This is a genomic window from Micromonospora deserti (assembly GCF_003236335.1).
Lineage (GTDB): Bacteria > Actinomycetota > Actinomycetes > Mycobacteriales > Micromonosporaceae > Micromonospora > Micromonospora deserti.
The window spans coordinates 1-53,636 of the sequence record NZ_POUB01000015.1; the positions used below are offsets into that span (position 1 = coordinate 1).

Below are 53,636 nucleotides of genomic sequence, written 5' to 3' on the forward strand. Positions count from 1 at the left end.
CGTCGGCAGCGTCAGATGGGTATAAGAGACAGCGGGGTGGTCGTGGGCGGGGTGGTCGAGCCGCCGCCGTTGACGTTGGCCGAGAAGGAGGTCACGCCGAGGCCGGCGCCGCCCTGCCACGGCTCGAAGCCGGCCTGGATGCTGGTCAGGTACCAACTGTCGGTGATCGCGCCCCGGTTGCGGTGTCGTTGATGAAGGCCAGCAGGTTGAGGTTCGCGCTGCTGATCGCCGACGGGGCCAGGTACGAGATGACGTTGTTGGCGCCGTTGCTGCCGCGCCAGACCTCCCAGCTACGGCCGTCGACGGTGGCGGTGCCGACCGGGGAGCTGATGGGCTGGATCGGGCCCTGGCGGCGCCACCCTCGGCATCGACGTCGAGGTCGTCCCAAGGATCCCCAGATCAGAGGGCTCTCCGTGGTCAAACGGCGATGAGTCATCGAACGCACCCTCGGCTGGATCATGCAGCACCGACGCCTCGCCCGTGACTACGAGGCCCTACCCGACAACTCCGCCAGCATGATCCACATCGCGATGATCGACAACCCACCAAACGCCTCACCGACGAGGTCCGATGAGCGCCATCGGGATCTGCAACGATGAATCATGACCTCCGGATGGCGGAACGGTTGGGATCTTCTGGCAGCGCTTGCGGCTGTGATTGCCCTGATCATGATCGTGCGCCCACTGCCGGCCCGGTCGGCCGTCGGCGATCGTGTCCCCACCGCCCTCGGCCGACCAGCCGGACCAGCCGGCGAAACTGGGTTGGCTGCAGGCCAGTGAACGGAAAGATCCACTCGACGCGTGCTGCGGACATCACGTGCATCCAGGCATCCTCGGCGACCGTCCTCATCGGACAGGCGCCGGGGTTGCGAGACGTCCCATAGCGGCACCGCCAATTAGGGGTCGAGTCGGATCTCTCGGATTGCCTGCCGAATCCAGTAGTTCCCGTCGGATGCTTCCAACCGGGCGAGCTCTCGCTGGAACTCTGGTGGACCGGAGCTGGCTCCATGCCCGCAGCGCCGAGGCCGTGGGCGCCGGGCGGACACCCGCGACCGTGTCGAGACCGGCGGGTACCTGGAATGGTGTCGCGTTCGCGTACACCGGCTCCGCCTCGCGCGCCCTGCGGATCGCCCAGCAGGTCTCGCGCAGCTTCGGCCTCGGTGCCATGCCGGCCGGAGCCCTCGCGCTCGGCCTAGTCGCCGACCCGGAAGAGCGCCGCGACCCAACGCCTGGATCGGCTTCGGCGCGGCGCATGCCCACGTGCTCACGTGCTCACGCCGGCGCCGCCGGCCAAGACACCGCTGCACGCAGCCGCCGCACCGCCGCGCGTCGCCAAGTTGGCGATCCTCATCGGCGTCCTCGCGAGCTTGCTCAAACCGGCTTCCGCCCTGCTACTGGGCTGAGCCCGAAGCGACCCCGCCCTTTCGCCGCGCGACGTGTTCGGCCGCTCCGGCGATCGCGACGGCGTAGGCCCAGTCGGTGCGCCGAGCCGCGTGATAGCCGTGCCACCGGTCCTCTCCATCGGCGAGGACAAGCAGCCTGTCGAGCTTGTCGTCAACGCTCCCCGGAATCGAGATGTTACCGCTCATCTGCCTGAAGCGTGCCCACCTAGCGGTCAGTTCCTCGCGAGGGTACGGGGGGATGACGAACAGCGTTCGTGACACGGCGCCCAGCGCGGACAGCTGCGCCAGCTCCCAAGCAAGCCCTTCGGTTACCTGGTCGGGCGCCGCCGCGACGACGATCATCGCACTGGAACCGACGTAGTCGCTCACCGTCTCGTGCCAGGACTCCATGGGGAGTGTTTGACGCGCCGCGCCCAGCGGGGCCCTCTTCATCGGGTTGTTGATCGCGATGACGGGCCCGTACACCGAGAGGTAACGCACCAGGATCTCCTCGAAGCGTTCGAACTGTCGCAGCCCGAGCTTGTCGACGATCGCCTTGCGGGTGAGCGGACTGGTGCGGATGGTCACGTCGTCGTCGGAGAAGTTCCGCAGGAACAGGATCGGCGGCCGGCCGTCGGCGGCGAGCTTGCCGGGCGCGTCCAGGACGGCCCGCCGGCGGGCCTTCGCGTGAAACACGACGCCCAACTGCAGGATCGCGGCCGACACGACCAGCAGGTCCACGGCCAGCAGCGCCGGCGGAACGAGTCGCCAGAGGTGGAAATGGTCCGCCATGACGGCAGGGTTCCAGCGCCAGTCCGGGCCGACGTACTCGGTGGTCGCGAGCGCGAGCAGAACGGCCGGTGCGATCAGGCTCACGATCCCGACGACGAGGAGGATCGCCGCGAGCGCCGAATACGCACCGGCTGCGCCGCGGTTGCGTCCTGTCCACACCTGCCGTTCGGCGTGCCGCCCCCAAAGCTGGCGGCTCGCGGGCGTATGCCACCGGTTGAGTACGAACCAGATAGTGGCTACACCCGACACGGCAACGCGTACGGCGACGGGGCCGGGAATGAGTCCGGCGCAGGCCCACGCGACGATGACCAGCCAGAACCGGGCCCGGGTCACCCCGCTGAGGTACCGTGCGCGGCCGGTGACGTCGGTCCATCGCAGGTCGCCGTCGCGTGGTGCCGGGGTCGCGGCGCGCAGGCGCCGGCGGGCGGCGCGCACGCCCGCTACGACGTTCGCCAGCAGGTAGAGACCGAGGAGTACGAGGGCGTACGCCCACGCCGTTCGCGCAACCAACGTCCTCAACTCGAGCAGGTGCACGCCAGCACCGAAGTCGCCGTCGATGACCGTAGACTGCCCGACGGCCAACGCCTCGGCGGTCGCCGCATCCGCCGGGAGCGCCGCGGTCGTCGTCGCCACCGAAACCTGCACCAGGTAGGGGCCGCGCCGAGCCACGACCTGAACGAACGGAACGGGAATGTCGACCCGTCCGGTGGGGCGCATGATGGAGACGCGCCGCCCGTGCGGCAGGGCGTGGACCGGGCGAACGTCCGCGTCGAACCACGCCGCGTCGTCCAGGACCCGAGCCTGTCGATGGGCCACCCACTGAAACGAGCCGCACCGCACGACACTGACGACGAACACGGCGCGCGCTTCATTGGTCCACCGGCTTCGGGCTCGATCACATGGTGAGCCGTCGGGCGCCGGTGGGTAGTCGCCGGGTGGCTGGTCCTGGGGTTCTCGTGGTGCCGCTCGGAGGCCGGGAACCGGCGAATCCGAGCCGAGAAGCACGTCCGATGCCGGCGGCGCGCTCCTGGTGGGGCGTGCCGGAGCCGTGGCGACGGCCCAGACATTGGCGAGGACGAGCAGCGCGGTGAACGCGGCTACCAGCGCTGTCCGCCGAAGTGCTCCGGGTGTCGACACCGGCGATACGGTAGTCGCGCGGAAGATGGGGCACTGTCGGGTTGTCGACGGCACACGGGGTGTCCGCCCGTCAGGCGATCAGGGCGATGATGAAAGCGCCGAGGTACACCAGCGCGAACGACACGGGAACCCACTGCTCGAGGTGGGTCAGCGGCCAGTACCTCGACGGGTCCTTGCCTTCACCGAGCGCCTTCCACTCGGCGCGCCAGTACGGCGAGGCGGGCAGCCGCTCCTCCAGTGCGCCGATCACGATGTACTTCGCCGAGTTGAGCTGCCGGTATGACCGCAGGAGCCAGAACCACGCGGCGCACTGCATCAGCAGTACGACCGCCGGAGCGGTCAGGTACCACACGGGAGCTGTGGGAGGGTCCTTCCAGAATGCTCCGAACGCCGTGACGATGACCGTGTTCAGCGTGAGGAAGAAGGTGTTCATAAGTCCACGCCGGGCACTGATCCGGTCCGCCATCTCGACGTAAAGCTTGTACTGGTCGAGGAGAGCGGCCTGGTACTTCTCGGCGGCCCATGTGTGTGGTTGATCGTCATCCTTGATCCATATCGTGGGACGTACTTCCTCGATGCTCGCCGTCGTCGCGCGAAGGTACCTACCTAGATCCACCCCTACAGTGTGCGGGAGTCGGCTACCCGAGCAAGGGCTCGCCGCGGTGCGGCGCCGCTGCGGACGTCGACGTCTCCGAGTTGGAGTCAGAGCAACGGCAGGCCACTGTAATCCCGTTTCGGTCCGGCTACTTCCGGACGCATTCCGGCACCAGCTTGCCGGCTTGTTCGTGGTCCTGCTCGGCGACCAAGAGAAGCGGAACCGTCACCAGGCGGTAGCTCAGATTGTCGGTGACCCGGCCAGGCCTCACCGCCAGGGTTCTCGCGGCGGCGACGGAGTTGGCGCTCGCGGACCGCCGTGCTTTTCGGGCCGGCCGCGGAACCGACGACGAACCCCGAGGACGAAGCGTACGAAGTCTGCCATCCGGGCGCTCGCTGCCCGTCGCGCGGCCGATGAGGACACCGTCCTTGCCCGGTGGCTCATCCCCGCCCTCTTGAGGATCGACCTCGTCGGGGCGATCCAGGCATTGACCCCGTTGGACACGACCGAGATCGGCGCCCGTCGCCGCTTGGCGGTGGCACTCGCGGCCGCGAAGACGCAATCGTGCGGATGAACCTGTCGGCCGAGGCTGTCGCCGCCGAGGGCAGCTCCCTACACGCCTACATCGTGCTAGCCGTGACCGGTAGGCCGTTCAAGGAGTTCTCGGCACCGGGCCTTTCATCCCGCTTCGCGTGAGTCCTGAGAAGGCATCGGTGGAGCAGTTGGTGGACCAGTGCGACGAGGTGGGGTGCGTTGACAACTCGCCACCGGTCCTGGACGGCTTCGTTGAGCTTGAATGCCATCGCGAGGCCGGTGGCGCGGTTCGCGGCCAGCTGGCCGTGGGTCTTGTCTTCGGCGCCCCAGATCTCGGCCAGGGCGGCCTTCGCGCCCGGATCCGTGGACTTCGCTAGCGCGGCGAGCACGTTTGGCGGTCTGTGCACCCAGTCCCGCTGTTCCCGGGAATCAGGGAACACCTCGCGCAGCGCGGCCCAGAACCCCAGCGCGCCGTCGCCGACGGCCAGGAGCGGGGCGCGCACGCCACGCCGGGCGCAGTCGCGCAGCAGATCGCCCCAGGAGCCGGTCGACTCGCGGTATCCGTCGGCCAGGGCCACCAACTGCTTGGTTCCGTCGGCGCGGACCCCCACGATGAGCAGCAGGCAGAGCTTGTCCTCGTCGAGGTGCACGGTGACGTGGATGCCGTCGGCCAACATATAGAGCGATAACGTGGTCACGTTCGCCCTTCGGTGAGCGGTTGCCTTCGACCAGCGCTGAGCGGTTGGGAAGGGCCCCCTCCTAGGCGAAAAGCGATAGGAGGGGGTTCCTCCGTTGTTGTCGGACTGCCGACCGCACCACCACCGCCCGCGCTCTGCTTGCCCACCCCGGCCTCACCGCCGCCGACCTCACCGACCCGCGCACGGTGCCAGCACGTAGTGCTCCCGCACCCCGGACGCGTTCACGTCACACCGCGGTGCGAGACCATTGCTGGTGGGTGCCGTTGCCACAGGTGTATTGCTGGATGTCGGCACCGTCGCCGGTGCCGGCGTTGACGACGTCGAGGCACTTGCCGCTGTGACGGGCCCGCAGTTGGAAGTAATCACCGCTCGTCGCCCACTGCCATTGCTGGTTTGTGCCGCTGCCGCAGGTGTACTGGATGATGTTGGCTCCGTCGGCGGTCGAGCCCGAGGCCACGTCGAGGCACTTGCCGCTGTTCTGGTTGACGACGCGGAAGTAGCCACCACCGGCGTCCTGGAACTCCCAGCGTTGGTTCCCACCACCGTTCCAGCCGTACTGCTTGACCTCGGCATTGTTGGCCGTCGAATTGCTCACCACGTCCATCACCCTGCCGCTGTTGCGGTTCGTCACCCGGTGGTACGTCGGCGGGTTTGCGGTGATGGTGCCGGCGACCGTGTCGATGGTGATCGACGGAGCCCAGTTCAGGCTCATGCTGGTGCTGGACGGGAAGGTGATCGGCAGCCAGACGTACTGCGAGTCGTTGACCGGCCCGCCCCAGGCGCCGGCCCAGCGGTCGCCCATGTACAGGTAGCTCGTCGTGGAGGTGCCCTGGATCGGCAGGACGAACGTGGGTTGGGAGCGGAAGGTGGTGGAGTCACCCACGTTGGTCCAGCCGGTCCACGGGCCGGAGATGCTTGACGCGGTTGCGTACCTGGCCTGGTTCGGGCTCCAGCCGGTTGCTCCCGAGGTCAACATGAAGTAGGTGCCGCCGCGCTTGAACAAGGCGGGAGCCTCGCGGTGGGCGTCGTTCCAGAAGTTGCCGACGAGGCTGGCGACGGTGCGGTAGTCCGGGGTGAGCCGGTAGATGTGCAGGTCGTAGTTCTCGTCGGCAGCCGAGATCATGTAGCCGGTGCCGTTGTCGTTGTAGAGGGTGATGTCCCGGGACATGTGCCCCAGCGGGCGGAAGCTGCCGTGGTAGGTGTAGTCGCCGTCTACGGTTGCCGACGAAGCCACCGCGGCGCGGGCCTCACTGTAGTTCGTGCCGTTTTCCTTGTGCATCCACATGACGTAGCGTCCGGTGCTGGCGTTGTAGATGACCTTCGGTCGCTCGATGTTGGCGACCTGCAACTCGGCGGCCGACGACTGGGTGAGAACATTGTTGCGGAACTCCCAGTTACGCAGATCGGTCGAGCGGTAGACCGATACCGCCCGGAACGTGTTGTTCGGGTTGCGGTTCTCGCCGAACCAGTAGTAAAAGGTGCCGACCTTGAGCACGCCGCCGCCGTGGGCGTGCAGGGGGTTACCGCTGGTGTCGGTGAACTGGGTGCCGTTGGTGATGGTGACCGGTGCCGCCTGGGCGGGCCCGCCGTAGCCGGCGACCGCCGCTACGACCAGGCCGGTCGTCAGGGCGAGCACCATCGCGAGCGGCAGGAGCCGTCTGCTCGTTGTCACTGCGTTACCCCTTCTGTAGGACGGGAGACCGTCGCGGGGGCGGCGGGAACCGGGCGCCCGGTGACAATCCCGCTGTCCGGTCCTGCGACGATGCCGTCGGGCCGGCGCGGCAACGCCCGCCCATCGACGGTTCACACGTGGGCAACCCCTTGGTAATCGAAGCCGAATCGGGGCGCCATAGCTCGAACCAATCCATTCACGAACATTCATAAACGAACCTTGCTGGAGGGCGAGGAGGATCCGGTGCGCCGGGCGGCGTTCCGTCCAGCGGGCGCGAGACCATGAGCTCCAGCGCGAGCCGGCCGAGATGACTCTTCGGCGGTCGGATCTCGCCCACCGCCCGGATCGTGGAGCGATCCACCCCGAACCATGCCACCAGCACATCGTGGGGTCGCGCCGTGGTGCAGGCAGGCCAGGGTGGCCAGCAGCCGGCCGACGAAGACCAGCCCGGTAGCGGGCGCCGGCGACACCGCTCGCCGCCGGGTCCGGACGGTCAACCGGGCCTCCTGCCGGTCCTGCCACACCGGACCCAGCTCGGCCACCAGCTCGGCGATGACCTCGAAGAGCAGATCGCACGACGATGACGCAACACAGTGGATTGAAACACCGGAAGGCCGTCCATCAAGCACCCACAACCATGCGCGAGCTCGTTAGCCCTGACCTCAGAGACCTTGACAGGCTCTGATTCGCTGATGTGTATCCGTTCGGACGGCTATGTGGGGAGCGCCGTGAACATCCTGCGGTGGATGGTCGTATCCGCCCTCGTTCCGTTTGCCTTGACCGCCTGCGGGTCACCGCCCGAGCCGACGAGGTTCGACGGCACGGACACCATCGTTGAACAGTCGGCCAGCGCGGCACCACCAGCTGGTAGGGCGTTCGACCAGGCGCGCAGGGTGATGGGAGGCGCGCATATCAGTCCGGATGGGCGATTTGAGGCACGTGTCGATGCTGATGGCCGGGTCGAGATCACGTCGACTGCTGGAGGCCAGTTCGATTGGTTTGACAGTGGCTCGGGCTGGGGTGGTATGGACTTCTCGCCTGACGGTCGGTTCCTCGCGGTAGGGGTTTTCGATTCGGTGATCCTCTATGATTTCACCACCAAGAATCCTACGGCCATGCACAGCCAGCATTTGGTGAAGGTGAGGTTTTCGGCCGACAGCTCATACCTGGTCACGGAGGAGTTCATCGAGGACCGGAACGGGAAGTTCGTGCTGTTCGACGTACGGACTGGGCGGCGACTGACGTCGCCGCAACCGCCGTACATTGAGGTTCAGAGTGACCCGGGCCGCATCTGGTGGGCCGACGAGCTCGCGGTGTTCGACGGCGGTAAGCACGTGGTGGCCGCCGGTGATGACGGCTTTCTGCTGTGGTCGACCCGGGGTAAGACCTTCGAATGGGTGCCGTGTGGTTGCCTGCCGACGTCGGCTGCCGTTGACCGCGAAGCCCGCCATGTGGCGTTTGTCATTCCGGAGGGCGAAGTCTCGCTCTGGGACGTGGCCAGCCGCCGCGAAATTTCGAGATGGCGGCTGCCCAAATTGGATCCAACCGAAGGGCCGAGCTATGCCGGTGCGGACGTGATGTTCACGGAAGACGGCAAGTGGCTACTCACGCATTTTCTTGAGGACGGCCAGGTGTGGTCCGTTTCCGGTGGCACGCAGGTGGGATCGTGGGAGGGCACCAACAAGTGACGACAGAACCCCTGACGCCCAAGCGTCGGCTGCTTGCGTCAATAAACAAGGGATGGTGGTTCCTTGCCGGTGGTGTGACAAGTGCCGTGATCGGCGCCGCAGTCGGGATCTACGTGCCGAAGGTGCTGGACCCGCCGGACACCCGCCCTATCGCGGTGAACGTCGTGAGTAATCCTGCCACGGTGGACACCTGGGGTAGCGACGAGTTTGGCCTGGTCATGCCGAAGGACGCCAAGCCCGCGGGTCAGCCACCCATAGGCTGCAGCGAGATAGTCGACTGGGCGCGCCACAACGGCGCCGTCGACCGCGACGTGAGCCGGGTTCGACTCGTTGTGCAAGGCGTTACCGACCAGGGCGTTCTGATCGACAACCTACGAGCCAAGGTCATCCGCCATACTCGAACGCCCGAGCCGGCCGGCGTCGAGTTGCGCTGCGGCGGAGCGCAAGGAGTCGCCACCCCTAGGCGAGTGGTCATCGATCTAGATGCTGAGGAACCGGCTGCCGCCTATGCCGAAGAGATAGCTGGACGGATACCGCTTTTCGGGTTCACTCTCCAGAAGGGAGAGACTGAGATTTTCGACCTGACGGCCACCACCAAAGGCACCGTAGAGTGGGTGCTCGAACTAGATCTCGTGGTCGGCGGCGAGCGGCAGACGGTCGAGGTAACAAACCGCGGTGCATCGTTTATGACGACGGCATGGAGGAGCTCACGGACTTATCAAGTCCCGGCGGGGACTGACTATTGGGTTGAGTGCTCGGCATCAGTTGGCACCGAATGCAAGGAAAATGTCTCGCCGGTGGACTTTCGTTACAGCTCCTGAATCGTGATGCCGCGCGTGCCACGAGTGTGCCGGCGGCGGGCACCGCCGGCGCAAGCCGGGCAGTTGTGTCAAGTCGAAGACGCACCCTGCCGGGGCGGGTTCAACCGGTCAGCGCAACGGTCTCGGTGGGTCAGCGAGACCGTCGTTGATCTATGAGGGAGACGTCCCCGGGTGCCGTCCAGCCAGAGCCGCAGCGCCAGTCGCGGCTCCGGCTCCCGGGTGACCGCGTACCGCTGACCGGGCGCCCCCAGATCGAGCTGGCAGGTCAGCCGGTAGCTGCCGGTCGCGGGCGCGACGAAGGTGCCGGTCCAGGTCTACAGGGTGTCGTCGGTGGCCACCTCGACCCACCGGATGGTCCGGGCGGCGCCCACGGCTGGCTGCCGCGTTCGGATCGCGGTGGGTGGACGACCGGGCCGGGGTCGGGGTGCACAGGCTCAGCCCCGCGCGTTGGGTGATCCGATCGGGGCCACCCGGAGCTCGCCGGGTGGCCGCGTCACCCGGCCGGATCGGGGGTGGCTGGTCAGTCGCGCGGGGTGGGGCCGGTCGAGTCGCGTACCACCAGCACGTGCCCGGTCGAGCGGCGCCGGGGGCGGGTCGACCGGGGTTTGAGCGCGAGGGTGAGCGCCATCCGGCCCATGTCGGTCATCGGCAGCCGGATGGTCGTCAGGCTCGGCGCGAGGTCGGCGGCGACCGAGACGTCGTCGAAACCGACGACCGACATCCGTTCTGGCACGGGGATGCGGTGCGCGCGCATCGTCGAGAGCACCCCGATCGCCATCGCGTCGTTGAGCGCGATGATCGCCGTGGTTCCCGGGTGGTCGCGCAGGATCTGCTCGGCCGCGACCCGACCGCCGTCGCGGGTGAAGTCGCCGTGCACGACGGGGAGGGTGTCGAGGGAGAGTCCGCGCTGGCGCAGGGCCGACGAGACGCCGGCGAGGCGGTCGGCGACGGTGGTGAGCCCGGCGGTGCCCGCGGCGACCGCGATGCGCCGGTGCCCGAGTTCCAGCAGGTGCTCGGCGAGCGCCCGGCCGCCGGCCTCGTTGTCGGGCAGGACGGCGTCGACGCCGAGCGCGTGCCGCCCGATCACCGCGACCCGCCCGCCGAGGGCTTGGAACTCCGACAGCTGGGCCCGAGCCTCGGCCTCCACCCGCGGGTCGCTGTAGCCGGATCCGGCGATGAGGATGATCCCGACCCGCTGGGTGATGAGGTGTCGCAGCTGGCGCAGCTCCTCGTCGGGGTCGCGGCCGGAGTGGCAGATCTGCACGAGCAGCCCCTCCTCGGCCGCCACCTGGATGACGCCGCCGGCGATCTCGGAGAAGTAGGGGTCGTCGACCTGGTGGACCACGAGGCCCACGGTGGAGCTCGTGCCGCCGGCCAGGGTGCGGGCGTACGGGTTGGCGACGTACCCGAGCTCCTTGGAGACCTGCCGGACCCGGCTGGCCACCTCCTCGCTGACGCCTTCGCGGCCGGAGAGGGCGCGGGAGGCGGTGGCCAGTGAGACCCCGGCGCGTTCCGCCACGTCGATGAGGCGCAGCCTCGGGCCAGGCTTGGGCATCCTGCAACTCCCCAGAAACATCGATGTCATCAGGCTATTGCCAGTGACGCTGGACACAGCCTAGGCTACGAAAGCGCTTTCGTAAGCGCTTCCGTCCCGGCAAAGGAGCGTCACGGGATGACAACCCGTTTCAGGCGAATGCAGTGGATGACAGCACTCGGCGCGACCATGACACTTGCACTGGCTGCGTGCAGCGGTGACGGTGGTGGATCGAACACTGCCGATGATCCGATTGTGATCGGGATCTCCCTCCCGCTGACCGGAGACTTCTCCGAGCCGGGCAAGGGCGTCCAGCGCGGCTACGAGGCCTGGGCAAAGATCACCAACGACAAGGGTGGCCTGCTCGGCCGTAAGGTCGAGCTGAAGATCCTCGACGACCAGTCCAACGCCGACCGCGTGGTCGCCGACTACGAACAGCTCATCGGCTCCGACCAGGTCGACCTGGTGGTGGGTCCGTTCTCGACCCGGCTCGTCGTGCCGGCGGCCCGCGTCGCCGAGGAGTACGGGATGCTCTTCGTCGAGCCCGCCGGCGCGGCGAAGGAGGTCTTCGAGCAGGGCTTCAAGAACCTGTTCTACGCGGCCCCGGCGGTGGCCAACGACCACTACAACCACCTGGCCGACTACCTGCTCGCGCTGCCGCCCGACCAGCGGCCCAAGACCGCGGCGTACGCGGCGATGGACGACCCGTTCGCGCAGGGCACGGCGTACGGGCTCAAGGAGAAGCTCGCGGCGGGCGGCATCCGTACCGTCGTCGACGAGGTCTACCCGCCCAACACCACCGACTTCGGCAGCATCGCCGCGAAGATCGCGGCGTCCAGGGCCGACCTGGTGGTGGGCGGCTCGCAGTACCAGGACGGCGTGAACCTGATCGTCGCCCTGCAACAGCTCCAGTACCAGCCGAAGTTGGCGGCCTTCTCCACCGCCCCGACGAACCCGGAGTTCGCCGCGGCCATCGGCAACAAGACCGAGGGGATCCTCGCGCCGACCGGCTACACCCAGAAGGCGCCCTACCCCAGCAACAAGGAGTTCGTCGAGAAGTACACGGCGCAGTTCGGCACGCCGCCGGAGGAGGACGAGGCCAACGCGTACACGACCGGCCAGGTCGTCGCGGCGGCGGTCACCGCGGTGGGCTGCGCCGAGCAGGGCGCGTGCCAGCAGAAGCTGGTCGACTGGGTACGCAGCAACACGGTGGAGACCGTCGTCGGCCCGCTCTCCTGGGACGCGACGGGCAAGCCGAAGGGCGCCCACATGATCCAGCAGTGGGTGGGCGGCGAGATCCAGATCGTGCTGCCGGCCGACGCCAAGGAGGCCGACCTCATCTACCCGAAGCCGGCCTGGTAGGCACCGATGCCCTCCGGTGCGCTGCTCTTCCAGAGCGTCATCCTGGGTCTGCTGCTGGGCGGGCTCTACGCCCTCCTGGCAGCCGGCCTGACCCTCTACTTCGGCATCATGCGGGTGGTGATGATCGCCCACTCGGCGTTCCTCATCCTCGCCGCGTACCTCGCCTGGTGGTCGCACTCGCGGCTGGGCGTCGATCCGCTGCTGTCGATGGTCGTCACCGTGCCGCTGTTCTTCGGGTGCGGCGTGCTGCTGCAACGGCTGCTCCTGGCCCGGCTGCGCCCGGTCACCCTGACCATGATGTCGGTGCTGCTGACCTTCGCGATCGCCGTCGTCATCGAAGGGCTGCTCGGGTACGTGTTCACCGGCACCCAGCGGCGCATCCAGCTCGGCTACGGCTCGGCGAGCTTCGGCCTCTTCGGGGCCCGCATCGCGGTGGTCAAGCTGATCGCGTTCGGCCTCGCCGCGGTCGCGCTGGCGGCCCTCTACCTGCTGATGAAGAAGACGACGTTCGGTTGGGCGCTGCGCGCGACGATCCAGCACCGCGACGCGGCCCGGCTGGTCGGCATCGAGACCGACCGGGTGGCCGGGTACGGCTTCGGGATCGGCCTGGCCACCGCCGCGGTCGGCGGCACCGCCCTCGCCCTCGACACGACCATCTATCCGTCGCTGCACTGGCACTGGATCGGCCCGCTGATGGCCATCATCGTGGTCGGCGGCCTGGGCAGCGTCCCCGGCGCCGCGATGGCCGCGATGGTGCTCGGCCTGATGCAGAGCCTGCTGCAGATCCCGCTCGGTACCACATGGGCGCAGACCATCTTCTACCTAGCCCTGTTCGCGACGCTCGCGTTCCGGCCACAGGGATTCTTCGGAGGTCGCCTTGCCCAGCGCTTCTGAACCGACCACGGCGCCGACGGCGGCCACCGCGCCGGCGGTGACCCTGGCGCGCCGGCCCGTCGGCCGGATCGTCCCGGCGGTCGCGGTTCTCGTGCTCGCCGCCGCGGTGCTGTCGTTCCCGTCCCTGGCGCCCAACCCGTACATCCTGTCGGCGGGCGTCGTCGTACTGAACTACGCGGTGCTCTCCACGTCGTGGAACTTCGTCGGCGGGTTCACCGGTTACATCTCCCTCGGGCACGGGGCCCTGGCCGGGCTGGGCGCGTACGGCACCGCCCTGCTGGTGACCAGGGCCGGCCTGCCGAGCTTCGTGGCCCTGGCCGTGGCGGCGCTGCTGGTGGCCGCCCTCGCGGTGCCGATCGGCTTCGCGGCGCTGCGGGTACGCGGCGCCTCGTTCGTCATCGTCTCCATCGCGCTGGTGCTGATCCTGCTGCTGGTGTTCCAGAGCTGGGCCTCGCTCACCGGCGGGTCACGGGGCCTGGTGGTGCCGCGGCCGTTCCCCGGGCTGCTGCGCCCCGAGCACCACCGCGTCTTCTACTTCCTCTTCGCCGGACTGCTCGGCCTCGCGCTGCTGGCCTGGTGGCTGATCGACCGCTCGCGGTTCGGGCTCGGGCTCAAGGCGATCCGGGAGGACGAGGACAAGGCGGAGGCGCTGGGGACGCCGACCTTCGCGTACAAGCTGGTGGTGTTCGTGGTCTCGGCCGGCTTCACCGCCCTGGCCGGCGGGCTCTACGCGCTCTGGTTCGGCGATCTCGACCCGGTCTTCCAGTTCTCGATCCTGACCGGCTCGTACATGGTGCTGATGGCGCTGCTCGGCGGGGTCCGGCACCTGTTCGGGCCGGTGGTCGGCGCGCTCGTGGTCGGGTTCGCGCTGGAGTACTTCAAGGTGGAGTTCGGCAACACGCCGCTGCACCTGGTCGCGACCGGCCTGCTGCTCGCGCTGGTCGTGCTGTTCATGCCCGACGGTGTCCTGCCGGCGATCGGCGGGCTGCTCAACCGGCTGTCGCGGCCGACGCAGAGCTCCATCCGCGAGGTCACCGCGGCGCAGCTGCGCGACGAGCGGGCCGCCGCGAGCGCGGCGGAGGGCACCCGGGACCGGGGCGACGCCGCGGCGGCCACCGCCGGCGGGCGCCCACAGTCGACGAGGGAGCGGGCATGACCGAGGTGCGCAGCCTGGCCACGGCGAACCTGACCAAGGCGTTCGGCGGCGTGGTGGCGCTCGACGGTGCCACCGTGACGTTCCGGCACGGGCAGGTCAACGCCCTGATCGGGCCCAACGGGTCGGGCAAGACGACATTCTTCAACTGTGTCACGGGGATGATCCGGCCGGACAGCGGGCAGACGACCTACCGGGGGCAGGACATCACCCGCAGGGCGCCGCACGCCATCGTCCGCGCCGGCATCGGCCGCACCTTCCAGCTGTGCCGGGTGTTCCCCCGGATGTCGGCGCTGGACAACGTGCTCGCGGCGGTCCGCCCGGCCGGCCTGGTCGGCCAGCTGCGCGGCGCGAGGGCGCGGGTCGAGGTCGACCGGGCCTGGGGGTGGCTCACCCGGCTGGGCATCGAGCACCTCGCCGACGTCGAGGCACGCACCATGTCCTGGGGCCAGCAGAAGCTGCTGGAGCTCGCCGGCGTGCTGATGAGCGACCCGGAGACGGTGCTGCTCGACGAGCCGGCCGGCGGGGTCAACCCGGCGCTGCTCGACCGGATCGGCACCCTGGTCCGCGAGCTCAACGCCGAGGGGAGGACCTTCGTGATCGTCGAGCACAACATGGACCTGGTGATGAGTGTCAGTGACCACATCGTGGTGTTCGACCGTGGCCGCCCGATCGCCGAGGGGCCGCCGTCGCTCATCCGCACCGACGAACGCGTGCTGGGGGCATACCTTGGCGTCTGAAATCGAACTCGTCGACGTCCAGGCCGGCTACGGGCGCGCCGCGCCGGTGCTGCGCGGTCTCACCGTCTCCGTGCCCGCCGGCACGATCGTCTGCCTCGTCGGGCCCAACGGCGCCGGCAAGTCGACCGTGCTGAAGGTGGCCAGCGGGCTGCTCAAGCCGCGCACCGGGCGAATCCTCGTCGGGGGTGTGGACGTGACCGGCCAGGGCCCGCAGCGGATGCTCGCCTCGGGTGTGGCGCACGTCCTGCAGGGGCACAGCGTCTTCCGGGAGATGACCGTGGCCGAGAACGTGCTCCTCGGCGGCTACACGCTCAAGGACAAGGCGCTCGTCGCCGAGCGGACCGCGTTCGTCAAGGAACTCTTCCCGGTGGTCGCGCAGCGCTGGGGTTCGCTGGCCGGGCTGCTCTCCGGCGGTCAGCAGAAGCAGGTGGAGTTCGCCCGGTCGCTGATGGTCAACCCAAAGGTCGTGCTGCTCGACGAGCCGTCCATGGGCCTGGACCCGAAGGCGACCAGCACGGTGTTCGAACAGGTCGTGCGGATGCGTGACGCCGGTACGGCGGTGCTGCTCGTGGAGCAGAACGCCCGGCGGGCGCTGGAGAACGCCGACCTCGGATGCGTGCTCGACCTCGGGCGGGTGCACATCTCCGGGCCGGCGGGGCAGCTGCTGGCCGATCCTCAACTCGGCGAGCTGTACCTCGGCGGCCGGCCCGCCGAGCCACCGGTCTCGCCCAAGCGGTAGTCACCTCCACGACAGGGTTCACCGCGGGCCAGTAAGCGCTTACGAAAGCGGTTACGTCCCGCGCCGACGCGAAACGAGGTCTACGCGATGTCCAGAGCCAGACGCGCCGCCGCCGCCACCGCCGCTCTGCTGGTGGCCGGTGTCGTGGCCGGCGCCGGGGCCCCACCGGCGCAGGCGGACCCGGACCGCCCGCGCGACGTCCACCCGCACCTGCGATCGCACCTGGTCGCCTACTACGACTTCGACCACCCGGTGGAGGGCGACGTCGCGCTCGAACGCGACCAGGGCCGCTCCGGCACCGAGATCGAACTCGTCAACGGCGGCGCCGCCATGCGCGTGCCCGACCGGGCCTACAAGCGCAGCGGCGACGCGCTGCAGACCCGGCAGGTCAACCCCGCCCAGGCCGGCAACGACGACTGGAAGGCCGGCATCTTCTCGGCCAGCGGCGTCCGCACCCTGCGCGCCTTCAGCGGCGTGGAGGGCACCACCGTGATGGGCTGGTTCAAGTTGGAGATGGACCAGCCCGCGCTGAACTCCACCACCGCCAACCCCACCGACCGGTTCAACGCGATCGGGCTGGCCGGCGTGCTGACCGGCGACTCCGACGGCCACGGGGTGCGGGCGCTGCTCGAACTCATCGACGTCAACGGCGAGCTGCGCCTGGTCGCGCTCGGCCGGCGTCTCGACGGCGGCAACTCGCAGATGTTCGCCGCCGGCGAGGACTGGCGGACCCTGCTGCCGAAGGGGCAGTGGGTGCACCTCGCCGCCACCTTCGACTTCACCACCGGCGCCATGGCGCTCTATCGCAACGGCCAGCCGGTGGACGGCTTCTACACCCGCACCGGCGACCCGTGGCTGGTGTCGGGGCCCGGCCCGCACGTGACCACCGCCTCCGACCCCCGGGGCATCAAGATCGGCGGGAGCTTCCCGCAGGACACGCTGGAACGGAACCCCTGCGACTGCCGCATGGACGGCCTCATGTTCCTCGACAGCGTGGTCTCGGCGAGCGACGTCGAGAAGCAGTACCGCTACATGGCCCGCTGACCACCCTCGGCACCGTCCCACCGAGAAGGAGATTCGCGTGCGCAGTAACGGCAGGATCCGCAGATCCGCCCTGGCGGCCGGGCTGACGGCCGCCACCCTCGTCCTGTCCACCCTGGTCGCCGGCCCCGCCCGGGCCGCCGACCCGGTCTACGACCCGATCCCCGAGATGCCGACCCAGTCCCGGCTCGGGCTGGTCCTCACCGAGTACGTCAGCTTCCCGCAGTCGTTCCCCAACCCGGCCCCGGTCGACCAGCGGCTGATGCGGACCGCCCGGATCAACACGATCATGGAGCTGCCGGACGGCTCCGGCCGCCGTGCCGTACCCGACCTTAACGGCAACCTCTACCTGGTCGAGGACGGCGTGCCGCACGTCTACCTCGACGTGGCAGCCACGTTCGCCCCGCAGTTCTTCTCCGGTCGCGGCCTCGGCCAGGGCTTCGGGTACGTCGCGTTCCACCCGGAGTTCGGCACCAACGGCCGGTTCTACACCATCCACACCGAACGGGCCTCGGCCACGACCAAGGTCCCGGACTTCGCCCAGACGAACACCGTCTACCACGGCGTCATCACCGAGTGGACGGCGACCGACCCGGCCGCCGACACCTTCGCCGGCAGCCGCCGTGAGGTACTGCGCATCGGGTTCGGCGGCCAGATCCACGGCGTCCAGGAGATCAACTTCAACCCCACGGCGGAGCGGGACGACAGCGACTACGGCCTGCTGTATCTCGCCGTCGGCGACGGCGGCCTCGGCGTGCGTAACACCGACCCGCAGAACATGGCCGTGCCGCACGGCAAGCTGCTGCGCATCGACCCGCAGGGCACCAACTCCGCCAACGGGCGGTACGGCATCCCGCCGTCGAACCCCTTCGTCGGTCAGGACGGCGCGCTCGGCGAGATCTACGCGGTAGGCTTCCGCGACCCGCACCGGTTCAGCTGGGACCGCGCCACCGGCCGGATGTACCTCGGCCACATCGGTGAGCACTCCGTCGAGGCGATCTACGAGGTCCGCCCCGGAGACAACTTCGGCTGGAGCGAGCGGGAGGGCGCCTTCGTCTTCGACAAGACGGCCACGAACCCCTGCAACAAGCTCTTCCCGCTGCCCAACGACGACGAGCGGTACGGGTACACGTACCCGGTGGCCGCGTACGACCACGACCCGGCACCGGGGTGGAACTGCACCTCGGACGTCGGTGTCGCGGTGGCCGGCGGGTTCGTCTACCGGGGCCGGGACCTGCCCGCGCTGCGCGGCAAGTACGTCTTCGGTGACCTCGTCGACGGCCGGGTCCTCTACACCGAGGCGCACCAGATGCGCCGTGGGCGTGGCCTGGCCCCGACCCACCGGCTCGCGTTGTTCGACGCCGCCGGCAACCCGGTGCGGATGCAGGACCTCTCCGGCCCTGGCGCGCCGGGCAACCCCGAGCGGGTCGACCTGCGCTTCGGCACCGACGCCGCCGGTGAGCTCTACATCCTCGCCAAGGCCAACGGCAAGGTCTGGAAGGTCACCGACACCCGCGAGTACGCCGGTGGCGATGTCGGCGACACCCGCCTGTACCGGACCGCGGGCGCGGAGAACTGGGCGCCGGTGACCCCGTCGAAGTGGCAGTTCACCAACGACGAGGTCATCCTCGCCGAGGCGGGCGTCAGCCGGCCCGGCCCCCGTCGGCCGTTCGAGTACGCCGTCCTGACCGCCGGGCCGCAGTGGTCGTCGGTCGAGGTGGAGGCGCGGGTACGGCTCGACACCCCGGTGGAGGTGACCAACCGGGACGTGATCATCGTCTTCGGCTGGCGGTCGGACACGGAGTTCTACTACGCGCACCTGTCCACCGACAACACGATCTACCCGCACAACGGCATTTTCAAGGTCAACAACGCCGACCGGGAGCGGATCGACCACCAGTGGAACGGCCGGTCCCGCGGCGCGAACCCGGCGATCACCGACGCCGACTGGCACAAGGTTCGGGTGGTGCACCTGCCGGCCACCGGCGAGATCGCGGTGTATGTCGACGGGCGCAAGGACCCGGTGATGACCGCGAAGGACACCACGTTCGGCTCCGGACGGGTCGGCTTCGGCTCGTTCGACAACGTCGGCCGACTGCGTCACCTCACGGTGACCGGGACGCCGGCCTGACCGGGCCCGGCGGGGAACGGCGGCGGCGCTGCCGCCGTTCCCCGCCGGCGTACCGGCACCCGGGAAGACCGGGACGAGGTCACGGCACCCGGCAGTCGGGTGCCCGTAGGACGCGCTTACCTGGAGGGTGGCGATGACGGCACGTGTCCCGATAGGGATCGTCATGAACGGCGTGACCGGGCGGATGGGCTACCGGCAGCATCTGGTCCGGTCCCTGCTCGCGATCCGCGAGCAGGGCGGCGTCCCGCTGCGCGGCGGTGGTCGGCTCTGGCCGGAACTCGTCCTGGTCGGCCGCAACGAGGCCAAGCTGCGCGACGTCGCGGCCCGGCACGGGCTCACCGAGTGGACCACCGACCTCGCCGCCGCCCTGGCCCGTCCGGACGTCTCCGTCTACTTCGACGCCCAGGTCACCAGCGAGCGGGAGAAGGCGATCCGACTCGCCATCGACGCGGGTAGGCACATCTACACCGAGAAGCCCACCGCGACCACCCTGTCCGGCGCGGTCGAGCTGGCCCGCGCCGCCGACGCGGCGGGTGTGCGGCACGGCGTCGTGCAGGACAAGCTCTTCCTCCCCGGCCTGCGCAAGCTCGACCGGCTGGTGCGCGGCGGGTTCTTCGGCCGGATCCTGTCGGTGCGCGGCGAGTTCGGCTACTGGGTCTTCGAGGGCGACTGGCAGGAGGCGCAGCGCCCGAGCTGGAACTACCGGGCAGCCGACGGCGGTGGCATCGTGGTCGACATGTTCCCGCACTGGCACTACGTGCTGGAGCAGATCTTCGCGCCGGTGCGGGCGGTCACCGCGCACGTCACCACCCACATCCCGCAGCGGTGGGACGAGGACGGCCAGCCCTACGACGCGACCGCGGACGACGCCGCGTACGCCATCTTCGAACTCGACGGGGGAGTGGTCGCCCAGATCAACTCGTCCTGGGCGGTCCGGGTCAACCGGGACGAACTGGTGGAGTTCCAGGTGGACGGCACCGAGGGCAGCGCGGTCGCCGGCCTGCGCCGCTGCCGCGTGCAGCACCGCGCCAGCACGCCGAAGCCGGTCTGGAACCCCGACCTGCCGTCCACCGACGACTTCCGGTCGCAGTGGCAGGAGGTGCCGGACAACGACGTGTACGACAACGGGTTCAAGGCGCAGTGGGAGATGTTCCTGCGGCACGTCGCCGAGGACGCCCCGTACACCTGGGACCTGTGGTCCGGGGCACGCGGCGTGCAGCTGGCCGAGCTGGGCCTGCGGTCGGCGCGCGAGGGCCGGCGCGTGGAGATTCCGGAGCTGGCGCCGTGAACACCACGCTCAACCTGCCCGACGGCACGATCACCCTGTCCGGCCAGGGTGGCGAGCACGCCGCGCCCGGCGCGCGCTTCACCGGCCGGGTCGCGTACGCCGCGGCGCACGTCGTCGCCGACCCGCGGGCCGAGAACGTCCCCGGCGCGCCCGCCGCCGTCGACTGGGACGCCACGCTCGCGTTCCGCCGGTACCTGTGGTCGCACGGGTTCGGCGTCGCCGAGGCCATGGACACCGCCCAGCGTGGCATGGGGCTGGACTACCCGACGGCCCGCGAACTGGTGCGCCGCTCGGCGGCGGCGGCCCGGGCCGAGGGGGGCGCGATCTGCGCGGGCGTGGCCACCGACCAGTTGCCGGCCGGCCCGGCCACCCTCGAGGAGATCCGCAAGGCGTACGCCGAGCAGCTCGCCGACGTGCAGGACGCCGGCGCCCGGCCGGTGCTGATGTGCAGCCGTCACCTCGCCGCGGCGGCCCGTTCCGCCGACGACTACCTCGACGTGTACGGCCGGCTGATCGACGACGCGGACGGCCCGGTGGTGCTGCACTGGCTCGGTCCCGCCTTCGACCCGGCCCTCGCCGGCTACTGGGGCGACCCCGACCCGGCCCGGGCCGCCGACACCGTGGTGGCGCTGATCGCGGCGCACGCCGGCAAGGTCGACGGGATCAAGCTGTCGCTGTTGGACGAGGACTTCGAGGTCGCGCTGCGCCGGCGGTTGCCGGCCGGGGTGCGCCTCTACACCGGCGACGACTTCAACTACCCGGCGCTGATCCGCGGCGACGACCAGGGCCACTCGGACGCGCTGCTCGGCGTTCTGGCCGCCATCGCGCCGCCGGCCGCCGCCGCGCTGCGCGCTCTCGACGCCGGTGACCCGGGGACGTACGACCGGCTGCTCGCACCGACGCTGCCGTTGGCCCGGCACCTGTTCGGCGCGCCGACGTTCTACTACAAGACCGGCATCGTGTTCCTGGCCTGGCTCGCCGGGCACCAGGACCACTTCACCATGGTGGGCGGGCTGCAGTCCGGCCGGTCGCCGGCCCACCTGGCCCGGCTGCTCCGGCTGGCCGACGCCGCCGGCCTGCTGCCCGACGCCGAGCTGGCCGCGCACCGGGCGCGGGCGTACCTGATTACCGCAGGGGTGGCGCAGTGAAGCGGTTCGCGCTCAACTCGGCCACCACCAAACGGTGGCCGCTGCCCGAGCTGGTCGCCGGCTGCGTCGACGCCGGCGTTCCCGGGGTCGGGCTGTGGCGGGAGGACCTGGCGGCGTACGGCGTCGACAACGCCGCGGCACTGGTGCGCGAGGCCGGCCTCGCCGTCACCTCGCTGTGCCGGGGCGGCTTCTTCGACGCCCCGGGCTGGCTGGAGGAGAACCGGCGGGCGATCGACGAGGCGGCCGCGGTCGGCGCGCCGGTGCTGGTGCTGGTCTCCGGCGGGCTGCCGGCCGGCAGCCGCGACCTCGACGCCGCCCGGGCCCACGTCGGCGAGGCGATCGGGGCGCTCGTCCCGCACGCGCAGGCCGCCGGGGTACGGCTCGCCGTCGAGCCGCTGCACCCGATGTTCTGCTCGGACCGGTGCGTGGTCGCGAGCCTCGGCCAGGCGCTCGACCTGGCCGACCCGTACCCGCCCGAGGCGGTGGGCGTCGTCATCGACACCTACCACCTGTGGTGGGACGACCAGGTGTGGACGCAGATCGCGCGGGCCGGGCGGGAGAACCGGATCGCCTGCTTCCAGGTCGCCGACTGGGTGACGCCGCTGCCGGCCGGGGTGCTGCTCGGCCGGGGGCTGCCCGGGACCGGCTGCGTCGAGCTGCGCCGCTTCCGGGAGGCCGTGGACGCCGCCGGGTACGCCGGCCCGGTCGAGGTGGAGGTCTTCGCCGAGCAGGTGTGGGCGCGTCCCGGCCGTGCGGTGCTCGACGAGGCGATCGCCGGCTACCTCACCCACGTGGCCTGACCGGGGCCGCGTCCGCCCAGGGGTGCCGCGGTGGCCCGGATCGGCCACCGTGGCACCGTGGGCGGCGTGGCGCTGTGGGGGGCGTGGCGCTTGGGCGGCGTGGCGCACCGTGGGCGGCGACCGGGCCGGCGGCGGTCAGGACACGCCGAGGCGGGCGATCGGCTCGACCAGTTCCCGCTCCTCGTAGGACAGGTGGGATAGCAGCGTGTCGCTGAGCAGGTCGACCGCGGCGCGCAGCTCGGCCATCCCGTCCGGCACGGAGACGAACGCGACCAGGGCGCGGTCCACCCGTTCCAGGACGTCGTGGATGAGGTGGTGCTCCTGTTCCAGCCGGTCGATGACCGGGGCGAGCCGGGCGTCGGCGCGGCGCAGGTGCGGGAACAACGACCGGTCCTCGAGGGTGTGGTGGGTGGTGACCAGCCGGCAGTACGACTCGCAGTAGGTGCCCAGCGTCCACTTGTTCTGCCGCATGGTCATCGTGTTGATGTGGGAGCGGGCGGTGCCGGCGTCCATCGTCCCGGCCGCGACCTGCTCGATGAGGTCGTAGATCTGCGCCAGCTCGGCGCGCAGCCCGTCGTGCACGTCGACGAGGTGCTGGCCGCTGGCCAGATCGTGCGGGGTGTAGGTGCGGTCCGGGTCGCGCGCCGGGCCGGTGGGGCGGGCGGACTCGTCCCAGACCCGGACGCCGCTGCGGCGGATGCCGTCGTCGGGGGTCGGCACGACGGTGAAGGCGCCGGGACTCACTGACGTGGGCCGCTCCGCCGGCCGCGCGGTACGGGCCGGCACCGCTGGCTCCGCCGGCCCGGCTGCGGCGGTGGCGGCGGTGGACTGTTCGGCGGAGGACCGTTCGGTGGCGACGAACTCGCGAACGGCGGGCGCGACCTCGGCGGCGAAGCGGCGCAGGTCGTCGGGGTCGTCGCTGGCCAGGATGAAGGTGCTGATGCCGTCGGTCAGGGCCAGGTCGGCCAGCTCCTCGGCCCACTGCTCGGCGGGCCCGTGCAGCGGGCCCCGGCCGGCCGGGGTGAACCGGCCGTTGATGTTGAGCAGCCGGCGTACGGCGGCGGGCTCACGCCCGGCCTGCCGCGCGGCGTCGTCGATGATCGCGTTGCCCTTGGCGAGGTCGCCGGGTTGCAGGTAGCCCAGCGACGGCAGCCAGCCGTCGGCGTGGCGGCCGGTCAGCGCGAGCATCCGGGGCTTGTAGGCGCCGAGCCAGATGCCGATGTCGTGGGCGGGCGCCGGGCCGCGCTTGGCACCGACCACGCGGTGGAATTCGCCGTCGACGCGGACACCGCCCCGGGCCTGGGCGTCCCAGACCTGGCGGATGATCTCGATGGCCTCCTCCAGGGCCTGCACGCCCTGGCCGGGAGAGAGCTTGCGCCCGCCCATCGCCTCGATGGCGTCCCAGAACGCTCCGGCGCCCAGGCCCAGCTCGATCCGACCGCCACTGAGCAGGTCGAGGCTCGCCACGCCGCGGGCGAGCACCGCCGGCGGCCGCAGCGGGAGGTTCGTGACGTTGGCGGACAGGTGGACCCTGCTGGTACGCGCGGCGACGAAGCTCAGCAGCGTCCAGGTGTCCAGGTGGGCCGGCTGGTACGGGTGGTCCTGGAAGGTGACCAGGTCCAGCCCGACCTGCTCGGCGAGGGCGGCGAGCGCCACCACCCGGGCCGGGTCGGCGTTGCCGGGCGTCAGGAACGACCCGAAGGTCAGCGGGTGGCCGTAGTCGCTCATCGAAGTCCCTTCCAGCTCCCTGAAGTGTTGCCAGCCAGATGTTATGTCATACAGAACATCTTTTGCCAACATGGTCTGTCGCGCTCGGCTATTCTCGACGGATGACCGGTGCGACCGCGGCACATCCACGGCCGGATCCGCTCGACGACGACCTGGGTTGGATGCTGGGCGTGGTCTTCCGCGCCTACGTCAAGGCCGCCGACCAGGCGCTGGAGGGCATACCCGGTGGGCCCCGCGGCTACCAGGTGCTGACCGCGTCCGTCCGGGAACCGGCCCGCAACCAGGGCGCGGTCGCCGAGGATCTCGGCATCGACCGCACCGTCCTGACCTACCTGATCGACGATCTCGAACGGCGGGGCCTCGTGCAGCGCCGCGCCGACCCCGCCGACCGGCGCAGCCGTCTCGTCTGCGCCACGGACGCGGGCCGGGCCGCGTGGGAGCAGCGGCAGCAGGCGCTCCAGCGCGTCGAGTCACACCTGCTCGGCGCGCTCGACCCGGCCGACACCGCGACCTTCCGGACGCTGCTGCAGCGTGTCGCCTGCACCGTGCAGCGGCTCGACCCGCTGACCGACCTGTGCGAGGCGGTGGCGCAGGTACGGTCCGACGACGATCCCGCGCCGGGGCGACGCCGGACCCGGCGCGGCCCCTGACGCCGCCGGCGGTGGCCGGCCCGCGCGTGCCGGCGATCCCCGCGCCGATCGCCCGTGCGGCCGGCGAACGGCGCGCCCCGATGCGGACCGACGTCGGGACCTGACCGGTTCAGTCCGATCCCCGCGGCGGGACGGCCAGGGCGACGGTCAGGTCGAGCACGGTGGCCGGGTCGTGGAGACGGTCGCCGTACAGCTCGCGGAGCTGGCCCATCCGGTAGCGCACCGTCTGCGGATGGACGAAGAGGTCGGCGGCTACCTCGTCACGCCGGCCGTGGTGCAGCAGCCAGGACCGCAGCGTCTCGGTGAGCCGGTCGGCGGTGGTGCGGGGCAGCGACGACAGCGGCTCCAACACCCGGGCGCGCAGGTCGGCGAGCCCTTCCGGGTCGGCGCTGAGCACCAGTTCGGCCAGGTGCCGCTCGGTGTCCAGCGCGGCACCGTCGGCGCCCGGGGCCAGGTCGAGCGCCGACGCGCGTACCGCCCGCTGGTAGGACGAGGCCACCCGGGTCCACGGGCGGGCGGGGCCGACCACCGCCCGGCGCCCGCGCAGCACCCGGACGAGCTGCCGGCGCCGGTCGCCGTGCGCATCGGGCACCACCAGCACCGCCAGCTCCTCGTCGGGCCCGGCCGGTAGGTCGTCGCTCTCCAGGGTCTGCGGGGGCAGCAGGGCGAGCGCCGCCCGCAGGTTTGCCCGCGGCAGAAGGACGACCGTGAGGGTCTGCGGCGGCGGCCAGTCCGCCCGCTCGGCGCTGCGCAGCAGCACGTCCTCGGGTTCCCCGGTGAGCAGCTGCCGGGTGAGCCGTTCCAGGTTGCGCCGCCGGGCGCGGCCCGCGCTGGCCAGCTCGTCGGCGTGCCCGGCCACGCTGGCGGCGGAGAGCTCGTCGATGTAGGCGAACATCAGCTCGGCGAACTGGGCGACCGTGGCGGCGGACAGCCCGGCCTGCACCGTGGTGGTGGCCATCTCCCGCCAGGAGACCCGGGCCCCCACCCGGTAGGCCGCCAGCAGCGCGTCCATGCTGCGGCCGGAGCGCGCCTCACCGCTGCCCAGGGCGTACGCGGCCTCCAGGGCCGGCGCGAGCGGGGTGCTCGGATCGGCGGCCTGGGAATGTTCGACCAGTTGCAGGAATGTGCCGAGCGCGATCTGCACCGCGTTCTCGATCTTGTCGCGCATCTGCCCGGTGAGCGTGCCCGAGTAGCTGGGCACCTCGGCGGTGATGGCGGTGACCGTGCGCTCGGCGAGCAACGGCAGGCGCTCGCGCAGGGCGCCGGCCACCGGCGCGTCCAGTTCCAGGCGGGCCGCGCGTCGGGTGGCCTCCGAGCGTTCGGCCATTGTTCCCTCCGCACAAAGTGACTCGGCCGGTTCACCTTCCCAGGCCAAGATTCTATGCGCTGCCGCGGGGAGCATCGACTTATGACCACCACCGCCCCGCGCCCACCCGCGCCGGCGTCGCTGCGGCGCCGGATCCTGCGGCTCGCCGCGGCGGTCACCACCCCGCTGCTGCCCGGCGACTACCTCGACCTGGTCGCTCCGCTGCGCTCCGGCGCCGACCTGCGGGGCCGGATCCTCGCCGTCCGCCCGGAGACCCCGGACGCGGCGACCGTGGTGATCCAGCCTGGCCGCGACTGGCGTGGCCACCGGCCGGGGCAGTACGTCCGCCTCGGCGTCGACGTCGACGGGGTACGCCAGTGGCGGGCCTACTCGGTCACCTCGGCCCCGGGACGCCGGGGCGACCCGATCTCGATCACCGTGAAGGCCATCCCGGACGGGGTGGTGAGCAACCACCTGGTCCGGCGGGTCCGCCCGGGGGCCATCGTCCAGCTCGACCAGGCCCAGGGTGACTTCGTGCTGCCCGGAGACCCGCCCGCGCGGGTTCTCTTCGTGACCGCGGGCAGCGGGATCACCCCGGTGATGGGGATGCTGCGCGCGGGTGCGCTCGCCGGCGCCGACGTGGTCCTGGCGCACTCGGCGCCCACCCCGACGGACGTGATCTTCGGCGCGGAGCTGCGCGACCTCGCCGCGCGGGGCGCGATCCGCCTGGTGGAGCGGCACACCGACACCGACGGGCTGCTCGGGGTGCGCCAGCTCGCCGAGCTGGTGCCCGACCACCTCGACCGGCAGACCTGGGCCTGCGGCCCGGTGGGGTTGCTCGACGCCCTGGTGGAGCACTGGGCGACCGGCGGGCAGGCCGACCGCCTGCACACCGAGCGGTTCCGGCCGACCATTATCACCCCCGGCGAGGGCGGCACGGTCACCTTCGGCCGGTCGGCGGTGACCGTCCAGGCCGACGGGGCCACCCCGTTGCTCGACGCGGGCGAGGCCGCCGGGGTGCTGATGCCCTCGGGCTGCCGGATGGGCATCTGCTTCGGCTGCGTCCTGCCGCTGCGCCAGGGCGCGGTGCGCGACCTGCGCAACGGGGCGCTCACCACGGCGGTCCCCGGTGACGGCGTGCTGATCCAGACCTGCGTGTCGGCCCCGGCCGGCGCCTGCGACATCGACCACTGACCGGAGTACCGACGTGACCGTGATCCAGAAGAAGCCCGTCAACCCGATCGCCCACCTGAGCGCCGAGGACATCGAGGCCCTCGGCGCGGAACTCGACGCGATCCGGGACCGGGTGATCGCCTCCCGGGGCGAGCGGGATGCCCGGTACATCCGCAAGGTCATCTCGACGCAGCGCAAGCTGGAGGCGGGCAGCCGCGTGGTGCTGCTGTTCTCGCTCTTCCCGCCGGCCTGGATCGTCGGCACCGCCGGCCTCGCGGTGGCGAAGATCCTGGACAACATGGAGATCGGGCACAACGTCCTGCACGGCCAGTGGGACTGGATGCGGGACCCGAAGATCCATTCGACCAGCTGGGAGTGGGACCACGTCTCCCCGGCCGACCAGTGGAAGCACTCGCACAACGAGCTGCACCACCGGTACACCAACGTGATCGGCAAGGACAACGACCTCGGCTACGGCATCATGCGGGTCGACGAGGACCAGCCCTGGCACCCGGTCCACCTGGGCCAGCCGCTGTGGAACCTCCTCAACGCCTGCTTCTTCGAGTACGGCATCGCCGCGTACGACCTGGAGCTAGGCCGCAACCTGCGCAAGGGCCGGCACAAGGCCCCGGAGTTCCGCGCCCGGGCCCGCGCGGTCGGCCGCAAGATCCGCCGGCAGGTGCTCAAGGACTACGTGCTGCACCCGCTGCTGTCCGGACCGTCCTTCCTGCACACCCTCGCGGCGACCTTCACCGCCAACCTGATCCGGAACGTGTGGAGCCACTCCGTGATCATGTGTGGGCACTTCCCGGAGGGCGTGGAAACCTTCGCGAAGACCTCGATCGAGGGCGAGACCCGCGGCGAGTGGTACCTGCGGCAGATGCTCGGCTCGGCCAACATCAGCGGCAGCAGGCTGCTGCACCTCATGACCGGCAACCTGTCGTTCCAGATCGAGCACCACCTCTTCCCGGACCTGCCGAGCAACCGCTACCAGGAGATAGCCCCCGAGGTGCGGGCCCTGTTCGACCGGTACGGGCTGTCCTACACCACCGGCTCGCTGCCCCGGCAGGTGTTCTCCGCGTGGCGGAAGGTCGTCCGGCTTTCCCTGCCCAACCGGGAGAAGACCCGCCCGGCCGGCGACCGGCCCGCGCCCGCGCTCGCGTCCGCGGGCGCCTGACCGTCCCGACGCCGCCGTCGGCGCGATTCGCGCTGGGCGGTGGCGTCCTGGTGCGCGTACAGTCGACGGCATGGAGATCAGGCACCAGCACGCCGCCGCGGCCGCGCGAGCTTCGCGCTCGTCGGTCGCCGCCGCCTGACCTCCCGACCACCCGCCGGCGACCGGAAACGGTCCGCCGGCCCTCCCGTGGCCCCAGCCCGCCGGTCCCGGCGCGGACCCTTTCCGGTCGCCCACCCGGAAGGGCCACCGCCATGACGTACGACCCGATCAGCCGCACCTTCGTCGACTTCTTCCGCAAGCGTGGCCACCAGCCGGTGCCGGACGGTTCGCTGGTCCCACCACCGGGCGACCCGGTGCTGTTCACCACCTCCGGGATGCACCCGCTGACGCCCTACCTGCTCGGACGCCCGCACCCGCTCGGCCGGCGGCTGGTGAACGTGCAGCGCTGCCTGCGCACCACCGACCTCGACGAGGTCGGCGACCGCACCCACCTGACCCTGTTCCAGATGCTCGGCTCGTGGTCGCTCGGCGACTACGACATCTCCCAGAGCCTGCGCTGGGGCTACGAGTTGCTGCGGGACGGCTTCGGCGTCGGGCCCGACCGGATGCACGTGACCGTCTTCGGCGGCGACCACCAGGTCGGGCCGGACGAGATTGCCCTGCGGACCTGGGGCGAAATCGGCCTGCCGGTCGAGCTGACCGGGCCGGAGAACTGGTGGTCCAACGGCCCGACCGGGCCGTGCGGGCCGGACTCGGAGATCTTCGTCTGGACCGGCGACGGCCCGCCCCGGGGCACCCCCGGCACGGACGAGCGGTGGATGGAGGTCTGGAACCACGTGCAGATGCGCTACCACCGGCACGACGACGGTCGGCTCACACCGCTGCGGCAGCCCAACGTGGACACCGGCATGGGCCTGGAGCGCCTGGAGATGGTGCTGCGGGGTCACCGGTCGGTCTTCGAGGGCGAGGGCCTCGTGCCGTGGGTCGGCGGCGTCTCCGGGTGGGGCCTGCCGGAGCAGCCGCTGCGCCTGGTCTGCGACCACCTGCGGACCAGCGTGGTGGTCGTCGGCGACGGCGTCCGCCCGGCCAACACCGGCCGGGGCTACGTGCTGCGCCGGCTGCTCCGCCGGGTCCTCACCACCCTGTGGCGGGACGACCCGACACGCAGCCTCTCCGACCTGCCGCCCGAGCCGGTAGGGCACACCCTCGACCGGTTCGGACAGCCGGTGACCGTCGGCGAGGTCCGCGAGGTGCTCACCGCGGAGGAGCGCCGGTTCCGGGGGCTGCTGCGGCGGGGACGACCGGTGGTCTCCCGGCGCCGGTCCCGTGGGCCGCTCACCGACGCGGACTACCGCGACCTGCACGACACCCACGGGCTGCCCCGCGATCTGGTTGACAGCCTGCTCGACGAGGCCGGGTGATCGCGGGCAACGGCCGACGACGCGGTGCGGCAGACGCTGCGGCTCTTCGTGACGTGGCGGCGGTCACGATGCGCCGCGCAGCTTGCGGCGTACCTCCGGGCCAGCGGGTCGTGCTGGGGCAGACCCAGGCCGCGCGGCGCCGAGCCGCTGGCTCCCGTTGGACGTGGGCGGCGCGGCGGGCCGACGGTTGGTGCGTCGGTCGGCCCGATCGGCCAGGATGAGCTGCGGGGTGGTCACGCCACACGACGGCGGGCCCCGCCCCGGCCGACGGAAGGAGATCCGTGCCATCCACTCTGCTCTCGGTCCGCGACCTGCGCTTCCTGCTCTACGACTGGCTGGACGTGACGCGGTTGACCGAGCGGCCCCGCTACGCGGAGCACTCCCGGGACACCTTCGACGCGGTGCTGGAGCTCGCCGAGCGGGTCGCCACCGAGCGGTTCGCCCCGCACAACCGGGCCGCGGACCTCACCGAGCCGACCTTCGACGGCCGGCGGGTACGCACCCTCCCGCAGGTCAAGGCGGCCCTCGACGTCTTCGCCGAGACCGGCCTGCTGGCGGCGAGCCTGGACGCCTCGGTCGGCGGGATGCAGCTGCCGCACGCCGTGTCGGCGGCCTGTTTCGCCTGGTTCCAGGCCGCCAATGTGAGCACCGCGGCGTACCCGTTCCTGACCCTGGGCAACGCCAACCTGCTGCTGGCGTACGGCAGCACGGAGCAGGTCGACACCTGGGTCCGGCCGATGGTGCGGGGACGCTTCTTCGGGACCATGTGCCTGTCCGAGCCGCAGGCGGGCAGCTCGCTGGCCGACATCACCACACGGGCCGAGCGGCAGGACGACGGGACGTACCGGCTGTTCGGCACCAAGATGTGGATCTCCGGCGGTGACCACGAACTGGCGGAGAACATCGTCCACCTGGTGCTGGCCCGGATCCCCGGCGGCCCGCCCGGGGTCAAGGGGATCTCGCTGTTCATCGTGCCGAAGGTGCTCCTCGACGACGGCGGCGCGCTCGGCGCCCGCAACGACGTGGTGCTGGTCGGTCTGAACCACAAGATGGGCTACCGGGGGACCACCAACACGCTGCTCAACTTCGGCGACGGGGTGCACCGGCCGGACGGCCACCCGGGCGCGGTCGGCTACCTGGTGGGGGAGCCGCACCAGGGGTTGGCGCAGATGTTCCACATGATGAACGAGGCGCGGATCGGCGTGGGCGCCGGTGCCACCGCCCTCGGCTACACCGGCTACCTCAAGTCCCTGGCGTACGCCCGGCAGCGGCCGCAGGGGCGTCCGGTGGCCGACAAGGACCCGACGGCGCCACAGCTGCCGATCGTCGCGCACGCCGACGTCAAGCGGATGCTGCTGGCGCAGAAGAGTTACGTCGAGGGTGCGCTGGCGCTGGTGCTCTACTGCGGGCGGCTGCTGGACGAGCAGAATACCGCGCCGGCCGAGGCCGACCGGGAACGGGCCCGCCTGCTGCTGGACATGCTCACCCCGATCGTGAAGAGCTGGCCGGCGCAGTGGTGCCTGGCCGCGAACGACCTGGCCATCCAGGTGCACGGCGGGGCCGGCTACACCCGTGACCACGACGTGGAGCAGCACTGGCGGGACAACCGGCTCAACCCGATCCACGAGGGTACGCACGGCATCCAGGCGCTGGACCTGCTCGGCCGCAAGGCGACCATGCGGGGCGGTGCCGGGCTGGCGCTGCTGGTGGAGACGATCCGCGCCACGGTGACCCGGGCGTGGAAGGCAGAGGGTGAGGCCGCCGAGCTGGCCGCCCGGCTCGGCGGGGCGCTGGACCGGGTCACCCTGGTCACCCGCCGGCTGTGGGACACCGGCGATCCGCAGATGGCGTTGGCCAACGCCAGCGTTTACCTGGAGGCGGTCGGGCACGTGGTGGTCGCCTGGATGTGGCTGGAGCAGCTGCTCGCGGTGGAGGCGGCGGGCGGCGCGGGTGACGGGCCGGACGTTGCGTTCCACGCCGGCAAGCGGCAGGCCGCGCGATACTTCTTCCGCTACGAGCTGCCCCGCACCGGCCCGCAGTTCGACCTGCTGGAGAGCCTCGACCGGACCACCCTGGAGATGCGCGACGACTGGTTCTGACGTCGACCAGTCGTCGGGCGACGGCCGGGGTGGGGGCACCCGCGACCGGTTGCGCACGCCGGACCGACGGCCCGCCGGGTGTCCGGCGGGCCGTCGGCCGGCAGCCGCTCACCGGTGGTGCGTCACGCGGCGACCCCTGACCAGCGCCGCCAGGCTGAGCGCCAGTCCGACCAGCGCCACCGCGGTGACGAGGTTGATGCCCGGGCGGAACTGGCTGAAGTCGGCTGCCCGGCGGGTTGCCTCGTCGCCGGACACCAGGGCGGTGACGACGGCGAGCACCAGGGCGGCGCCCACCTGGCCGGAGGTCTGCACCAGACCGGAGGCCAGCCCCTGTTCGGAGTCGTCGATACCGTCGGTGGCCTGGGCGGTGATCGAGCTGAAACCGAAGGCGAAGCCGCCGCCGAGCAGGAGCATGGTCGGCAGGATGGTCAGCAGGTAGTGCGGCGCGTTCCCGGCGGTCAGCAGGAACCACAGGTAGCCCAGGGCGAGTGAGGCCATGGCGGCCAGGATCACCCGCCCGGTGCCGTACCGGTCGATCAGGCGGGCGACGAACGGTGCGCCGAAGGCGACCAGCAGTCCCGCGGGCAGCAGGGCCAGCGCCATCCGCAGCGGCGACCACTCCAGGACGTTCTGGAGGTAGAGCGTCATGACGAACTGAAAGCTGAGATAGCTGCCGAACAGCGCGACCATGCTGATGTTGGCCCGTACGACGGCGCCGGAGCGCAGGATGCCGAGCCGGATCAGCGGGTGTCGCACCCGGCGTTCGGTGGACACGAAGCCCACCAGCAGGGCGGCCGCGGCGACGGCGACGGCGACCGTCACCGGGTCGAGCAGGCCCCGTTCCGGAGCGGTGACCACGGCGTACACGGCCGCGAGCATCCCGCCGGTGAGGCTGAGCGCGCCGACCAGGTCGTGCCCGCCGTCGGCCGCGGGCCGGTCCCGGGGGATCAGGGCGAGGCCGGCGGCCAGGGCCGCCACTGCCAGCGGTACGGGGATGAGGAAGGTCCATCGCCAGCCGAGGCCGGTGAGGAGTCCGCCCATGATGAGGCCGCTGGAGTAGCCGCTGGCGCCGAAGACCGTGAAGATGGAGAGCGCCCGGTTCCGGGCCGGCCCGGCGGGAAACGTGGTGGTCAGGATGGACAGTGCGGTGGGGGCGGTGAAGGCGGCCGCGAGGCCCTTGACGAAGCGGGTGGCGACGAGCAGCGTGCCGTCGTCCACCAGGCCGCCGACCAGGGACGCGACGGCGAAGACGCCCAGCGCCACCAGGAAGGTCACCCGTCGGCCGAGCAGGTCCGCGGTGCGGCCGCCGAGCAGCAGCAACCCACCGTAGCCGAGGACGTAGCCGTTGACGATCCATTGCAGCGAGGCGGTGGACAGACCGAGGTCGGCCCCGATGGAGGGTAGGGCCACGCCGACCATCGAGACGTCGAGTGCGTCGAGGAACAGCACGGCGCAGAGCACACCGAGGAGTCCCCAGAGCCGCGGCGTCCAGTGGGACGCGGCGCGGGCGGGCCCGTCGGCAGGCAGCGAGCCGGCCGGTGTCGTGATGACCGGCGTCGTGCCGGTGGCGTTGTCGATCACCCGACCGACATTAGATGCGGGCACATCTAATGTCTATGCATCTTATGCGTCAGCATATAATTGCGTGCACAGAAATCACGACCGGGGGTACGATCCGCGCGATGATGTCCGAGGTTGACCTGATCGAGCGCTGGCGCTCGTTGCTGACCAGCTACAACCGGGTCTCCGGCCAGCTCGACCGGGCCCTTCAGGAGCGGCACGCCCTCACCCGGACAGAGTTCGAGACGCTCGACCGGCTCGTCGTCTGGGATGGTGACAAGCGTCGCATGCAGGATCTGGCGGGGGACATGTATCTCAGCCAGAGCGCGCTGTCCCGCACCGTCGACCGGCTGGAGAAGCGCGGCCTCGTCCGGCGGGCGATCTGCGAGGCCGACCGCCGTGGCGTGTTCGTCGCCGCGACGGACGATGGCGTCCGACGGCACGCCGAGGCCCGGCGGACCTACCTCGCTGTTCTGGCTGATCATCTGCCGCCGGCTGCCCCGCGCGGCTGACCGGCCCGGCTGTCGGCCCGACTCGTGCCGATCCCCGGCCAGCCGCGACCCGGCGCAGACCAGACCACGATCCGCGCAGGCCACGACCGGCAACCGGTCGGCACCCGGCCGGCTCAGTCCGCTGCCGAAGAGAGCAGCAACCAGGGGCCGCTGGCCGAGCGGGCGGGTCAGCGTTGGGCGACGTAGACGGTGTTCGCCGACTCCCCGCCGGTGAGCGGGTTGGGGAACCGGACGACGTGCGCCCGCGCGGTACGGAACACCTCGGCGAGCACCCGCTCGAACTCGGGATCGGGCGGGTCGTCCGACCAGAGGGCGAACACCCCGTCCGGGTGCAGGTGCCCGGCGAGCCGCCGCAGCCCGCCGGGGCTGTAGAAGGGGGCGTGGCTGGGGTGCAGCACGTGCCGGGGCGAGTGGTCGACGTCCAGCAGCACGGCGTGGAAGCGCCGACCCGGAGCGTCCGGGTCGAAGCCGGTGGGACCGGCGACGGCGGCGAAGAAGTCGGCCCGCACCAGCCGGGTACGCGGATCGGCGGCCAGCCCCGCCGCGAAGGGGAGCAGACCTCGCCGGTGCCAGTCGATCACGTCTTCGACCGCCTCCACCACGACCAGCGTGCGGACCCGGTCGTCGGCCAGCGCCGTCCGCGCGGTGTAGCCGAGGCCGAGGCCGCCGACGACCACGTCGAGGGCCTGCGCGCCGAACGGGGCCAGGCCCAGCCGGGCCAGCTCGATCTCCGCGACGGGGAAGAGGCTGGACATGAGGAACTCGTCGTCGAGCTTGACCTCGTACACCTCGACACCGAGCGACGGGTCGCGGCGCCGGCGCAGGCTGATCGCGCCGAGCGGGGTCTCCCGCCAGGCCAGTTCCTCGAAGCGTGCGCCCACGCCGCCGGATCCTACCGACCGGCGCGGCCGGCGGCGGCCGGCGCGCCGCCCGGCCGCGGCGGCCCGGCTGATCCTGCGCCCTGACGTCCGCCCCGCCGCCGGTCAAGCCCGGGTCGCGACGACGACGGTGTCCAGGGCGTCGAGCGTCGAGCCGTCGGGTCGGGCGACCGGGCGGCGGGCCGTCTCCGCCCGCTCGACGCGCAGCCCGTCGAGCGCGGCGACGACCTGCTCCGGGGTGAGCAGGATCGCCGGATCCCGCGGACCGCCGGTGCCGCCGCCCCGGCCAGCCAGACCGCGTTGCGCCCCTCGCCGGCCGCCACGTCCACCGCCCGGCCGGGCGGCAGGCCACCCAACTCCTCGACCACGAACCGGTTCGGCTGGTCGCTCCACACCAGTTCGGGCGCGGCCGCGTACCGCGCGTCCCAGTCGCTGCTGTCCATGTCGGCTCCTCTCCCGCGTGAGCCTCTCACCGGGCCGCGACCGCGCGCAGAGCGCGGCAGACCGGCGACGGGATCCACTCGCGCCCGCCCCGGCACCCGGCGGCGAGCAGCGCGACCGCCGCGACCGTACCGGCGAGCCCGGCGACGGCGGTCCACAGGAGTGGGTCGCCCCGCAGCTGGCCGGGTAGCTGCTGGCCGAGGACGAGGACGCCCATCACCACCACGAACCAGCCGAACGCCGGGCGCAACACCTCTTCCCGGATGTGCCCTGTCAGGCGGCCGCCGGCGAGGCTGCCCACCACGGCGGCGGCGGTCACCGCGGCCGCCAGGCCCCAGCCGACGCTGACGGCGGAGAGGTATCCCGCCAGGCCCGCGAGGGACTTCATCGCGATGACGACGAGGGAGGTGCCGATCGCGACCGGCATCGGCAGACCGCCGAGCAGGGTCAGCGCGGGCACCACCAGGAAGCCGCCGCCGGCCCCGACCAGGCCGGTGACCAGGCCGACCAGGACACCGTCGAGGACGACCCGCGGTACCGGGAGTTCGTGTGGCACAGGCTCGCCTCCGGTGCCGCGCCGGCCACGGATCATCGCGGTCGCGGTGGCGAGCATCATCAGGGCGAATCCGGTGAGCAGGACCGCCGCCGGGACGGACGCGGCGAGGCGCCCTCCGGCGTACGCGCCGGCCATGCCGGCGACCCCGAAGACCAGACCCGTGCGCCACCGGATCCGCCTGGCGCGGGCGTGCGGCAGCACACCCACCGCGCTGGTCACCCCGACGACCAGCAGTGAGGTGGCGATCGCCTCCTTCGCGGGCAGGTCGGCGACGTAGACCAGCAGCGGTACGGCGAGGATGGACCCGCCGCCGCCGAGCAGGCCGAGGCTGATCCCGATGAGGACGGCCAGCCCGACGGTCAGCGCGAGGCCGCCGGTCATGCCCGCGGCCCGGCACGCAGCTGGCCGACGACGCTGTCCAGGTCACAGCGGGCGCCGCGGTTGTACGGCAGCTTGCCGAGCAGCGTGCCCAGGGCGCAGGTGTTGGTGACGGCGGCGACGGTGAGGCCGGCGCCGACAAGGCCGGCGACCCACGTGAGGTGGGGCACGAACAGCGAACCCAGGATGCTGACCAGGACGACCGAGCCGGCGACCAGGCGGACCTGCCGCTCCAGGTCCCAGCGCGGGACGCCCCGCGTGGTCGGGGCGTCGGCGGCCCGCCAGGCCGTCATGCCGCCGTCCAACACCGTGAGGTTGGGCAGGCCGACCGGGGCGAGCGCTTGCCGGGCCTGGCTGGCGCGGGCGCCGGAGCGGCAGATCAGCACCACGTCCTCGTCGAGGTGGTTGCGCAGTTCCGCACGGTGCTCTCGGAGCAGGTCGAGCGGGACGTTGTAGGCGCCGGGGATGTGCGCGGTCTCGAACTCGGCCGGGGTACGCACGTCCAGCAGGCGCGGCGCGCGGCCGGAGTCGATCAGCTCGCGCAGGCTGGCGGCGTCGAGCGTGGTCGGGCGGGGGGCTTCCGGATCGCTCATTCTTCCTCGTTCGGGTTCATCGGGCGGACTCTGGGCAGGGGTGGCCAGGCCGCCGTCGGTCGGTGCCGGCTGGTGGGTCGGATCAGGTCAGCCGTTCCCGGCCATGGCGACGCCGGCGGCCTCGGCCCGGCCGAACGTGTCGTCGATGACGACGACCTCGCGGCCGGCGTTGGCCAGCAGTGACGCGGCCGCGGTGGCCCGGTAGCCGGAGCCGCAGTGCACCCACACGCTGCCGGCGGGCACGTCGGCGAGCCGCTTCGGCAGGTCGGGCAGCGGGACGTGCACCGCACCCTCGATGTGCCCGCTGGTCCACTCGTTGGTCATCCGTACGTCGAGGACCACGTCCGGGGTGGGCAGCTCCGCAGGGGGGTCACCGGCACGGGCGGCGGCCAGTGCGGGGAAGTCGGCCATCCGCAGCTCGTGCAGGTGTCCGCGGTCGGCCGCCCACTGCTCTGGCGTACCGGTGGCCTGAGCCGCCGGCCGGTCGATGCCGATGCGCACGAGTTCGCGCTGGGCGTCGGCGACCTGTTCCGGCGTCTCGGCCAGCAGCGTGATCGGCGTCCCCCAGTCGATCAGCCAGCCGAGCCAGGTCGACATCGGGCCGTCGAGCCCGAGGCTGACGGTGCCGGCCAGGTGCGAGGCCGCGTACGCCTTGCGGTGCCGCAGGTCGACGACCCACTGCCCGGCGCTGATCCGCTCACGCAGTTCGGCGGCGTCGGCCCGGGCGACCGGGGTGAGGTCCACCGGGGCGGGGCCGGCGAGGTTGGCCACGCCCATGTGGGCGTAGTACGCCGGGTACGTGTCCAGCCCGGTCAGCGTCTCCCCGACGAAGTCGTCGGCGGCCAGCCGCAGCACGGGGTTGGCCTGCCGCTCCCGGCCGATCGTCGACTCCGGCGCGTCGGCCTGGCTGGCCGAGCAGAAGCTGCCGAACCCGTGCGTGGGCCACACCTCGGCCCCGTCGGGCAGCAGGTCCGCCAGCCGCTTGGCCGAGGCGTGCTGGTGGTGGGCAAGCTCGTGGGCGTGCTGCCGGCCCTGCAGGTCGGTGCGACCGGTGGTGCCGAACAGCAGCGAGCCGCCGGTGAAGACCCCCAGAGGCCGCCAGCCGTTCTCGCCCGCGGCGTCCAGGACGTAGGACAGGTGGTGGAAGGTGTGCCCGGGGGTGGCGACCACCCGCAGCCGCATGGTGTTGGAGACGGTGACCTCGTCCCCGTCGGCGACCGGGACCCGCGCGAAGTCGACCTCGTCGGCCGCGGCGACCAGGTAGTGCGCCCCGGTGATCCGGGCCAGCTCCCGCCCGCCGGAGACGTAGTCGTTGTGGATGTGCGTCTCCACCACGTGGGTGATCCGCACCCCGGTACGGCCGGCCAGGTAGATCACCCGGTCGATGTCCCGTTGCGGGTCGACCACGATGCCCACCTCGCCGTCGGAGGTCAGGTAGCTGCGGTCGCCGAGGGACGACGTCGCGATCACGGACACGTCCACTGCCATTGCCGTTCTCCCATCCAGATCCATATACCCTCGGGGGTATGCAACGAAGAGACCCCGGCGTCGATCGCGCACGCCAGCGGTCTACCCGCCCACGCCCCGACTACGCGACGTGGGTCGGTGCGATCGGACTCAGGCGAGGGCGAGGAACAGCTTTTCCAGCTCCTCCTCGGTCATCTCCGGGGCGTCGCCGCGCTCTCGGGCGGCGGTGCAGTGCCGCATGCCCGACGCGATGATCTTGAAGCCGGCCCGGTCGATGGCCTTGGAGACGGCAGCGAGCTGGGTCAACGCCTCGCGGCAGTCCTGCCCGCTCTCCATCATCTCGATCACCGCGTTCAGCTGCCCCCGCGCCCGCTTGAGCCGGTTCAGCGCGTCGGCGGTCATCTCGGGTCGAAGCTTCACCGTCCACCTCCGTTCGCAGAAAGCTCGCCGGCCGTGAGAAGGCCCGGGCCGCAGCGGTCACCTCGCTGCTTGCCCAACATACCCCAGGGGGTATCTGTCCTGCCAATGGGGCGGTCGGGCGGCGGTGCCGGTGGCGACACGCAGGGTCCTCGGGGCATCGACGCACCGCATATCCTGTGCCCCGACCCGTGCCACGGAAGGGATCCCATGCCGTCGCGGCAGGACCAACTGCACTCGTACCAGTTCACCATCCAGCGGGCGGTCGCCGCCCTGGTGATGCGCGAGACCGATCCGGCGCAGTCGCCGTTCCGGCGGCTCGCGGGCGCCGGGCTGGCCAGCGTCCTGGTCGCGGCGATCGGGCTGGGCGGCTTCGCCCTCTACGGCCTGTTCGCCGGGGGCGGCAGCGGCTGGCGGGACACGGGCGCGGTCATCGTGGAGAAGGAGTCGGGAGCCCGGTTCGTCTACCGGGAGGAGAAGCTGCACCCGGTGCTCAACTACGCCTCCGCCCTGCTGATCATCGGCGCGGACCGGCCGAAGACGGTGCTGGTCTCCCGGCGCTCCATCGAGGGGGTCCCGCGCGGGCTGCCGCTGGGTATCGCCGACGCCCCCGACTCGCTGCCCGCGCCCGGCCGGCTGTCGACCGCGCCGTGGACGGTCTGCTCCGTGGCCACCGACGGCGACCGGTCGGAGCCCCGCTCGGCGCTGCTGATCGGGGTGGACGCCGCCGGCGGCCGGTCGCTGGCCGAGGATGCGCTGCTGCTGCGGCACGCCGACGGTGGCCTGCACCTGCTCTGGCGCCAACGCCGCTACCTGGTCCGGGACGCCAACCGGGTGCTGGCCGCGCTGGCGGCCACCCGGGCCCGGGCCGTCCCGGTGGCCCCGGCCCTGCTCAACAGCCTGCCGGCCGGTGCCGACCTGGCTCCGCTCGCGCTGCCCGACGAGGGCGAACCCTCCGCGCGGGTGTCCGGGGGGCGGATCGGCGAGGTCTACCTGGTCCGCAACTCCGGCGGCGGGCGCCAGTACGCCGTCGCGCTGCGCGACGGGCTGGCCGGGATCACCGAGTTGCAGGCCAGCCTGCTGCTGGCCCGCACCGGCCAGAAGGAGCCGGAGCCGATCACCCTCGGGCGGTTCGCCGCGCTGCCGAAGCTGCCCGACCTCGCGCCGACCGGGCCCACCGCCCCGCCGACCGTGCCGCCCCGGCTGGCCGCCCCCGACACCGGGACTCTCTGCACCCGGGTCGGCGACGACGGCGGGGTGGTCGACGTCCGCCTCGGTGTACGGTCGCCGGACCTTGCCGCCGCGCCGCGTACCGCCGCCCCGGCGACCGCCGGCGGGGTGCTCGCCGACCACGTCGTGGTGGAGCCGGGTCGGGGCGTGGTCGTCGAGGCGGTGGCGTCACCCGGCGCGTCCGGCGGGGCGGTCTCAGTGATCACCGACCTCGGCCGGCGGTATGTGCTCTCCGGCCGCGAGGTGCTCGGCATGCTCGGCTACCGGGACGTCCGGCCGGCCCGGTTGCCGGCCGGCCTGGTCAGCCTGGTGCCGGCCGGCGCCACCCTCGACCCGGCCGCCGCGCGGGTCGTCGCCGCCCCGGCCTGACCCGCCTGCCCTGCCCAGGGGCGGCGGCGCCGGCCGGACCGGCTGCGGGTGCCCACCGCGACGCCCGCCGTCCGCACGGTGTGGGTGTTCAGGCGGCCGGGCGGCGCAGCACGGTGACCGCGAAGTCGTTCTCCTCCCGCCACGGGCGCAGGTCCCAGGTGGCGAAGCGGTGCTCCACGCGCAGCCCGGCGGCCACCGCGTCGGCGTCGAAGTCGGTCAGCGGGTAACCCCGGTCGGTGCCGAAGCCGACCGCCATCACGCCGTCCGGGCGCAGGTGGGCGGTGATCCGGCGGAGCACCTCCCGCTCGGTGCCCGGCGCGACGAACGCCATCACGTTGCCGGCGACCACGGCCCCGTCGAACGGCTCGGGCTCGCCGACCGCCGCCAGGTCCAGCTCGGCGAGGTCGGCGACCAGCCAGCGGGGCCCCGGGTGGTCGACCCGGGCGGCCTCGACCAGCACCGGATCGGCGTCCACCCCGATCACCGTGTGGCCCCTGGCGGCCAGCTCCGCGCCGACCCGGCCGGTGCCGCAGCCGGCGTCGAGGATCCGCGACCGGGGTGGCACCAGCGTGTCCAGCAGCCGGGCCTCCCCGGCCAGGTCCGCCCCCTCGGCGGCCAGCCGGCGGAACCGGTCGACGTACCACTGCGAGTGCTCCGGACCGGTGTCGGTCGACCATCGGGTCGGATTGGCCATACCCCTACCGTAACCACGGGGGCGTCAGGGCAGCCGGGCCACGGTGACGAACTCGTTGTAGGTGAAGAGCCGGCCGAACGCGCGGGGGAACGGGAACGAGTACTGCCGCTCGACGGTCAGGCCGAGATCCCGGCACGCCTCCGCCGCCTCGGCGAACCCGACGAACCGCACGTGCGACGCGTCGCTGGCGTAGCCGCGCTCCTGCGGCGTGATGAAGACCGCCCGGCCGCCGGAGCGGACGAACGGCAGGTACGACGCGACCACCTCGCGGCCCTGCTCGGCCGGCATGTGTTCGAGCAGATGCGCGGCGAGCATCGAGTCGAAGGCGTCCGGGCGCGCGTGCGGGGAGCGGAAGAACTCCTCGGTGGTGTACGCCTCGAAGCCGGCGGCCCGGGTGGCCGCCACGGAGGTGGGGTTGTGGTCCACCCCGACGCCGGCGCCACCAAGGTTGGCCAGGTTGCGCCCGAGGCCCGACCCGACGTCCAGGGTGCGGCCCAGCCGGAGCCGGCGCAGGTTCCACCGGTACGGCGCCTGCACGTCGAGCAGTCTCTTCCACCGGGTGCCACCGAGCCGCTGCAATCGCCGCGTGTAGTCCTCGCCCGCGGTGCCCGTGGGGCTGTCATGCCTTGTCTTCCTCATCGCCGGCCCCCTTGCCTGCGCTGGATACGGAAGGTCGTGATACATCGCGTCCGGCCCGCCCGAAGCAGGTCGGCTGTCTGTTCCCCCGTGTCCGCCGCAAGCGGCTCCGTCCGACGCTACGGCCTCCGCCGCCGGACGGCAGCGTTACTGAGCAGGCGGTTCGCACGGTGACCGGACGGTGGACGGGCAGTGCCGGGACGCCCCGGCCGCCGGTTGGTCAGCCCTGCCCCGCGCCGCCATGACGGCGACGAGCGGGATCGCGATGACGATCGACGGGAACGGCCAGACCTGGCGAGCATCCGCTTCGGAGGCGTCGACAGGGTGGGGGCACTCCTCCCGAAGGGGTGCATGACGGATTCAGCACTTCGATCTATCAATGACAAGACATATAACGATTTTTTACCTACACTGGAACCCAGTGCTACCGGGATGTGACTCATGGTCAACTGGGTTGTCTCTCTGGCCGGGCCCCGACGGATCAGTCTCGAACCCTGCCCCCCGGATCCGCTCGGGCCTGGCCGGGTCCGCGTCCGCATCTGCTACTCCGGCATCTCGGCCGGCACCGAGCTGACCCTCTACCGGGGCAGCAACCCCCGGCTCCGCAAGGACTGGGACGACGCCACCCGGATGTTCGTGCCCCGGCAGACCGCCGTGCCGTACCCGCTGGTCGGCTTCGGCTACGAAGAGGTCGGCGAGATCGTCGAGGTGGCGCCCGACGTGACCGGCCGGGGGCTTGGGCAGGTCGTCTGGGGCATCTGGGGGCACCGCGCCGAGGCCGTCCTGCCCGCCGACGCGGTGCACCCGCTGCCGGCCGGGCTCGACCCCCTCGCGGCGGTCTTCGCCCGGCCGGGCGCGATCGCGCTCACCGCGGTGCTCGCCGGCGACCTGCACCTCGGCGACTGGGTCGGGGTCTTCGGGCAGGGCGTCATCGGGCTGCTCGCCACCCGGCTCGCCGTGCTCTCCGGCGCCCGGGTGGTGGCGGTCGACCGGGTGCCCGGCCGGCTGGCGCACGCCGCTCGCCTCGGCGCCCGGCTGGTCGTCGACGTCACCACCGACTCGGCCGCGGCGGCGCTGCATACCGCCACCGCCGGCCGGGGCGCGGACGTCTGCCTGGAACTCTCCGGGGCGTACCCGGCGCTGCACGAGGCGATCCGGGCCACCACCCACGCCGGTCGCGTCGTGGCCGCCGGCTTCTACCAGGGCCCGGCCGACGGGCTCGGCCTGGGCGAGGAGTTCCACCACAACCGCATCCAGCTGGTGGCGGCTCAGGTCTCCGGGCCGGCGCCGGCGCCCGGCCTGGCCGGCCGGTGGACCGGTGCCCGCGTCGCACACACCTTCATGGACCTGGTGGCCGAGGGCAGTGTCGATCCGCTGCCGCTGGTGAGCCACGTCGTCGACGCCAGCGCGGTGGCCGACGCGCTGGCGCTGCTCGACCGCGGTGCCGGTGATGTTCTGCAAGTCGTGTTGAGGTTCTGATGACCATCCCCCTGGCCTGTCAGGAGCAACTCCTGCCGGGCAGCGACCTGATCCAGAAGTATGCCCTGGCCACCGCCCTCGGCTACCACGCGATCGAGCTGCGCGGCCGGGGTGACCTCGCGTTCGCCCGCCGGCTGCCCGAGCTGCGTCGAGCCCGCGCCGCCGGGGTGGTGCTGCCCACCGTCTGCGTCGAGATGGACCACTTCATCGGCGACTTCGACCCGGTACGCTCCCGCGACGCGGTGCGCAACCTGCGCTCCCAGCTGTCGGTGATCGCCGAACTCGGCGGGGTCGGCGCGATGACCCCGGCGGCGTGGGGGATGTTCTCCCGCCGGCTGCCACCGTTCGAGCCGCCCCGCACCCCGGCCGGCGACCGGCAGGTGCTCGTTGACGCCCTCGGCGAGCTGGGCGAGCACGCCCGCGCCGAGGGGGTCGTCCTCTTCCTGGAACCGCTGAACCGATACGAGGACCACATGGTGAACCGGCTCGACCAGGCGGTGGCCCTCTGCGCGGCCGTCGGGCTGCCCTCGGTCCGGGTGGTCGCCGACACCTTCCACATGAACATCGAGGAGGACGATCCGCACCGGGCGCTGCGGGCCGCCGCGCCGTACCTCGGGCACGTCCAGGTCAGCGACTCCAACCGGTACCAGCCGGGCGCCGGCCACCTCGACTGGCCGGCGATCATCCGGACCCTGCTGGAGATCGACTACCGGGGGTGGCTCGCGCTGGAGTGCCGGCTGCGCGGCGACCCGGTCCGGGCCCTGCAGCAGGCCGCCACGGTGCTGCGGCACGCCCTGCCCCGCCCGCGGGCGGTGGCGTGAGCCGCGGCGACACGGGGGGCGGCCCGCGGGCCACCGCGGAGCTGTGGCAGGTGGCCGTCGCCACCCTCGACGGCAACTGGGAACACGACCACACGGTGCCGTCGCGCACCCTCTACCCGCACCAGTGGAGCTGGGACTCGGCGTTCATCGCGATCGGCTGGGCCCACGTCCGCCCCGAGCGCGCCTGGCGGGAGCTGGAGAGCCTGTTCCGGGCGCAGTGGGCGGACGGGCGGGTGCCGCACATCGTCTTCAACCCGGCACTGCGGGGCGCGGCGTACTTCCCGGGACCGGAGTTCTGGAACTCCTCGATCGCCGACGGCGCCCCGGACGCCGCCACCTCCGGGCTGGTCCAGCCGCCGGTGCACGCGCTCGCGGCCTGGCGGGCGTACCGGCGCTTCCCCTCCGACGCCGCGCGGGCGGCGCTGGGCCGGCTCTACCCCCGGCTGGTTGCCCAGCAGCGCTACCTCGCCACCTGTCGGGACGTCGGCGGGGGCGGGCTCGCCTGTCTGGTGCACCCGTGGGAGTCCGGGCTGGACAACAGCCCCGCCTGGGACGCTCCGCTGGCGGCGGTGCCCGCCGACGCGGCGGTCATGCGCGCGTACCGCCGGCAGGACACCGCGCGCGTCGACGCGGCGCACCGCCCCACGGACCTCGACTACGCGCGCTACCTGGCGATCGTGGCGTCCTATCGGGACGGCCGCTACCGGGACGAGGCCCTGGCCGGGCGGCACCCGTTCCTGGTGGAGTGCCCGCTGGTCAACGCCGCCAGGGGGGTCGCCGAGCACGCGCTGGCGAGCATCGCGGAGGTGGTCGGCGCCGACCCCGGCCCGCACCGGGAGCGGGCGGCGCGGATCACCGCGGCCCTGGTGCGCCGGCTGTACGACCCGGCCACCGGCACCTTTCAGCCCCGGGACCTGCGCACCGACCGGTTGATCCCGGCCCGGACGGTGCTCGGCCTGGCCCCGCTGATCCTGCCCGACCTACCCCGGCGGCAGGCGGGGACGGTGGTGGTCGAGGCGTGCTCGGCGCGGTTCGGGCTGGCCCGCCGGATGCACCGGCCGCTGCCCAGCCACGACCGCACCGCGCCCGACTTCGAGCCGCTGCGCTACTGGCGCGGGCCGAGCTGGATGAACATCAACTGGCTGCTGCGGCAAGGGCTGCTCAGCCACGGCCGTCCGGAGCTGGCGGAAGGGCTGCGGAACTCGATGATCGAGCTGGTGGCCCGGGCCGGGTGTCACGAGTACTTCCACCCGGACACCGGGGCGGGGCTGGGCTCGCCGGCGTTCGGCTGGACCGCCGCGCTCCTGCTCGACGTGCTCGCCGACTGACGGCGGCTCACGCCCGTCGCGGCGGGGGCCGTCGCACCGCAGGGCGGCCAGATCCGGGGAGGTGCTCCGCGGCGCCGCTACCGCCGTGGGTCAGCAGCAGGTCGCCAGGTAGGACTGCAGATCGGCCAGTGCCGCGAGGACCCCGGCGCGGTCCGCCCGGTAGTAGACGGTCTTCCCGTCGCGCCGCGATGTCACCACCCGTCCCCGTCGTAGCAGCGTCAGCTGTTGCGACGCGGTGGCCTGGCTGATCCCGACGCGCTCCGCCACCTCGCCGACCGACAACTCGGCGCCCTGGGCGAACAGCATCATGATCCGTTGCCGGGTCGGGCTACCCAGCGCCTTGAGGAACTCCTGCGTCGGTGGCGCCAGCCCGGCAGGAGTGCCGACGGGATCCGCGGCCGGGGGGGTCGGTCCCGGCCGTCCGGGTGTCGCCTGGGTCATGCTCTCACCCTTCCGCACCACCATCATATTGTCATTCAACAAAATGACGATATTATGGTGAGGTGGCTCCTCGAACCGAACCCGTGATCATCGTCGGCGGCGGCCAGGCCGGCCTCACCGCCGCTCGGGCCGCGCTGGCCGCCGGCCTGCGTCCGGTCGTCCTGCACGCCGGTGCGGAGCCGGTCGGCTCCTGGCCGGACTACTACGACAGCCTTACCCTGTTCTCGCCCGCCCGGTACTGCTCCCTGCCCGGCATGGTGTTCGACGGGGGAGAGGCCGACCGTTACCCGGCGCGCGACGAGGTCGTCACGTACCTGCGTCACTACGCCAAGAGCATCGACGCCGACATCCGCACCCGGGCCCGGGTCGCCGCCGTACAGCCACGACCGGACGGGGGCTTCCTCGTCCGCACCGACACCGGCGAGGAGGTGTCGGCGGCGGGTGTCGTGGCTGCCAGCGGCTCATTCGGAAACCCGTACCTGCCACCCCTGCCCGGCCGGGACGGCTTCGCCGGCGAGCTGCGGCACGTCGCCCACTACCGTCGACCCGAGCCGTACGCCGGCAAGCGCGTCGTGGTCGTGGGTGCCGGCAACTCCGCCGTCCAGGTCGCGCACGAGATCGCCCCGCACGCCACGGTCACCCTCGCCACCCGGGCTCCCATCCAGTTCGTGCCACAGCGGATCCGCGGCCGGGACGTGCACCACTGGCTTCGCGTCACCGGCGTGGACCGCCTGCCCCGCTCGGTGCTCGCCCGCCTCGTCCGGCACGCCGCCGTGCTCGACACCGGTGTCTATCGGGACGCCATCGCCACCGGACTGGTGGACCGCCGGGACATGTTCACCGCCCTGACCCCCGACGGCGTGATCTGGGCCGACGGCAGCGCCGAACCGGTCGATGCGGTGATCCTCGCCACCGGCTACCGTCCCGATCTCGGGTACCTGGCCCCACTCGGCGCGCTAAAGCGGGGAGTGCCGCGGCACGCGGCTGGCGTCTCCACGACCCATCCCGGCCTCGGCTACCTGGGGTTGGAGTTCCAACGGACCTTCTCGTCGAACACCCTGCGCGGGGTCGGACGCGACGCCACCCACGTCATCACCGCCCTCGCCGCGCAGCTGTCAGGCGGGGGGTGGCGGCATCGGCGGGCCCGCGACACGGCGCACCGGTCTGATGCGGTGCGGCACTGACGGCGGGACCTGTCGCCGCCGGCGGGGGGTGGGGTGCCAGCGGAGCCGACCCGGGCGTACGAGCAGGCGGTGGCGGACGAGCCGAGGGGCTAGGAGGTGGTGGTCGGCTCGACGGCCAGTAGCGTCGCGAGCTGCCGCAGGATCGCCGGACGAGCCCGGTAGTAGACCCAGGTGCCGCGCCGCTCCGCGTCGACCAGCCCAACCTCGCGCAGCGTCCGGAGGTGGTGCGAGATGGTGGGGCCGGTCAGGTCGAAGGCGGGGGTGAGGTCGCAGACGCACGCCTCGCCACCCTCGGCCGAGGCGATCATCGACATCAGCTGCAGCCGCACCGGGTCGCCGAGGGCCTTGAACGCGGGCGCGAGCACCGCGGCGGTCTCGGCCGGGACCCGACGCTGCGCCAGTGGCTGGCAGCAGGGTGTGTCGGAGTTCAGGTCCAGTACCGTGCGCGACGCCGCTTGCTTCGACATGACTCTAGGTTGACACCTCTCTAATCAGCGTGCAAGTCTCTGGTTAGACGGGCGTCAAGACAGGGTTCATCGGAGGGGCGGGGTCGTCGTGTGCGGCCGTGACCGCTAGAATTCGATCGTCAATCGGCGATTAACGATAGAGGAGTGACGGTGGGTGAACTGCTCGACCGGGACACGGCGCAGACGTACGCGTCGTGGTTCCGGGCCCTGGCCGATCCGAGCCGGGTGCAGATCGTCGAGTACCTGGCCCGGCACGCCCGGCCGATGAGCGTCGGCGAGATCGTCGCTGCGGCCGGCCTGGCGCAGTCCACCGTCTCGCAGCACCTGAAGATCCTCACCGAGGTGCGGTTCGTGCTCGTGGAGCCGCTCGGCACCGCCCGCCTCTACCGCATCAACGACGCCTGTGTCGGCTGCTTCCCCTCCGCCGCCGACGTCGTCATGGGTCGCCCGGCCCCGAACCCGAACCCGAACCCGAACCCGAACCCGAACCCGAACGGAGCATGCTGATGGCCGACCTCACCGTCCGACCCATGACGACCGACGACGCCGGCCGGGTCCTGGCGATCTACCAGGCCGGCCTGGACGGGGGCGACGCCAGCTTCGAGACCGTCGCACCGACCTGGCCGGCGTTCGACGCCGGCAAGCTGCCTGGGCACCGCTTCGTGGCCGTCGACGGCGACGGCGCCGTGCTCGGCTGGGTCGCCGTCTCCCCGACCTCGACCCGGGCGGTGTACGCCGGCGTGGTCGAGCACTCCATCTACGTCGACACCGCCGCCCGAGGACGGGGGGTGGCACGGCTGCTGCTGGACGCCCTGATCGAATCGACCGAGGCGGCCGGGATCTGGACCATCCAGTCCGGTGTCTTCCCGGAGAACGCCGCCAGCCTCGCCCTGCACCAACGAGCGGGATTCCGCGTCATCGGCGTTCGCGAGCGGGTCGGCCGGCACCACGGCCGGTGGCGCGACGTGGTGCTGGTGGAGCGCCGGAGCCCTGTCATCAGCTGACCCGTCCGGGTCCGCCGGTCGGGGCCGTTCTGCACCTTCTTGATTCGACAATTGTCAACATAGAGGAGTACCCGATGAGCGAGCTTCCCGTCGTTGTGATCGGTGCCGGTCCGGTCGGCCTGGCTGCTGCCGCGCACCTGTGCGAGCGTGGTCTTCCCTTCACCGTCCTTGAGGCCGGGGACACCGCCGGCGCGGCCGTCCGGCAGTGGGGGCATGTGCGGGTGTTCTCCCCGTGGCGGTACGACGTCGACGCCGCCGCCCGCCGGCTGCTCGACGACGCCGGTTGGGTCGCCCCCGATCCGGAGGCCCTGCCCACCGGCGCCGAACTCGCCGGTGACTACCTTCAGCCGCTGGCGGAGCTGCCGCAGCTGAAGCCGCATGTGCGCTACGGCGTCCGGGTCGAGGCGATCAGCCGGCTCGGGTTGGACCGGCTGCGTACCACCGGGCGTGACCAGGCCCCCTTTCTGGTTCGCCTTGCTGACGGCGGCGAGGTGCTCGCCCGGGCGGTGATCGACGCTTCGGGCACCTGGGGCACGCCGAACGTGCTCGGCGCCTCGGGCCTGCCCGCCCGTGGCGAGCGAGCGGTCGCAGCGTTCGTGGAGCACGCGCTGCCGGACGTGCTCGGTGTGGACCGGGACCGGTTCGCCGGCCGGCACACCCTGGTGGTCGGGGCCGGCCACTCCGCCGCCAACACCCTGCTCGCCCTCGCCGAGTTGGCTGCCGCCGCTCCTCGCACGGAGGTGACCTGGGCGATCCGGTCCGCGTCGCCGGCGCGCAGCTACGGCGGTGGCGAGGCCGACGCCCTGCCGGCCCGCGGCGCTCTCGGCTCCCGGCTGCGGGGACACGTCGACGCCGGCCGGATCCGGTTGCTCACCGGCTTCTCGGTGCACGCCCTCACCCCGGCCGACGGCCGCGTGGCGGTGGTGGTCCGCCACGCCGACGGGGGAGAGGAGTCGATCGTGGTGGACCGGGTTGTCGCCGCGACCGGTTTCCGCCCCGACCACTCCATCGCCGCCGAGCTCCGCCTGGACCTGGATCCGATCATGGGCGCCACCCGTGCCCTGGCGCCGCTGATCGACCCCAACGAGCACTCCTGCGGCACCGTCCCCCCGCACGGCGTGGACGAGCTGTCCCACCCGGAGGTCGGCTACTACGCCGTCGGCATGAAGAGCTACGGCCGGGCGCCCACCTTCCTCATGGCCACCGGGTACGAGCAGGTCCGCTCCGTCGTCGCCGCCCTCGCCGGGGACTGGGACGGCGCCCGCGACGTCCAGCTCGACCTGCCCGAGACCGGCGTGTGCTCCAGCAGCCCGGACGACTCCATCAGCGGCGAAAGCTGCTGCGGACCCGCCCCGGCCGCCCAGCCCGCCGGCCGGGGGCTGGCGACCGGTGTCTCCGGGGGCCTGCTCTCCGCTCCGCTGAACCTGGTCACCCTCGGCGCCGCCGCCCCCAGCGGCGGCCAAACCGTCGGCTGCTGCGGCAGCTGATGCCCGTCACCGCGGCGGTGCCCGTCGACCCGGCGGTCGGCGGGCACCGCATCACCCACGCCCGGCGAGTGGTCGCCGCCCTCGCCGTCACCCAAACCGTCGGCTACGGCACCCTCTACTACGCCTACGCCGTCCTGCTGGGCCCGATGGCCGGCGCCCTCGGCACCTCCACGACGGTCGTGACCGGCGCGCTGACCGCCTCCGTCCTCGCCGGCGCGCTCATGGCCATCCCCGTCGGCCGCTGGCTGGACCGCCACGGCGGCCACGCGCTCATGACCGCCGGCTCCCTCGCCGCCACCGCCCTGGTCCTGGCATGGTCCCAGATCCACACCGTCTGGCAGCTCTACGCGGTCATGATCGCCATCGGCGTCACCGGCGCGATGGTCCTCTACCAGGCCGCCTTCGCCGTCATCGTCACCTGGTTCACCCCGCCGCGCCGAGACACCGCCCTGCTCACCGTCACCATCGTCGCCGGCTTCGCCAGCAGCATCTTCCTCCCCCTGACCGCGCTGCTCGTCGAACACCTCACCTGGCGTACGGCCCTGATCGTCCTCGCCGCGATCCACGGACTGACCACCGTGCCGCTGCACGCCGCCATCATCCGCAAACCACCCCGAGTATCCACTCGCCGCCGACCAGCGCAGCGCCGGGTGACGGCCCGCACGGCCACCCGAGACGGCCGATTCTGGATCCTCGTCGTTACCTTGGTCGCGCACGGCGCCGCTACCAGCACAATGGTCGTTCACCTGGTCGGCTACCTGACCAGCCGGGGGCACCCCGCGACTTTCGCCGCGACCGTCACCGGTCTGCTCGGTGTCCTGTCCGTCACCGGCCGGATCGTCCTCACCGGCGCTCGGCGACTTGCCCCGACGACCACCGTGGTCGCGGTGATCTTCGCGATCCAGGCTCTCGCCGCCGTATGCCTTCCCGTGCTCGCCGCGAACAGAGCCGGCGCCGTGGTCGCCGTCGTCGCGTTCGGCCTCGGCTTCGGTGTGTCCAGCCTCGCCGCGCCCGCACTGCTCGTCGACCGCTACGGCACCACCGCCTACGCGAGCATCGCCGGCATGCTGGCCCTGCCCGTCACCCTGGCCAAAGCGACCGCACCGCTGGCCGCAGCAGCCCTCCTCGCCGCCGCCGGCGGATACCGGCCAATGATCGTCGCGGTCGCCGCGTGCTGCGCCCTCGCGGCGACCGGCATGCTCCTGCGCGCCGCAAAACCGCATGCGGTAGCTCAGCCCGGAGACGCCACCTGACGGATCCTCCCACCCTTGCGCCAGCAACGGCACCACCGCGCACCTCACCGCCAGCCCGACACCTCGGTCGCTGGGGCATCGACATCACTCTGGCTACCGCCCTCGCTCCTCGGCGTCGTCGCGGCCCGAGGCGTAGGCCGGTCCCCGTGCTAGCCGCCGGCGTACCCGGGGCCGGCGCTGCCAGCGGAACGGCAGGTCCGCCCCGCACGGATCCAGTACTGTCGCAAGCTGTTTCACCCCGCTGGCGGTGGGTAGGCCCGCTTCCATGCGACATGTTCTCCGCGGAATGCTCGCTGGCGCCGCCGGAACCAGCGCCCTCAACATCGTCACCTACCTGGACATGACGCTGCGGGCCCGCCCCGCGAGCCAGACGCCGGAGCAGAGCGTCGACCGCCTTGCCGGAAAGCTACACGTCACCCTTGGTGACGAGCAGGCCGCCGCCAACCGACGCGCCGGGCTCGGCCCACTGCTCGGTTACGCCACCGGCCTTGGCGCTGCCGCGCTGTACGCCGTCGTGGCATCCGAACGGCCCCGGTGGGCCACCGCCGTCGGTGCGCTCACCGCAGCGGCGATGATCGGCTCGAACATGCCCCTGACCCTGCTCAAGGTCACCGACCCTCGGACATGGAGCGCCACCGACTGGGCCTCGGACGTGATACCGCACCTCGCCTACGGCGCGGTGGCCGCGACCACCTACCGGGCTCTGCGGGCGTGACTGTCGCTGCCGTTTCGGCGGCGGCTCCGTCCGTAACCGCTCGGACAGTCGCCCGCGGTGATCATCGCCCGTCATGACGACGACGCCGGCGAGCCGGCGAGGACCACCTTCGAAGTTCATCTTGGGCCCCTGTCCGTTGTCGCTGCGGCTGTACGCCCTGTCGGATCGACGCCGGTGTGGGATGACGGGGCGGACAGCGCGGCCTCCCAATCCGGGCCGAGATCATGCCCGGGCAGGTCCTGGCCCGGTACGGTTGCCGCCGGCGCCTCGGCCACCGTCTCCTCCACCAATCCGGACAGGGGTGCTGTGGCTTCCAGTGGCAGAGCGTCGAAGCTTCTGCGGTACTTGTCGGTGGCGAGTACCTGGATGACGGCCTCATCTATCCGATCGACGAGGTCAGCGTTCAACAACCGCTTCGACTTTTCTTTGTCGATGCTGTCGTCGGTCACGACGCCGATGCCGATGCCCAAGTCGTCGGCCCGTTGCGCCACCAGTATCTGATCGCCGAAGAACGGTACGACCACCATCGGAACCTGTAGCAGGATGGCTTCGTGGAAGCTGTTGCTGCCGCCGTGCGTCACGAACACGTCAGCTCTGCTCAGGACCTCCTGCTGGTCGACCTTGTCGTGCACCGCCCAGTTGGGTGGATAGTGGTCCAGCACCGTCTTGCCCTGCGTGGCGAAGACCACCTGGATCGGGTCCGATTTCCACCGCTGCGCCAGCGCGGCGACGCAGGTCCGGACGCCGACCCGGGTGGCTTCCTGGGTCAGCCAGAGGTTGTCCATCACCTCGGTTCCGAATGAGAGGTACACCGTCGGGGGACCGACCGGCCCCTCTGCTCGGCGGTATCCGTCGGAGAGGTAGCCGGCGAATCTGTATGTCGCGTCCTCCCGGTTGTGCCGGAAGTCGGCCGGCGTCACGGCGGGGTACGACCAGAGCAGGTTCACCTCCGCCGGGATGTGCAGGCAGTTGGAGATGATCTCGAGCCCGGGTTGGCAGATGTCGAGGCTGAACCGTTGTTGTATCGACTGGATGGCGCGCTGGTTGACCGCGGAGGACAGGTTCGCGGCAAGGTAGGCGCAGTGGGTGAACGGTCCCATCAGTCCCGGGATCGAGCACCAGGACGGGATGCCCAGGATCCGGGCAACGAAGTGGCCTTCCAACGCGCAGAAGTCGTAGATGATCAGGTCGGGGTCGAAGGACCGGGCCACGCGCACGCAATCGTCGAGTAACGCGTCGACCCGCTGGAAGACCTGCGATGCGGGCGTGTTCAGGAACTGCCGAGACCGTTCCAGCGTGACGACCCGGTGGGTGACGTCGCTGAGGTCAGGCGGGGTGTTCCGGCGGTCGACGAGCACCAGTTGGAAGTCGTACGCGGCCTGATGCTGGCGGATCATTCGCTTGAGGATGTTCAGGTGACCGTCATTCGGAATAGTGAAGACCATGATCTTCTTCGCCGGCATCAGACCCGTACCTCTCGCGACTGGACTGGTATCCGACCGGGCCCTCGAGCCGAGGCGTGCGCTGGTGGATCGGCAGATCAGGCCTTGTCCCGTTCCCGATCCGATCCTGAGGCGGGTTCGGGTTCGGCCGCAGGAAAATCGGGCCAACCTGGGGCAAGGGGTGTCTACGTGACAGATGAGGCCGAGTGCACCAAGTGGCGTACCGACCATCCACGGCCGCCACGGGTAAACGCGATCGCGGATTGGTCACCGGTCCCGGCGAGCAGTTCGGCGGGGATTCGGCAACGCGGGATCCCCTACCTGGGGGCGTCCGACCGCATCTGCCGTACCGCATCGCCGGCGAACAGACAGGCCGCCCGGTGGCCGGGGTCGACCTCGGCGAGCAGTGGGTCAGTCCGGGCGCAGTCGGGCCGGGCCTGTGGGCAGCGGGTGCGGAACCGGCAGCCGTCGGGCGGGTCCACCGGGCTGGGGATGTCACCGGTGAGGATGATCCGCCGCCGGTGCCGCTCGACCTGCGGGTCGGCCACCGGGACGGCCGACAGGAGGGCGGCGGTGTACGGG

Annotated in this window: 47 protein-coding genes and 4 pseudogenes; 29 read left to right on the forward strand and 22 right to left on the reverse strand. The window is 71.8% G+C overall.

The window, feature by feature from the left end:
- Positions 1 to 32: 32 nt before the first annotated feature.
- Positions 33 to 352: pseudogene (locus tag C1I99_RS04245) on the reverse strand (GH12 family glycosyl hydrolase domain-containing protein); the annotation flags it as partial.
- Here C1I99_RS04245 and C1I99_RS04250 point away from each other — a divergent pair.
- A pseudogene (locus tag C1I99_RS04250) lies at positions 352 to 574 on the forward strand (transposase); the annotation flags it as partial. The pseudogenes C1I99_RS04245 and C1I99_RS04250 sit on opposite strands and share 1 nt — an antisense overlap.
- 97 nt (positions 575 to 671) lie before the next feature.
- On the opposite strand, the pseudogene C1I99_RS04255 reads toward C1I99_RS04250, so the two are convergent.
- The 5 genes and pseudogenes from C1I99_RS04255 to C1I99_RS04275 form a co-directional block, all read right to left on the reverse strand.
- Positions 672 to 822 (reverse strand): annotated as a pseudogene (locus C1I99_RS04255) (IS5/IS1182 family transposase); the annotation flags it as partial.
- A 568-nt stretch (positions 823 to 1,390) separates the two neighbouring features.
- A complete protein-coding gene (locus C1I99_RS04260; protein ID WP_111132827.1) occupies positions 1,391 to 3,031 on the reverse strand; it encodes a hypothetical protein in 1,641 nt (546 codons plus the stop codon).
- A 349-nt stretch (positions 3,032 to 3,380) separates the two neighbouring features.
- Positions 3,381 to 3,926 carry a RipA family octameric membrane protein gene (locus C1I99_RS04265; RefSeq protein ID WP_199561941.1) on the reverse strand — a complete coding sequence of 182 codons (546 nt, stop codon included), beginning with the start codon at positions 3,924 to 3,926 and terminating at the stop codon, positions 3,381 to 3,383.
- A gap of 599 nt (positions 3,927 to 4,525) precedes the next feature.
- Positions 4,526 to 5,182: pseudogene (locus tag C1I99_RS04270) on the reverse strand (transposase); the annotation flags it as partial.
- A gap of 181 nt (positions 5,183 to 5,363) precedes the next feature.
- Entirely contained in the window at positions 5,364 to 6,776 is a 1,413-nt protein-coding gene (locus tag C1I99_RS04275; RefSeq protein ID WP_111132828.1) for an RICIN domain-containing protein, read from the reverse strand.
- A gap of 761 nt (positions 6,777 to 7,537) precedes the next feature.
- Here C1I99_RS04275 and C1I99_RS04285 point away from each other — a divergent pair.
- Together C1I99_RS04285 and C1I99_RS04290 are read left to right on the forward strand one after the other, a co-directional pair.
- The gene (locus C1I99_RS04285; protein ID WP_146603886.1) at positions 7,538 to 8,497 is read left to right on the forward strand and encodes a WD40 repeat domain-containing protein; all 960 of its coding nucleotides are present in this window, start codon (positions 7,538 to 7,540) and stop codon (positions 8,495 to 8,497) included.
- A complete protein-coding gene (locus C1I99_RS04290; RefSeq protein ID WP_146603887.1) occupies positions 8,494 to 9,318 on the forward strand; it encodes a hypothetical protein in 825 nt (274 codons plus the stop codon). The genes C1I99_RS04285 and C1I99_RS04290 overlap by 4 nt, the downstream gene beginning before the upstream one ends.
- 520 nt (positions 9,319 to 9,838) lie before the next feature.
- Here C1I99_RS04290 and C1I99_RS04295 read toward each other — a convergent pair.
- Positions 9,839 to 10,873, reverse strand: coding sequence for a LacI family DNA-binding transcriptional regulator (locus C1I99_RS04295; protein ID WP_111132831.1), 1,035 nt, complete (start codon positions 10,871 to 10,873; stop codon positions 9,839 to 9,841).
- A gap of 234 nt (positions 10,874 to 11,107) precedes the next feature.
- Between C1I99_RS04295 and C1I99_RS04300 the strand changes: the two genes are divergently transcribed.
- The 10 genes from C1I99_RS04300 to C1I99_RS04345 all read left to right on the forward strand — a co-directional run bounded on the left by C1I99_RS04300 (position 11,108) and on the right by C1I99_RS04345 (position 22,148).
- Positions 11,108 to 12,214, forward strand: a complete 1,107-nt coding sequence (locus tag C1I99_RS04300) for an amino acid ABC transporter substrate-binding protein (RefSeq protein WP_233512319.1) — start codon at positions 11,108 to 11,110, stop codon at positions 12,212 to 12,214.
- A 6-nt stretch (positions 12,215 to 12,220) separates the two neighbouring features.
- Positions 12,221 to 13,108 (forward strand): branched-chain amino acid ABC transporter permease, encoded by an 888-nt coding sequence (locus C1I99_RS04305; RefSeq protein ID WP_111132832.1) that lies wholly within the window; start codon positions 12,221 to 12,223, stop codon positions 13,106 to 13,108.
- Positions 13,092 to 14,264 (forward strand): branched-chain amino acid ABC transporter permease, encoded by a 1,173-nt coding sequence (locus tag C1I99_RS04310; RefSeq protein ID WP_233512320.1) that lies wholly within the window; start codon positions 13,092 to 13,094, stop codon positions 14,262 to 14,264. Before C1I99_RS04305 ends, C1I99_RS04310 begins: the two co-directional genes overlap by 17 nt.
- Positions 14,261 to 15,001: an ABC transporter ATP-binding protein gene (locus tag C1I99_RS04315; protein ID WP_111132834.1), complete on the forward strand. Its 741-nt coding sequence runs from the start codon at positions 14,261 to 14,263 to the stop codon at positions 14,999 to 15,001. Before C1I99_RS04310 ends, C1I99_RS04315 begins: the two co-directional genes overlap by 4 nt.
- A complete protein-coding gene (locus tag C1I99_RS04320) occupies positions 14,991 to 15,740 on the forward strand; it encodes an ABC transporter ATP-binding protein (RefSeq protein ID WP_111132835.1) in 750 nt (249 codons plus the stop codon). Before C1I99_RS04315 ends, C1I99_RS04320 begins: the two co-directional genes overlap by 11 nt.
- An 87-nt stretch (positions 15,741 to 15,827) precedes the next feature.
- Positions 15,828 to 16,784, forward strand: a complete 957-nt coding sequence (locus C1I99_RS04325) for a LamG-like jellyroll fold domain-containing protein (RefSeq protein ID WP_111132836.1) — start codon at positions 15,828 to 15,830, stop codon at positions 16,782 to 16,784.
- Positions 16,785 to 16,821: 37 nt separating this feature from the next.
- Positions 16,822 to 18,912: a PQQ-dependent sugar dehydrogenase gene (locus C1I99_RS04330; protein WP_233512321.1), complete on the forward strand. Its 2,091-nt coding sequence runs from the start codon at positions 16,822 to 16,824 to the stop codon at positions 18,910 to 18,912.
- 133 nt (positions 18,913 to 19,045) lie between these two features.
- Positions 19,046 to 20,200 carry a Gfo/Idh/MocA family protein gene (locus C1I99_RS04335; protein WP_111132838.1) on the forward strand — a complete coding sequence of 385 codons (1,155 nt, stop codon included), beginning with the start codon at positions 19,046 to 19,048 and terminating at the stop codon, positions 20,198 to 20,200.
- Entirely contained in the window at positions 20,197 to 21,348 is a 1,152-nt protein-coding gene (locus tag C1I99_RS04340) for a DUF993 family protein (RefSeq protein ID WP_111132839.1), read from the forward strand. Before C1I99_RS04335 ends, C1I99_RS04340 begins: the two co-directional genes overlap by 4 nt.
- Positions 21,345 to 22,148: a sugar phosphate isomerase/epimerase family protein gene (locus tag C1I99_RS04345; protein WP_111132840.1), complete on the forward strand. Its 804-nt coding sequence runs from the start codon at positions 21,345 to 21,347 to the stop codon at positions 22,146 to 22,148. The genes C1I99_RS04340 and C1I99_RS04345 overlap by 4 nt, the downstream gene beginning before the upstream one ends.
- 135 nt (positions 22,149 to 22,283) lie before the next feature.
- Here the strand turns inward: C1I99_RS04345 and C1I99_RS04350 are convergent, their stop codons facing one another.
- Positions 22,284 to 23,876 carry an LLM class flavin-dependent oxidoreductase gene (locus C1I99_RS04350; protein WP_111132841.1) on the reverse strand — a complete coding sequence of 531 codons (1,593 nt, stop codon included), beginning with the start codon at positions 23,874 to 23,876 and terminating at the stop codon, positions 22,284 to 22,286.
- 101 nt (positions 23,877 to 23,977) lie between these two features.
- On the opposite strand from C1I99_RS04350, the gene C1I99_RS04355 reads away from it, so the two are divergent.
- Complete coding sequence (locus C1I99_RS04355; RefSeq protein ID WP_111132842.1) at positions 23,978 to 24,526, forward strand: MarR family winged helix-turn-helix transcriptional regulator; 549 nt, start codon at positions 23,978 to 23,980, stop codon at positions 24,524 to 24,526.
- 109 nt (positions 24,527 to 24,635) lie between these two features.
- On the opposite strand, the gene C1I99_RS04360 is transcribed toward C1I99_RS04355, so the two are convergent.
- Positions 24,636 to 25,853, reverse strand: coding sequence for a PucR family transcriptional regulator (locus C1I99_RS04360; RefSeq protein WP_111132843.1), 1,218 nt, complete (start codon positions 25,851 to 25,853; stop codon positions 24,636 to 24,638).
- A gap of 81 nt (positions 25,854 to 25,934) precedes the next feature.
- Between C1I99_RS04360 and C1I99_RS04365 the strand changes: the two genes are divergently transcribed.
- From C1I99_RS04365 to C1I99_RS04380, 4 genes are all read left to right on the forward strand, one after another.
- Positions 25,935 to 27,026 carry a ferredoxin reductase gene (locus C1I99_RS04365; RefSeq protein WP_111132844.1) on the forward strand — a complete coding sequence of 364 codons (1,092 nt, stop codon included), beginning with the start codon at positions 25,935 to 25,937 and terminating at the stop codon, positions 27,024 to 27,026.
- Between the two features lie 13 nt (positions 27,027 to 27,039).
- Entirely contained in the window at positions 27,040 to 28,182 is a 1,143-nt protein-coding gene (locus C1I99_RS04370; RefSeq protein ID WP_111132845.1) for a fatty acid desaturase family protein, read from the forward strand.
- 251 nt (positions 28,183 to 28,433) lie between these two features.
- Positions 28,434 to 29,603: an alanine--tRNA ligase-related protein gene (locus C1I99_RS04375; RefSeq protein WP_111132846.1), complete on the forward strand. Its 1,170-nt coding sequence runs from the start codon at positions 28,434 to 28,436 to the stop codon at positions 29,601 to 29,603.
- Between the two features lie 281 nt (positions 29,604 to 29,884).
- Positions 29,885 to 31,702: an acyl-CoA dehydrogenase gene (locus C1I99_RS04380; protein ID WP_111132847.1), complete on the forward strand. Its 1,818-nt coding sequence runs from the start codon at positions 29,885 to 29,887 to the stop codon at positions 31,700 to 31,702.
- A gap of 108 nt (positions 31,703 to 31,810) precedes the next feature.
- Here C1I99_RS04380 and C1I99_RS04385 read toward each other — a convergent pair whose 3' ends face one another.
- Positions 31,811 to 33,283 carry an MFS transporter gene (locus tag C1I99_RS04385; protein ID WP_233512322.1) on the reverse strand — a complete coding sequence of 491 codons (1,473 nt, stop codon included), beginning with the start codon at positions 33,281 to 33,283 and terminating at the stop codon, positions 31,811 to 31,813.
- A gap of 101 nt (positions 33,284 to 33,384) precedes the next feature.
- Between C1I99_RS04385 and C1I99_RS04390 the strand changes: the two genes are divergently transcribed.
- Positions 33,385 to 33,774, forward strand: coding sequence for a MarR family winged helix-turn-helix transcriptional regulator (locus tag C1I99_RS04390; protein ID WP_111132868.1), 390 nt, complete (start codon positions 33,385 to 33,387; stop codon positions 33,772 to 33,774).
- 167 nt (positions 33,775 to 33,941) lie between these two features.
- On the opposite strand, the gene C1I99_RS04395 is transcribed toward C1I99_RS04390, so the two are convergent.
- The 6 genes from C1I99_RS04395 to C1I99_RS04420 all read right to left on the reverse strand — a co-directional run bounded on the left by C1I99_RS04395 (position 33,942) and on the right by C1I99_RS04420 (position 38,507).
- Positions 33,942 to 34,655 (reverse strand): polyamine aminopropyltransferase, encoded by a 714-nt coding sequence (locus C1I99_RS04395; protein WP_111132848.1) that lies wholly within the window; start codon positions 34,653 to 34,655, stop codon positions 33,942 to 33,944.
- 102 nt (positions 34,656 to 34,757) lie between these two features.
- Entirely contained in the window at positions 34,758 to 35,045 is a 288-nt protein-coding gene (locus tag C1I99_RS04400) for a hypothetical protein (protein ID WP_233512323.1), read from the reverse strand.
- Between the two features lie 76 nt (positions 35,046 to 35,121).
- A complete protein-coding gene (locus tag C1I99_RS04405; RefSeq protein ID WP_111132849.1) occupies positions 35,122 to 36,030 on the reverse strand; it encodes a sulfite exporter TauE/SafE family protein in 909 nt (302 codons plus the stop codon).
- Positions 36,027 to 36,620, reverse strand: a complete 594-nt coding sequence (locus C1I99_RS04410) for a rhodanese-like domain-containing protein (RefSeq protein WP_111132850.1) — start codon at positions 36,618 to 36,620, stop codon at positions 36,027 to 36,029. The genes C1I99_RS04405 and C1I99_RS04410 overlap by 4 nt, the downstream gene beginning before the upstream one ends.
- An 87-nt stretch (positions 36,621 to 36,707) precedes the next feature.
- Entirely contained in the window at positions 36,708 to 38,108 is a 1,401-nt protein-coding gene (locus C1I99_RS04415; protein ID WP_111132851.1) for an MBL fold metallo-hydrolase, read from the reverse strand.
- A gap of 129 nt (positions 38,109 to 38,237) precedes the next feature.
- On the reverse strand, positions 38,238 to 38,507 hold the full coding sequence (locus tag C1I99_RS04420; protein WP_111132852.1) for a metal-sensitive transcriptional regulator: 270 nt from the start codon (positions 38,505 to 38,507) through the stop codon (positions 38,238 to 38,240).
- Positions 38,508 to 38,714: 207 nt separating this feature from the next.
- On the opposite strand from C1I99_RS04420, the gene eccB reads away from it, so the two are divergent.
- The gene (gene eccB, locus C1I99_RS04425) at positions 38,715 to 40,103 is read left to right on the forward strand and encodes a type VII secretion protein EccB (RefSeq protein WP_111132853.1); all 1,389 of its coding nucleotides are present in this window, start codon (positions 38,715 to 38,717) and stop codon (positions 40,101 to 40,103) included.
- 88 nt (positions 40,104 to 40,191) lie between these two features.
- Here the strand turns inward: eccB and C1I99_RS04430 are convergent, their stop codons facing one another.
- Positions 40,192 to 40,797: a class I SAM-dependent methyltransferase gene (locus C1I99_RS04430; RefSeq protein WP_111132854.1), complete on the reverse strand. Its 606-nt coding sequence runs from the start codon at positions 40,795 to 40,797 to the stop codon at positions 40,192 to 40,194.
- Positions 40,798 to 40,821: 24 nt separating this feature from the next.
- Positions 40,822 to 41,436, reverse strand: coding sequence for a methyltransferase domain-containing protein (locus C1I99_RS04435; protein WP_111132855.1), 615 nt, complete (start codon positions 41,434 to 41,436; stop codon positions 40,822 to 40,824).
- A gap of 438 nt (positions 41,437 to 41,874) precedes the next feature.
- Here C1I99_RS04435 and C1I99_RS04440 point away from each other — a divergent pair, with 438 nt between their 5' ends.
- From C1I99_RS04440 to C1I99_RS04450, 3 genes are read left to right on the forward strand one after another with little or no spacing between them, the layout of a single operon-like run.
- Positions 41,875 to 42,912 carry a zinc-binding dehydrogenase gene (locus C1I99_RS04440; protein ID WP_111132856.1) on the forward strand — a complete coding sequence of 346 codons (1,038 nt, stop codon included), beginning with the start codon at positions 41,875 to 41,877 and terminating at the stop codon, positions 42,910 to 42,912.
- Positions 42,912 to 43,733: a sugar phosphate isomerase/epimerase family protein gene (locus tag C1I99_RS04445; RefSeq protein ID WP_111132857.1), complete on the forward strand. Its 822-nt coding sequence runs from the start codon at positions 42,912 to 42,914 to the stop codon at positions 43,731 to 43,733. The genes C1I99_RS04440 and C1I99_RS04445 overlap by 1 nt, the downstream gene beginning before the upstream one ends.
- Positions 43,730 to 45,061, forward strand: a complete 1,332-nt coding sequence (locus C1I99_RS04450; RefSeq protein WP_111132858.1) for an MGH1-like glycoside hydrolase domain-containing protein — start codon at positions 43,730 to 43,732, stop codon at positions 45,059 to 45,061. Before C1I99_RS04445 ends, C1I99_RS04450 begins: the two co-directional genes overlap by 4 nt.
- A 90-nt stretch (positions 45,062 to 45,151) precedes the next feature.
- Here C1I99_RS04450 and C1I99_RS04455 read toward each other — a convergent pair whose 3' ends face one another.
- Complete coding sequence (locus C1I99_RS04455; protein WP_111132869.1) at positions 45,152 to 45,502, reverse strand: ArsR/SmtB family transcription factor; 351 nt, start codon at positions 45,500 to 45,502, stop codon at positions 45,152 to 45,154.
- 62 nt (positions 45,503 to 45,564) lie between these two features.
- On the opposite strand from C1I99_RS04455, the gene C1I99_RS04460 reads away from it, so the two are divergent.
- Complete coding sequence (locus C1I99_RS04460; protein WP_199561942.1) at positions 45,565 to 46,686, forward strand: flavin-containing monooxygenase; 1,122 nt, start codon at positions 45,565 to 45,567, stop codon at positions 46,684 to 46,686.
- A gap of 89 nt (positions 46,687 to 46,775) precedes the next feature.
- Here C1I99_RS04460 and C1I99_RS04465 read toward each other — a convergent pair whose 3' ends face one another.
- Positions 46,776 to 47,153 (reverse strand): ArsR/SmtB family transcription factor, encoded by a 378-nt coding sequence (locus C1I99_RS04465; protein WP_111132860.1) that lies wholly within the window; start codon positions 47,151 to 47,153, stop codon positions 46,776 to 46,778.
- Between the two features lie 150 nt (positions 47,154 to 47,303).
- Here C1I99_RS04465 and C1I99_RS04470 point away from each other — a divergent pair, with 150 nt between their 5' ends.
- The 5 genes from C1I99_RS04470 to C1I99_RS04490 all read left to right on the forward strand — a co-directional run bounded on the left by C1I99_RS04470 (position 47,304) and on the right by C1I99_RS04490 (position 51,612).
- The gene (locus C1I99_RS04470) at positions 47,304 to 47,660 is read left to right on the forward strand and encodes an ArsR/SmtB family transcription factor (RefSeq protein WP_111132870.1); all 357 of its coding nucleotides are present in this window, start codon (positions 47,304 to 47,306) and stop codon (positions 47,658 to 47,660) included.
- Positions 47,660 to 48,157: a GNAT family N-acetyltransferase gene (locus tag C1I99_RS04475; RefSeq protein WP_111132871.1), complete on the forward strand. Its 498-nt coding sequence runs from the start codon at positions 47,660 to 47,662 to the stop codon at positions 48,155 to 48,157. Before C1I99_RS04470 ends, C1I99_RS04475 begins: the two co-directional genes overlap by 1 nt.
- 74 nt (positions 48,158 to 48,231) lie before the next feature.
- Positions 48,232 to 49,644: an FAD-dependent oxidoreductase gene (locus tag C1I99_RS04480; protein WP_111132861.1), complete on the forward strand. Its 1,413-nt coding sequence runs from the start codon at positions 48,232 to 48,234 to the stop codon at positions 49,642 to 49,644.
- Positions 49,644 to 50,897, forward strand: coding sequence for an MFS transporter (locus tag C1I99_RS04485; RefSeq protein ID WP_111132862.1), 1,254 nt, complete (start codon positions 49,644 to 49,646; stop codon positions 50,895 to 50,897). Before C1I99_RS04480 ends, C1I99_RS04485 begins: the two co-directional genes overlap by 1 nt.
- Before the next feature lie 265 nt (positions 50,898 to 51,162).
- On the forward strand, positions 51,163 to 51,612 hold the full coding sequence (locus C1I99_RS04490) for a hypothetical protein (protein WP_111132863.1): 450 nt from the start codon (positions 51,163 to 51,165) through the stop codon (positions 51,610 to 51,612).
- A gap of 116 nt (positions 51,613 to 51,728) precedes the next feature.
- Here C1I99_RS04490 and C1I99_RS04495 read toward each other — a convergent pair whose 3' ends face one another.
- Together C1I99_RS04495 and C1I99_RS04500 are read right to left on the reverse strand one after the other, a co-directional pair.
- A complete protein-coding gene (locus C1I99_RS04495) occupies positions 51,729 to 53,075 on the reverse strand; it encodes a glycosyltransferase (RefSeq protein WP_158553963.1) in 1,347 nt (448 codons plus the stop codon).
- Between the two features lie 296 nt (positions 53,076 to 53,371).
- The coding region (locus C1I99_RS04500) for an oligopeptide/dipeptide ABC transporter ATP-binding protein (protein ID WP_325049189.1) at positions 53,372 to 53,636 on the reverse strand (265 nt) is incomplete at its 5' end.

Coding starts and splice junctions, on each gene's coding strand:
- C1I99_RS04375 (WP_111132846.1), top strand. CDS start 28,434: ATGACGTACGACCCGATCAGCCGCACCTTCGTCGACTTCTTCCGCAAG.
- C1I99_RS04365 (WP_111132844.1), top strand. CDS start 25,935: ATGACCACCACCGCCCCGCGCCCACCCGCGCCGGCGTCGCTGCGGCGC.
- C1I99_RS04430 (WP_111132854.1), bottom strand. CDS start 40,797: ATGGCCAATCCGACCCGATGGTCGACCGACACCGGTCCGGAGCACTCG.
- C1I99_RS04275 (WP_111132828.1), bottom strand. CDS start 6,776: ATGGTGCTCGCCCTGACGACCGGCCTGGTCGTAGCGGCGGTCGCCGGC.
- C1I99_RS04480 (WP_111132861.1), top strand. CDS start 48,232: ATGAGCGAGCTTCCCGTCGTTGTGATCGGTGCCGGTCCGGTCGGCCTG.
- C1I99_RS04465 (WP_111132860.1), bottom strand. CDS start 47,153: ATGTCGAAGCAAGCGGCGTCGCGCACGGTACTGGACCTGAACTCCGAC.
- C1I99_RS04325 (WP_111132836.1), top strand. CDS start 15,828: ATGTCCAGAGCCAGACGCGCCGCCGCCGCCACCGCCGCTCTGCTGGTG.
- C1I99_RS04445 (WP_111132857.1), top strand. CDS start 42,912: ATGACCATCCCCCTGGCCTGTCAGGAGCAACTCCTGCCGGGCAGCGAC.
- C1I99_RS04355 (WP_111132842.1), top strand. CDS start 23,978: ATGACCGGTGCGACCGCGGCACATCCACGGCCGGATCCGCTCGACGAC.
- C1I99_RS04495 (WP_158553963.1), bottom strand. CDS start 53,075: ATGCCGGCGAAGAAGATCATGGTCTTCACTATTCCGAATGACGGTCAC.
- C1I99_RS04405 (WP_111132849.1), bottom strand. CDS start 36,030: ATGACCGGCGGCCTCGCGCTGACCGTCGGGCTGGCCGTCCTCATCGGG.
- C1I99_RS04440 (WP_111132856.1), top strand. CDS start 41,875: ATGGTCAACTGGGTTGTCTCTCTGGCCGGGCCCCGACGGATCAGTCTC.
- C1I99_RS04360 (WP_111132843.1), bottom strand. CDS start 25,853: ATGGCCGAACGCTCGGAGGCCACCCGACGCGCGGCCCGCCTGGAACTG.
- C1I99_RS04455 (WP_111132869.1), bottom strand. CDS start 45,502: ATGACCCAGGCGACACCCGGACGGCCGGGACCGACCCCCCCGGCCGCG.
- C1I99_RS04335 (WP_111132838.1), top strand. CDS start 19,046: ATGACGGCACGTGTCCCGATAGGGATCGTCATGAACGGCGTGACCGGG.
- eccB (WP_111132853.1), top strand. CDS start 38,715: ATGCCGTCGCGGCAGGACCAACTGCACTCGTACCAGTTCACCATCCAG.
- C1I99_RS04295 (WP_111132831.1), bottom strand. CDS start 10,873: ATGCCCAAGCCTGGCCCGAGGCTGCGCCTCATCGACGTGGCGGAACGC.
- C1I99_RS04410 (WP_111132850.1), bottom strand. CDS start 36,620: ATGAGCGATCCGGAAGCCCCCCGCCCGACCACGCTCGACGCCGCCAGC.
- C1I99_RS04350 (WP_111132841.1), bottom strand. CDS start 23,876: ATGAGCGACTACGGCCACCCGCTGACCTTCGGGTCGTTCCTGACGCCC.
- C1I99_RS04485 (WP_111132862.1), top strand. CDS start 49,644: ATGCCCGTCACCGCGGCGGTGCCCGTCGACCCGGCGGTCGGCGGGCAC.
- C1I99_RS04305 (WP_111132832.1), top strand. CDS start 12,221: ATGCCCTCCGGTGCGCTGCTCTTCCAGAGCGTCATCCTGGGTCTGCTG.
- C1I99_RS04315 (WP_111132834.1), top strand. CDS start 14,261: ATGACCGAGGTGCGCAGCCTGGCCACGGCGAACCTGACCAAGGCGTTC.
- C1I99_RS04435 (WP_111132855.1), bottom strand. CDS start 41,436: ATGAGGAAGACAAGGCATGACAGCCCCACGGGCACCGCGGGCGAGGAC.
- C1I99_RS04415 (WP_111132851.1), bottom strand. CDS start 38,108: ATGGCAGTGGACGTGTCCGTGATCGCGACGTCGTCCCTCGGCGACCGC.
- C1I99_RS04475 (WP_111132871.1), top strand. CDS start 47,660: ATGGCCGACCTCACCGTCCGACCCATGACGACCGACGACGCCGGCCGG.
- C1I99_RS04390 (WP_111132868.1), top strand. CDS start 33,385: ATGATGTCCGAGGTTGACCTGATCGAGCGCTGGCGCTCGTTGCTGACC.
- C1I99_RS04490 (WP_111132863.1), top strand. CDS start 51,163: ATGCGACATGTTCTCCGCGGAATGCTCGCTGGCGCCGCCGGAACCAGC.